Origin of the sequence: Paenibacillus sp. FJAT-26967, assembly GCF_001541095.1 — a bacterium.
GTDB lineage: Bacteria > Bacillota > Bacilli > Paenibacillales > NBRC-103111 > Paenibacillus_F.
This window is the reverse complement of record NZ_LMXH01000001.1, coordinates 2,174,235-2,231,905: the sequence shown is the minus strand read 5'-3', so window position 1 is coordinate 2,231,905 and position 57,671 is coordinate 2,174,235. Positions and strand designations below refer to the sequence as shown.

Here is a 57,671-nt window from a genome sequence, read left to right as displayed (position 1 = left end):
TAGAATCGAACTGGGATGCGTTAAAGAGGGTATTGACCCCGCTTCGTGTAATGAATGTGCTGTTATCCGCCGAGATGACTACATCTTCCGCCAGCGTTTGCGGGGGGACCCAGGTGCCGCTGAAATTGTAGAATGTATAACGAATCGTAGCTTTAACCGATTTTTGTTGTGTAGAACCGCTGCCGTTATCTCTCACGACTTTCTGCTCCACCCAGAACAGGAAAAGGCGGTTGAATACATAGACAGGTGAAACCGTGTCGGAGTTAATCGTGACCTTAATTTCGTTCCATTCCGACCACACATTGCCTTCATCCCGCGTTAAATAGTAGTACTTGTATGGCTGTGTTTCCGTCCTGGCAAAAAGATAGGTGACTTCCGCGTTATCATGCGTCGGATCCGTAACATGCGTATGATAGGTATCTACCACCTTCAGCTTGGCAAGCTCCGCAAAACGGTCCAGATACTTGCGATACGCGGCTTCCACTGTATCTTTCGTGATATCGCCTTGCTTCAGCGTATTTTCGAACTCTGTGAAAAGCGCGGTTTTATTTTGCCTGTAGGAAGGGTCGATGTAGTTCTCGGGATATAAGAACACTTGGCGGTTCGCTTCCCAAATTCGATAGTTAATCATCCATCTCCACCATACCGCCGGAATCTCGAAATCAATAACGCCCGGCTCCAGTCGTTCCCTGCTTCTGAGAAGATACAGCTGCACGGCGTTCAGCGCTTCTTTAATATAAGAGATCGTTGCGCAGCCGCTCATCTCCACGTCGATCAACAGATACTCATATAAATTACGGCTGTTCTGAATCCATCCGAGATCCTCCATTTGGGACAACGCGTTCAGTGCGGTAGAAATTAAAGCCGTTCGCTGCTTCTCCCGTACGGCTCCATTGACCTGAAGGTATAGAGTCTCCCAATCGTCTCCGCCCAAGCGGGCCCTTAATGCCATTAACAAGTTATCGGCCGCTGCCACATAATCCGCCCAATGTGTCTCAGCACTCAGCCCGGCAACATCACTTACATTAACCAGTAGACTGAAGCTGGCACCTGTGGCCTTCATGACGCCCATTACCTTTTGCAGAAGGTATAGCCGTTCAATGCGCGACAATGACGGAAACGATGTAAACAGAGAGAGAATCTCGGTATCCGCGAGTCCCGTCATTGCTGTTATGGCAGCAGCCGCTGCGTAATCCGTAGTGGCGGTCATATAGAGGGAAATGGACCCGTTCACATCATTAAAGAGCACTTTCAATTCCTGATAAGCGTACACATCAAGCACCTGGACCGCGGTTAACTTCGCGGTGTCCGCAATACCGAAAGCGGTGAAACTGTTTTTTAAGGTTGCCAAGTCATCGCTCGTCAGTGAAAATTTCCGTGCAATCACAAGCCACTGGGATAACTGTTTCATCCTGGCTTCCGCTGTTAATTTCTGCTTGGGATCAGTGAATACAGAGACCATGTCGGTGTAGTTTAACAAATCGATCAACCCTGTTATTTGCACCGTTTGAACATGGAAGAAAGCCGCAATCTGGCCGATCAGTTTTAATGCCTGCTCTTGCAGCAAAGTCTCCGGATCTTGCCGGGAAGCCGTGCCAGCGATGAGCTGCGGCAGGTTGTTCAGCCATCCGTTCAAATCCGCGGGCCGGTAAAGCGGATCGACATAATCGGAAACGTTGCCATTCACCACGTAATCCAGTTCATACACATTGAGCCTCGAGCGTTTCAATTTATCTATGTTCTTCTTCATTAAGGTCCAGGTATCCAGTTCAGGTACCCAGGTCAATTGATCGAACAACATCAGCGATAATACAAGCTGCGCCACCGGCATTCCCAGCAGGTTCCCGAACAAAGAATAGCGATATAGGATGGATAGTTTGCCGACGGTTAAGGGGATTTTCACTTGTTCTCCGAACAACGCGGCTGCAAGCAGATCAAGATCGCTCTGACTTAGCTTCAGCGCCGCAGCAATACGGGATGCAAGCTTCATATTATCCGCATCCGACGCTCCTACCGTCCAATACAGGAGGGTATCGGTATACATCGGATTGAACGGATAGCTGCTCTTCCCCTCGTCCGCAGGATGGTAAGGAGCGGATTCCGGTCCGTTAAAGAGCTTGTCGAATGCGGTATTCGATACCGCGCCATCTCCCTGACCGTATGTCTTCACATCGAATATCAGCGCACCGGCCTGCACGAGGGACAGATTCCACTGCTCTATGATGGTCCTCAGCTTGGCCAGGTCGGTCAGCGCCCCGGCATCCAGCTTCGGCGCTCCGGCTGTCACGCATTGCAGCGCCCAGTCCAAATCCGTATAACTCCAGCCCAGCTTATTGCTCAGCCTCAGGAAACGGTGAATCCGGTCCAAGGCATCGGCGGTCAGGTTCACGATCGTCCAATTGTCACCTTGACTGTTCACTTGCAGAGGCTGCGCAAGCCCATAATTAATGAAGAATGATTTCGTTAGACCCGCTTGGATTTCTGCGGCTGCAAGATCTTGAGTAAACAGCGTCTGCAATTGCAACAGCGTTAATCCGGTTTGTTTGCAGAATGTATCTACATCAGACAGCACCTTCAGATCCGATACTCCGTAGAACGTTTGCAGCTGAGTTTGATCTGTGGTGGAGGTTGAAATTAATAAGAACTCCTCTTGGGAAAGACCCAGCGTTTCGGCGGTCACGCTTGGAGCGGGTGAACCCAATAGCGTGTACACATCCCCAAGCTTCACATTCATACGGTTCAGATAGATCCGCATCTGTTCCAAAGGATATTGGAAAGGCAAGTTAAACGGATAAACCTGAACGGACAATGCCTGATACAAATCCCCTTTGATGCTTAAAGCCGAACGGACTGCCGCCTCCAGCCTTTCGTTGACGACTTGCAGATAAGGCATAGTCGTATTCGTATTCTCGCAAGTAAGCTCGATGTTCGCCAGATCCGGACGGCGGACGGCCAAGGTCATATTGGCGGGAATGGTGCTGCGATTCGGTACCGTAATGTACTGGTTCGCGATACGCATCAAATCGACTAAATACGCAGCCGGACCGAAGATAGATTTACATTCATCGCACTCACAGTAATTCAGCGAGCCGAAGATCTCCTGATAATCAGGCAGGGCTTCATAATGCTGGAGGATGGAGTCCGATATGGAATTGGCGGCAAAATTTCTCGTATGAGGCGATGATAACTGGGAAATGGACGCCCATTGATGCATCGCCTGGGCTTCAACATGCTTCGCCTTGGCATGAATGGCGGCGGCCTGTTCTCCCCCGTTCTCGCCCAGCAGCGGCCCATAGGATTTCACAAAGTGAACCGGATTGATAGCTGCTATTTGAAGAGCCGAATGCAGGGGAGGGTTGCCATCACCGCTTCCGTTCTCACTCTTATGGCTGCCAGCCAACAATACACCGGCAGCCTGCGGATCGTTCGTGAGCCGAAGCAGCCTTTGATAGCTGCTAAGCAGATTTAGAGCTTCCGAATGCTGATCACCGGATTCGTTTAACGCCGCCACGGAAGCCGTGTTCGTGAACTTGAAATTGCTAACATCGAAATTCGGGTTATTGGCATAAAATTGTGCCAAAGTCGGATGTGCCTCGCTTAAATACGATTGAATATCCATGAATATAAGGTCCTCCTTGTTCCCCGAATGGTTTAATAGCCGAAATGATTATTCAGGCTTGTGGTAGCTTCCGTTTTCTTCTGCTTCTGGAGTATATCCGCCCGTAAAATATTCGCTTTGAACTTAGTAGCGTAAACCTGCTTGTTATTCAAGTCATATATCTGATAAAAAAATTCATCCGCAATATGGGTCATGGTGCCATCAGCCTTCAACCGCACATTGGCTCCCACCTTAATAAGCACCTTCTCACCCGTGGTATAGACAAAATCCTTTACCGCAAGTTCTACGCCCAATTGGACAAGGTTGGACCCTTGGCTGCCCGCTACCAGATTGTTAGAGGATTCAGCGCCGCCCAGACAATGAGCGATAAGATGACACCAGGCTTCACCCAAACCGCCGATCCCGGAGTCGTCCCTCTTGGAATACAGACTTGCCGCCAAGTTGTTCGTGCTGTGGAAGGCGCTGGCTTTTCCCATCGTGTCATTCGTGGAATCGCGGCCGTCCACATTAAGGCTGGAACGGGAAACAATTTGCTGCTTCTCAATATAGTCATGTTTACCGAAGAAGAGTCCTCCCTGTACGCCAGCCGGGTCAGCTACCTTGAGCGGCAGGGCTTTGCCTGAGCTTGGCGGCACGTCGAATTGATCCAGTTCCACTTGCGCTTTATCCGCTTCCTTGTGGAGCATCTTACGGACAAAAATTTGCCGGTCCTTGGTAACCCTGAGTGTCCGTCCCCTTAGCTTTGTAATCATCTGGCCCTTCGTCTTGTCATCACCAGAGGTGAAGCTTGCCAAATCATTTTTCCTCTGTTTAGCTTTTAGTTTGGCGGCCAGCTTCTTCTGGAGCTTGCTTTGCTCTTTCTTCTTCTTTGCCATCCCTTCCGGGTCAATGAAACGGACAGGATTGCCGCCGACGAAAGCATACATGTTCAAACCGTCCGCCGTTCCGGCGGGATCGGCGTTAATCCAGCGTCCCAGCCAAGGCGGATAATAACGCGCTCCGTAGTAATACAGACCCGTGCAATCATCCCGTTCTTTACCGCTGTACCGATATTCCTTCAGCTGCACCTCCCGCTGGTCCGCACCCGTAATGTAGGACGTTCCTCCGTAAGGCAGGTACTCTTCGTAGCTGATCAGGCTTCCTTCCTCATCCACCTCCATCGTGGATGAGCCCAGGATGTCGCTTAATTGGTAACGTATCTGCCGTTTGCCTAGTGTATCGGTTTCACGTCCCGCATCATCCTTCGTCCAGGTATTCACGATGGCCTCAGTTCGCTCATCCCCCATGACCCGATAAGAATACCGCTCCAGAATCAAGGTCCGCACACCATTTTGGACTCGTGTAATTCGCTTGATTTCCAATCGGCCCAGATAAATTTTTTCTTGAATTTCGGTTAGTCCGTCGCTGATTTTGCGCTCCAGCACCTTACGGACTCTATGCCCTCCGCTGTCGTACACGAAGTAAGAACAGTCGGACTGGTCGCCCTCTCTTGCAACGATCGTCGCGTTAGCCAAGTTATTACGGTAATTCCACTGCAAGGATCTTAAGTGTTCCAGCGCCAGGAGGTTGCCGTTTAGGTCGTATTGCAGTTGTACCGGGACTCCCGTCTGGCTGCCTCCGGACAATTCCTTTAAACGGTTGGAATCCTCACAAACCTCAAGCGTTCGTGTCCAAGTGGCGGAAGCAGCCGCATGACGTGTTTGGATCTTATTGCCGGCTTCGTCGTACGTATAGGTCTCCGTATAATTTTCAAGCTTTTCCGCATCATTCAGGTGTGGCGGACTCACCGGCATCCATTGGCTTTGCTTAAATCCCGTCACATGTGTGTCCGGCAGAATCCCCGGATGCTGCCTGCCCCAAGCTTGAATCAACCGATAAAGGGCGTCATAGGTGTAATCGCTTAAGGGCTCCACGATTTGCTGATTCTGAAATACGGTTTGGAAGCTGTAGTCTCGTGACCTCGTTATATTTCCGACCGGATCCATTGTGTATGTCAGCTTCTGCAGAATCGCACTTCTCGCGATCCCCTTCGCGTCCGTGGCAGACCGGAAAGTTGTGAGTCCCAACAGCCTTTGAGTAGTCTCTTCATAGGTGAACGTTGTGGATGTCCCGTTGCCCCGGGAAATCAGCGTGTGCTGACCGCTTGCGTCGTACTGGATGTCCCCGATAAACGGCACATCGGGCTGTTCCGGGAAATCAGCCGCAACCTTCTGTAATTGTCCGCTCAAATTGTAAGCGGTCCGATATACCGTTCCATCCGCAGAAGTCTCCGCGATCAACCTCCCCAGACCGTCGTAAGCATACGAGGTGACGAAAGATTCGCTGCTCAATTGGGGTTGGCTCTCCCCGCCCCAATCCGGTTCTGACGAGTAATCGGCAAGCAGCGTCTGTTCCGTTTGCAGAATATGCCCCTGCAAGCTGTACGCTTGATTATGCGTCACGCCCGCCTGATCGTATAAGATGTACAGCTTGCCGCAAAGGTTGCGATTCTGAGCGTCTGCGACACTAAGACCGGCGCTGTCTCCGTAAATGTACTTTTCAACCGTCTGCCCCAATTGAAGATTGGAAGCATGATCTGTTCCGTCCACGCTGATCTGTGCGGGGCGCCGGAGCCCGTCATACAAGGTGGCCGTATGAAAGTCCCGGCTGTCCCATGTATGTGCGGGATCATCAAACATATTGTCCATTCCCAGACGTACACCGGCATCCCTGCTGTCTGTGCACAATAAGCGACCGTGCATATCGTAGGTAAACTGCACATCCTTCAGCATGCTGTCTTGGCGGATGCCGGCATAATAATTTCTGGCGTTCACCTCGTAAAGGACTTTTCCCTTACTGTCGTATCCCGTATATACAGGCAGGCAGCTCTGTCTCAGCAGCACCAGAATCTCATCTGTATAAGGCTGGATATCATCTTTTACAGTTAGCTGGAAGCCCGGAGCATACGGTCGGAACAGGGCTGAAGGTCTCCCGCGTCCGGCAACAGCATCCGTAATGTCCACATACCCTTGATGAACCAGCTCATTCCATACATCCGATGCGGTTACTGTACTTCCCTTCAGCATATCGTTGAACAAATCGCTTGAAGTTTCGCCCAAATTATTGTGCACTTGCATAAAAACACGTCCCAGATGATCTTTGATCTGGATCAGCGGTGTGTCCCGAAAGCGGTAAGTCTTCAGCAGTGCATCCTTCTCATCCATCTGACTCTCATCCGGTTGAGCCGGGTAATCCCGCATAAACTGCTTGTAATAATCGGAATCCGCGATCGTATCATTCGCATCGAAATGCGCTTCTTCCCAAGGCGTATATAGGGTCTTGGTATAGAAACCTTTGGGTGAATCCACACGGAAAACGCGGGAGAGCGGGTCATAATGGGTTATCGTTGGCGGAGGCAGCAAACTAGCCGTCTCTGCCTGTTCTTCATATGCAGGACCGGTTGAGTAGTAGGGCAAATACTGTTCAACGGGTCTTCCTTTATGGTCATATACGGTTCTCCCCGAGACGAGCCACCGTACGGCTGTAGTTACCGTCCGCGCATCGGCAGAAGCGCCGGTCTGCAGAGAATCCGATCTCTCCGCAACAAATGCTTCGCCGCCATCCGCCCTTTTCTTGGTTTCTATGACCCGGCCAAGTCCGTCCATATAAGTCACATTCATTAGAATCCGTGAGGACGTGTTACCCGATTCCTCCGATACACTAGTTTCCCGGTATAGTTCCACGGTGCGGTTCGGGCCCTTCCCCTGTCCCCAGGCGAAAACATCGTAATAAGTGAAAGAAGAAGCCTGCTGAAGATAACGTTCAGGGCGGGCCAGCACATCCTCAAATGAACCGTCGTTAATCGGTCGGTATTCGGTTAGATCACCATCACCTACACGCCGGTCCTGAAGAGTCCCGAATAAAGACGAAGCTATCACCATGCCTAAGGGATCATAGAGAACTTGAGCGATATTTCCGTTAACATCCGTCATGTATCCAGGCTTGATTACGTTGTAATCGAGTACAACAGACATCGAAGTGGAAACTGTCTCACTCACAAATTCGATGGTGCTTATGGGAACCAAACAATAGGGATCGTAGCTGAACTGCGTCCTGTGGAAGAGATTCGTGTTTCCCGGATTCCTCGTATTTTCCAATTTCCAAGGCAGGTAGAAACGATCATCCGTGCCCATGGCATAATGCTGTGTTAACCCCTGATTCCACCAGTACCCATCGAGCAAAATGTAACCGCAATCGTCACTCATCATCTTGTCGGTCAACTGTGATTCATAAATCTTGCCGATTCGATCAGGTGTCGTTACCGCATACTCGCTGTGATGATGCAGCGCAACGCCCGTAATTTGACCAAGAGGTAAAGCATCCGTCTGGGCTGCATCCCAATAATAATGTCGTTCCCAGGAGAGCAGTTCTGACTGAACCAAGCCTGCGGTTAATGACGTGCCATAGGGAATCACCTGCGTCAACGCGCCGGGTAATAGAGACTGCAAATCTATCAAATTAAAATAAGAGGAAGCCGGCAGTTCGATACCTGACAAAGCATACGACCGGTTTTCGGATTCCATCCCGAGGATACGAAACGAATCTGTGGCGTTCACATAGGATTTCACTTGGAGCAGCACTTGGAGCTGATGCTGTTCAGGCAATGATGGCGCGGGCGTTAAGCGGCGCGGATAGTGAATTTGAATCTTCTTGGTAATATGGCCATATGGATCCGTCTCTATGACCATTTCATGCTGCATGCGCGGATCGTTGGGATTACGTTCGTATTGATAGTCTATCGATTCTCTGGCATGCACGTACAACGAGGCAAAAAGAGCATCTCCCCGGCCTTGAATGAGCTTTACGGTATAATTGGTTTCGTGTACCGTGTACGGATGATCTGAGATACCGCCCGGCTGATCCAGTCCATACACTTCTTCACGCAGCGGATGACCTTTCAAGGCCGCATAGCATTGGCGCAGCGTTTCCCCGTCCGTACCGAGCAGAACTTCATCCAGCAGACTGTCGGGCATGACATAAGCCAATGTATCCTGGCTGTAGTATTGTTCATGAAAGTGCCGGGATAAGGTAGCCGAATTCAGGGAAGAACCGGTATGATACCATCTCTTCCAATAAACAGGGGCGGTCTTGGGAGATCCGAATTCGGTCGGACACTCTTCTGCGTCCCATTGCTCCACGAAACCGAAGCCTCTAAACTCCTTCTCCACCTGATCGTAATACCCCTCATGATACTTATATCGGGTCACAAACTGGTTGCCTGAGCAAGCCTCTGTCAGACGAACCTGTTCCACGACGTGCACTGGAAATGGAAGTACGGTTTCCCACCTGCGCCCCGCCTGTTTATCCTCCAGATAGAACTGAACCGAGCTTGTGTATTGAATATCCGTGATGACGCCTATGCCGTTATCCGTCCGGGTCAGGAGATTGGGTTTCTGTCCGCCGGAAAAGTCATAGTAATAATGCTTTACCGTATTCGTGCTAACCTTGGTAAAGAGGAGACAGTCACACCCGCTGCCGAGTACGTCAGCTAACTGAATACGGTCCCCTTCACCGAAAAACTCCGGCAGATAGATCGACACCGGCGCACTGAATGCATTCCCGCCCTGATTGAAGTATAAGTCCGCCCGGTCCGGATATAGATATACGATATCCGTTAATCCCGAACCGTTCAGATCACCGAGAACCAGGCGGGAAGCATTGAAATTATCGTTGAAGTAAGGCGCTTGTTCCATACGGATGACAGGCGCGAACTGCCCGTATCCCAGGTTGGGCCAGTATTCTATACTGCCGTTGCGAATCCGGACCCGGTGTGAAAGCCCGTCTCCGACAAAATCTGCAAAAGTCACGACTTCATTCACACTGTCCGTCGAGCTGAGCGGGAAGCTCTCTGAATCACGTTCAGGGTAAAATGCACGGATGGGATCCCCATATCCTTGTTCATACATAGACGGATAAATCTTGATTTGACGATCCTCGAAGATGACCAAATCCGGTACGCCGTCTCCCTGCATGTCCGACATCTCTTTTGGATAAGGACTTTGGAGATATTCAAGCGGGAAGCTTGTGAATGGCTGCAGACCGCTCCATGAGCGTCCGTATTCCGTTTCGTAGAAGCCCGCCCATTGTGAACCGGCAACGACCAAATCCATGACACCGTCGCCATCCAGACTTGTTAGCGTGAATGACCTGGAATCAGGAGCGGACTCCTCCGTTAACGGGAACGATTCAGGGACTCGCGGGCTGTGATAGATTCCGTCCCCTTTCGGTTCCCAGTAAGTGGCCGCATTAGAGCGGACTTGCAGGATACCCGACAATCCTTCGCCGTATAAGTCGGTAAATTCATAGGCTGAACCATCCAGATATCCGGGGATTGTATGCTGGTCTTCCGTTTGAAGGAGACTAAAGGTTTGCTGTTCCGGCTGATAGGGTGTGTATGTAAATTCTAAGGGAGGTGTGGAAAGAGTGATGTAGCTTCCATCTTCTTGTCTGCGGCATCCGATCATCTCGACCGAGACTAGACGGTTCAATTTTACAAGCGGATCGATAGAATAAGAGAATCGTGTCATACGGACCAGACAAGGGTCCGGCCCAAGCTCCGTAAATCGATGAAACATCAGAACCTGCCGGCAAAGACGGTGCATGCGCACTTCGAATCCGCCGCGGTATGTGGAGAAAGAATCAAGTCGTACCGGCCAGGAGGTTTGGGGGATGTGAGGTTTGCTGCCGGCCTTAATTAATGAATCTACGGAAGTATCGTATTCGCCGTAATCTAACACAAGCTGATAGGCGAATTTTTCTTCCTTCTGGAGATCCATATAATTGCCGTAATCGATACTGCGCAAATATATGGCTGCCGACGGGGGCCGATTCTGTTCGGACAGCGTATCCGGAATATTATCCTGGTTCTCGGTAGAATAGGTGTAGATTCGCTTATTGCCTTTCGCATCGACATCCTGCTCCAGATACCACTGATAAATTCGTGCAGGACGTGCTGGATCTGCTACCCGAGCCGTAGTGCTCTGGCCGTATACTGAGGACACGTTACTGCCGGATAGTAGCTTCCAATAGGAAGTCCCGTCGGCTTGCCATAATTCGATCTTCGTAAAAGATCCTTCCATGCGGTGAATATACTCTGTAATCAACCAAGTCTGTTCCCCGGCGTATTCTGTCCGGGTTAAGGGCTTCAGAGTGTCAGAGTCAAGCTTCGGGATGATTTCTTCGCCGTCCAGCAGGAACCGGTCCGTATCATCGTATTTAGGAATACCGGTATCGGTCCGCCTGGAGATCGAAGAAGAGGTTAAGGAGAAACCCAGTCCAAATGCACCGTTCCCGCTGCCGGAGCTGTACCCGAGCTGAAGCTCCGGCTCAAACTCGCGGCAGGGTGACGCATAGACAGGGATACTCATATGCATCGTGCCCGTAAATAAATCCGGCTCGAACGTCTCACCAATTCCTCTGACCGCCCCTCCCCCTTTAGGAAGAGTAAGCTCAGTTTTGGAGAATGACTCCGAACGTTCATGTTCGTCATTCAATGACTCGCGCTGCATTAGTTCCCTCCCATACCGTCAGATAAAACCGTGAAATCAAGTAGCAAGTTTTTTCAAAATTCGACAAAAAATGAAAATATGTCACGATTAATATAACAGAAATGAATATTCAGTGTATAGTGCTTTTCTATTATTTTGCCGGATAATAGATGTGAGTTTCTTCCCTCGTCGAACAAAATGAGATCCTTTTCTCATTGCCGGCGACCCTTTGATAAAAAGAGGTCAATAGCAGCATGACATCATCCTCTTTAACTCCATAATGACTTATATATCCTATTTCAGGAAAACCCGTTGTATGACTTAAATCCTTATTAGCAATCCGAAATCAGATACTGCCGGCATACGTAAAAAAGACCACTTGATGGACAGTAGATACCATTAAGTGATCTTTTGTATGAAGATGCTGGCTATTATACCAGCAAGTAATTTCTCGTGATCGAGTGCTCCGCATGGCTGATCTGATTCGGTGTGCCCTCGAACACCACTTGGCCGCCCTTGCTTCCTCCGTCCGGACCCAAATCTATGATCCAATCCGCCTGGCTTATCACATCGAGATTATGCTCAATGACGATCACCGTATTGCCTGCATCCACCAGACGGTTCATGATCTCCAGAAGGTGACCGATATCTGACATGTGCAGGCCGGTCGTCGGCTCGTCCATCACGTAGATGCTGCCTTTCTTATGCAGCTCACTTGCCAGTTTGATGCGCTGGCATTCTCCGCCTGAGAGCGTGCTGAGGGGCTGGCCGAGTGTAATATAGTTCAGCCCCACATCACTTAGCGCCTGAAGCTTACGCACAACTTCTTTTAACTGGAAAAAATCCAATGCCTGCTCCACCGTCATCTCCAGCACTTCAGCAATCGACTTGCCGCTGAGCTTGTACGCAAGCACCTCTTCCTTGAATCGTCTGCCTCCGCATACTTCGCATGGCAGCTTCACGCTGTCGAGGAATGCAAGATCCGTATACACAACCCCCAGCCCTTGACAGTTCTCGCAAGCCCCCTTGGAGTTGAAGCTGAACAAGCCTTGGCTCACCTTGTTCCCGGAAGCAAACGCCTTGCGCACATCATCCATAATACCCGTATAGGTTGCTGGATTGGAGCGAGTTGACACTCCCACCGCCGATTGGTCAATGACAATCGCATCGGGATGCTGGCTGAGGAATACGTCGTTAATCAGCGTACTCTTGCCTGAACCGGCGACACCCGTAACGACTGTCAGCACTCCGGCTGGTATATCTACACTCACGTTCCGCAAGTTGTGCAGCTTAGCATCCTTGATGGACAGCTTGCCGGACGCCTGCCTGCAATCACGCTTCAGCTCCAGTGGCCGCTTCATGTGTGTGCCGGTCAGTGTACCTGACTCCAACAGCCCTTGATAACTTCCTTCATACACGATGGCACCGCCGCGGCTCCCGGCATGAGGCCCTACGTCGACAATATGATCCGCCACTTTGATCACATCGGGATCATGCTCGACGACAATCACGGTATTCCCCTTGTCGCGCAGCTTCTGAAGCAGTCCATTTAACCGGTGCACATCACGGGGATGCAGGCCCACACTAGGCTCATCGAAGATGTAAGTGACATCCACGAGACTGCCGCTCAAGTGCTTCACCATCTTGACGCGCTGCGACTCGCCGCCTGACAATGTATCCGTCTCCCGGTCCAGCGTCAAGTAGTCAAGTCCGATATCCACCAGATGCTGCAGCCGCTCCGTCAGCGACTTGACGACCGGCGCGGCTACCGGATCATCAATCTCCCGGACGACTCGGATAAGCTGTCCGACTTCCATGGAGGACAGTTCCGCAATGTTCAGTCCATTGATCTTGCAGTGGAGCGCAGCCTGACTGAGCCTCGCACCGCGGCAGCTGGAGCAGGGACCTTCGGATATGTACGGCAGAACGGCTTTTTGTGTGCGCTCGGACTTCGATTTTACATCCTGCTTGATATATTTGTTGGTAAACTTCTCAATAATGCCTTCCACTGTAATGTTCGTTGCCTTACCGGCAAAGTCCATCTTCACTTTCCTTGCCTTGGCGTACAGCAGATGCTCCAGTTCCTCCTCCGAGTAATCACTGAGCTTCTTGTCCGGATCGAAGTCCCCCGACTGTATGATCATGTTCCAATCCCAGCCGTTCACCGAATAGTCCGGCAGCATAATGGCCCCTTCATTGAGCGACTTGGATAGGTCCAGCGCCTTGCTCATGTCGACGCCCAGTTTGCGGCCGATCCCGTTACACTCGGGGCACATGCCTTGCGGATCGTTGAACGAGAACATGTGCGCTTGTCCGACATAAGGCTGACCAATTCTCGAGAAAAGAAGACGGAGAATCGGAGAGATATCGGTAATCGTGCCCATTGTGGAATGGGAACCGCCTCCCAGCCGCTTCTGATCCACAATAACGGCCATGCTCAGATTCTCGATCGCGTCTGCATCCGGTTGCGGATACCGCGGCAAAAAGTTGCGTACGAACATGCTGAAATTTTCATTCAGCAGACGCTGGGATTCGGCGGCAATTGTATCGAAAACGATCGATGATTTGCCGGACCCGGATACCCCGGTGAAGATCGTGATCTTCCGCTTGGGAATGCGCAAGGATACGTTCTTGAGATTATTTTCCCTCGCCCCCGAGATTTCGATATACTCCTGATTAGATTCGGTCATACTTCACACCCTTCCGGTAATGTTTATTTCTACTCATATACACATTGTACCATTCATTGTGCAAAGAATGTCAGGCAGGTCACTCTATCCACCGTCAACAAAAACAGAATGCAGTTCGATATAAGATATTTGTTGGTCATACGCCCTATTTGTTTCTAGTGCATACCTTTCAACAATTATTCACATAAAATAGTTCCATGATAACAAGGTAATGGCGGGATATGAAATGGATGAAAATAAGAAAAGCTCTTTCCTGGGAAGTCACAGTGCGAATGCAGTAAATTACCACTGGAATATTTGGGATTGGGAAGCTTCGACAAAAAGAGCACTCTGTCCTCCTATTGAAAATAAATACGTTATTCCGTTTGATTATGGCGGTATTGCTGTATATGAGGCTCCTAAGGGCATCGAATTAGACATTCACCACCATCTACTGCCCTATAGATTTCAGCCCACAGGCGGCTATGTTGCTGTTATACCCTCCGGGCGAGTATGGGGACGATCAGGCTCTGTCCTATCACCGGACGGAAAGCTGATTTTCGACCTTTCGCCGGAATATGACGGGCAGCGCCACAGAATGCTGACCCCGGAAGAGCATCCCGCTTTATACTGGCGGAATGATCAGAAACTTCAGTATTTTCAAGGAACCGCTGCCGCTTTGACTTTTTGCGGGAGTTATAATTATTTTCATTGGTTATATGATGTACTGCCCAGACTAAGTATGCTTCAGACTCTTCAGAATCCCTATGACAGCCTGATTATGAACCCGAATCCGTACAGGTCCTTTGTTAAAGAAACGTTGACAATGCTCGGTATAAGTGAATCTTCCATTATTCGAACAGACGCTAATTCTAATATTCAGGCAGACCGGTTAATTGTGCCCTCCATCATGATGAATTCCCATTATCCGCCATGGGCTACCTCTACCTTGCGCAGCTTATTGCTGCCACAACGGGATTGCGCCCTTGCCACTCCAGAACGTGTTTATATTTCACGTAGAAAGGCATCCGTTCGCCGGATTACAAACGAGAATGAAGTGATTCACTGCCTTGAGGCATGTGGCTTCGTTTCCATTTGTTTGGAAGACTGGACGGTTGCTCAGCAAATTCAGTTATTCGCCTCCGCCCGAGCGATCGCAGGACCGCATGGAGCCGGATTGGCCAATCTTGCTTTTTGCCAGGCAGGAGCTCAGGTGATCGAGATTTTTCATATTCGGCATATTGTGCCGACGTATTGGATGATCAGCAACCATAACAAACTTGATTACTATATGTTGTATGGTCAGGAACCAGTGACCTCTCCCGATTGTTACCCTGGTCTGGAGGATTATTCCGTGGATACGGACCGTTTAAAGCAAACCCTGCGTTTGGCCGGATTAAGTTAACTTTTTATGCGAGTAAAAATGAAAAGAGTTTAACACCTTCCATTACGACTTGTGTGCTGTCCTTCGAATGAGGCTCGATAACGCATCAGAAGCTTTCTAACACGTATCCAACCACAGAGGACACTCTTTCCTATTAGGATTCGCCCCCCCTTTTTTTAAACGAACAATCCTTAAACAGTATGTTGTTTAGGGATTGTTTTTTTCGTTTCAGGATAATTTCTAAGAGAACAAGCAAATTCCATATATGATCAATTCAGAAAGCAGAAATTCACATGCATAGAATAGGAGGAATTATTCATGAAGAAGATGGTCTGTGTAATGATGACCGCCGTGCTCTTGGCAATACCGTTCACCTCCGCTTCAGCTCAAACGAACCCGGATACGGTTAAAGAAAAGGCACAGGTGTTGGCCTCGAAGATGGTATCCGATTATGGGGTGGGCGGGATACAGTACGCGATCCGGGATCACGGGTCCGTTGTTTTATCCGACAGCGCCGGTGTATACGATCATGCTACCAAGCAGCCGGTAACCAGAGACACGATGTTCGGAATAGGATCGGTAAGTAAAATGTATGTATCTGCCGCAACGATGAAGCTGGCTGAATCCAATCAAATTGATATTGATAAACCACTAACCACATACATCAAGAACTTTAAAATGGCAGATCCGCGATACACTAAGATTACGCCTCGCATGTTATTGAATCATTCTTCGGGACTTTACGGCAGCCACTATGGGAACAGCATGTTGTTTGATGACAACGATACCCAAAATCATGATGAATTGTTGGCAAAATTACGATCTGAACACTTAAAATCAGACCCCGGACAATTTTCGGTCTATTGCAACGATGGCTTTCAACTGCTGGAGCTCCTGGTTGAACGAGTAAGCGGAATAAGCTACAGCCAATTCCTTGAAACCTACTTCAGCAAGCCTCTTCATTTAACCTCTACCAAAACACCACTGGATTCGTTTGACAGAAATAAACTCGCAAAAACGTATCTTCCCGGGTTAGATAAGGCTTTACCCGTAGAGAATTCCAATGTCATCGGGACGGGAGGCCTCTACTCCACGGCCGAAGAAGTAAGTAAGTTCGCTGAGGTATTAATCGGAAATTCAACGGCGATTTTATCGGAGAAGTCAGCCATAGCTATGCAAAGTGATGAATATAGAAAGGGAATCTGGGTTCCCGAAGAGACCAACACCACTAATTACGGTCTTGGCTGGGATGCTGTCCGTTTGGCTCCGTTTGACGACTACGGAATCACGGCATTATCCAAAGGCGGAGATACGTTTATGTATCACGCCGTTCTGACTACCCTGCCCGAATATGATATTTCTATCGCAGTGCTTTCATCGGGAGGGACTTCTATTCACAATACGATTTTTTCATCGAATATTTTATTGGATTATTTGAAAACCAAAGGCATCATTAAAAAGATTTTGCCTGAAAAAACATTCCAGCCTCCCGTGAAAACGGATATGCCTGCTGACTTGTCGGCTTATTCCGGATTATACGGTACCGTAGGGACAACAATAAATGTGAAGATCAAAGACGGAGAGATTGATTTACCTGCTCTGAACGGAGGTTTTATACCGCCTCAAACCTATCTGTATACAGGAAGCGGACAATTCAAAAATAGAGAGGGCAATCTGATTGTAAGCTTTGACAAGGCGAAGAATGGAAAAACTTACTTAAAACTTAATGCTCATTTGAATTTCCCTGGATTAGGTCAGATCGTCATGGTCACCTATGAATTTCACAAATTAAATCCTAACCTGCTGAATCCGACCACTAAAAAGGTATGGGAACAGAGAAACGGGAAACGTTACTTCGCTTTGGATGAGAAGATCACTTCACTCCAGTATCTCAACCAAGCGCTCGTGTCCAAAGAAATCGCCGTTGATTCCGAGCAGGGATACGCTTCCGGAACTAAAATTGTTAGTGGGAATACAGCAGTCAATGCAGCTGCTATTCCGATTTTGAGTGGGAGAGACGCTTTTGATTTAAATTTTTATAAAAAGAACCATGAAGAGTATCTGACAATCAATGGTCAATCCTTTATCCGCGAAGATGCGATTGAGTCTTTTTCCCAGGGAAACTCCTCTATTCGCCGCATACCTTCCAACGGTCAGGCTGTCTGGTATAAGATTGATAAGAAATCGGCTAATCGGGAATTAACCGTCAAGACTCCGGACAGCGGCGGGTTTGCGGTATATGACGCGAAAGGAACGCTGGTGAATTTTTCAAAGATAAGTAACAATCATTCGGTCGTACTTCCTGAAGGCGGGAAAATCGTTTTTGGCGGCAAGAAGGGCGAGGTATTTAAAATTCATTTGAAAAGTAACTAGTCTTGATATGCTGCGATTTTTATCACGTTTATACTAGATGCGTTGCAGTATAGCAGCGAACAGCCCTTTCATCAAATGATCGGGCTGTTCTCCTCTTCCGGATACTAGGGTCTGTACCGTGCTTCATGATAACGATCAATCAATTTATTTATTTCCTCGGTGTTAAGGTGAGTATGAATACCCGGCTCGAACTGTTCAGCCGTTTCCGCCGGTGTTTGGCTCGTTTTTTAAAAAAAGTATTTTAATGGATGGCTCGGGTCACTTGTTATCGGGAATCATTATGAGCTTTTATTTTCCAATCAAAAAAACCTGCCGTTTAGACAGGTTTATCCGCACCTATTGCATGAACGTTCCCCGTTAGCTATAACGGCCGTTTGTTCATCTTATTCTTGAGTAACATCGTCACTGTTATATTCCAAGAGATCCCCGGGCTGGCATTCCAAAGCCTTGCAAATCGCCTCTAAAGTCGATAATCGAATTGCCTTTGCCTTCCCATTCTTCAGCACGGAAATATTGGCCATCGTAATTCCGACCCTCTCCGAAAGTTCGGTAACGCTCATTTTCCTTTTGGCCAGCATCACGTCAATATTGATTATAATCGCCATTGTTTTCACCTCAGACCGTTAAATCATTTTCTGATTTTATATCGATGGCTTCTTTCAAAAGCTTTTGGAGAACAGCAGCAAAAACGGCAATTACCAAGGAGACAAAAATCATACCCATTCCGATTAAGATGATCCCCGGGGCGTCGTCTCTCTCTGCGAGAAGATAGAACAAGGGCAGGCCAATCACATACAAGCCGCTGATCGCGAGTGCACAGGTTTTGATATTCTTTAACACGCGTACAGATAATTCCGAGAAAGCTTTGTTCTTGTCGATGTAGCCGAGCAGTTTAAAGGCTTGGTACAGAGCAAAATAAAAAGGGATCGCCGTTGCATAAAGATCCATGTAAAACAGGTATTTCAAATAATGATGATCTGGGTATAATTCTGCTGCAAAATTCGCGATTTCGGGCACTAAAAATATGCACAAAGCAAGAACAGGGATTCCCATCAGAATTACAGCTATCTTTAAAAAAAGCGTAGTTCCTCGTTCCATAAAATACACCTCACTCCGTTATGATCATCTTGAATTTATCACAAAATTTATCGTTTTTCAATATATTTTAATTGCAAAACAATGTGTATTACTTTTTCAAACCTACTTAATTTTCTGCAACGAATAAAAGCATTTCTCCCTACAAAGAAATGCTCGATAACTAATTCTATTCAATTCATGAAATTTCCATCTTAGGCAGGATAATTTAGGGGCACAGTTCATGGATTTTATTGATCAGGTCCTCTGCATTGTTATGAAAGACTTCGTTCGCATCTGTCCAGGCCGATCTCAAGAAATACGAGGCATGAAACCGCCAGCCCTGATGATCCGGATTAAACTCCATTTGAATTTCACGCCCCGGCTTTCCGCGGTACACTCTGGAACCCGGCTTGTGCCAGCTGCCGATTCTTGTGATCTTATCCGGATTCTGGCCTGTGATATACGTGAATCTGTCATTGTATGGAATGTCCTTCAAAAAAAATTTCGGACATCCCACCGCGAATACCCGTATTTGCTGAAAGCCGTACTTCTCTTCCAAATAAAGCCCGGCCCGATAAGCGATCACACCCCCGGCGCTGTGCCCGATCAGAATCAGTTGTTCTGCACCTTCTGCGTGCTCTCGGATGATTCGCGATACGTCTGCTACCCGCCGGGTCTGATCACGGGCCAAGTCATAGCTGACCTGAGGAAGCTGCTTGGCCAGCAGCGACATTAAGGAGGCACGTGTAGTACCGCTTGCCGTTCCATAGGGAAAGATGACTACGATTTTGGCATTTCGATATTTCCGGGCAACTTCACTGACCGCGGCTTCAAAATTATCCCGATACGTCAGGATACCGGCAAAAAAGAAAACGACCGTGCTGCAAGTGGTGGAACAGGTGCTTTGGGAGGATACGAACGTCTCAATCATGATTGTCTGGCCACCTCCTTCACGCTTCTCTCTCATCTAATGTGAATAAAGTTCGGCGTCCTCATAGTTACAAGGTCATGCCCGCATTATTTTCTCAACGCTTCAATGTAGATACGTTTAATCCCGGCTACGATATCCTCTTTGCTGAACCCGAGTGTTTTCTGCTGATACAAAAAGAGATCCGGGCTTAAAGCAGCTACTAAAGTATGCGTAGTCAGCGTAACATTGAGATGGTCCATTTCTCCTTCTTCAATCGCTTTGGAATACAGCTGAGAAATAATATCCTGCAAGTAAAGAAAAACAGGATGATTAAATTGTAATAATTGAAGCTCGCTGCTGCGGTTGTACTCGTTTTTAATAATAACCAGCATAGTCGCTTGATCGTCTAAATAATCCGCGATTCTATCAATTACTTCGCTCAATAAAGTAAGTGAAGTTACCTGTAAACCTCTGCTCAGGCGAAAGGAATCCAGGTCCCTCAAAAAATCCTGTGTATTGCTGCTCAGAATCGCCATACAAATTTCGCCTTTGTTGGAATAGCGGCGATAAAGAGTCGCCTGGCCGACCTGGGCCGCTTTGGCAATTTGGTGCATACTCACATTCTCTACGCCCTGCTCTTTGAATAAACGATTTGCAGCGGTCACAATCCTATTTTGATAGTCCGAATCCCGCTTACTTGTTTTGCGGACCTTTATCCCGTCTATTTCATTTACCCCGTTTTGCTCCCCGGCCATTGCGTAAGCCTCCTTGACTCAGATGCTTTTTACATAAAAACATTAAAATTGACAAAGCGGACAACTGTCCGTATTATTGTTTTTGCGGACAGTTGTCCGCTTTGATTATATCAAACAGTCGAAATTGCGGTCAATGAGCTTGAAGAATAGCAGGAGGAAACTAGAATGGGAAAGAACGATGCAACAGAAGATTTTAAGCTTAGAAGTATACTGGTTCCATTATTGGCAATTATCGCTGGGGTATTCATGGTTGTACTCAACAGTACCTCGATGAACGTGGCCTTATCCACATTATTGGTTGATTTGAATACGGATTTTCCGACCATCCAATGGACGGTTACAGGCTATATGCTCGCCCAGGCATCCGTAATCCCGTTAGCCGGCTGGTTATCGGACCGGTTCGGTGCGAAGACGGTGTTTCTGTGCTCGATTGCGCTATTCACACTGGCTTCGGTACTATGCGCCCTTCCTGACAGCGCGGGCTGGCTGATCGCATTCCGCATTATCCAGGGGCTTGGCGGAGGCTGTGTAATCCCTGTTGCCATGGCGTATGTGTACAAGCTCAGTCCACAGAGCAAGGTCGGAACAGTTATGGCCATGATGGGAATTCCGATTCTATTCGCTCCGGCAATCGGGCCTGTCCTCTCGGGCTGGCTCGTGGAATTCTATACCTGGAGATGGCTGTTCATTATCAACATTCCAGTGGGGATTCTGTCGATCATGCTTGGCTTAAAAACACTTCCCAAAGTAGAGCGACAGGCGGTAACAGGAATTGACACGCCGGGCATGATCCTGGCTCCTATTGCTTTTGCCGGCTTGTCCTACGGTGTCATCGAAGGGGCGAGCAGCTGGACCTCGAGTAATACGATCGCCGGTCTCATAATAGGCGGTATCGCTTTACTCGCTTTTATCGCCAGAGAATTAAGCACTCCAGCGCCACTGCTGGATCTTCGGGTCTTCCGCTCCATTGACTTTTCCATAGGAATTTTGGTGCAATGGATTGGGCAATTTGCGTTATTCGGAGCCATTTTCCTGCTTCCGCAATTTCTTCAGCAAGCCAGAGGCTTCGGAGCCTTTGATACGGGAATGATTCTACTCCCGCAGGCGATTGCTTCGATGCTGGTCATGCCGATTGCAGGTTACTTATTCGACCGGATCGGTGTACGCTGGCTGGTTGTCATCGGGCTGGGACTTGTCTCCGCAGCTACTTACCAATACTCCCAAGTGGATGCGACAACAGTCGGCAAAGATCTGATCGTTCCGTTGATTATGGCCGGTGCGGGAATGGGCATGATGACCATGCCGATGAATACTCATCTGTTCAATAAAGCTCCCCGCCACTTGGTCAGCCGGGTAACGTCGTTGACTAATTCCATGCAGCAAGTCGTCAACTCTCTGTCTGTCGCGGCGCTGGTAACGATCCTCTCGGCACGTGTAACATTCAGAACCAGTGAGCTCAAAGCTGCCGCGGCAGCCGGGACGACAGCTCCGACACCTGAGATGATTCAGCAGGCAACAGCCGAGTTAGCGGCTAATTCGTTCGCTGATACATTCGGTGTCATGGTGGTCGTGGCGATTATAGGAGCAATACTTGGCCTTTTACTGCGCTGCGGCAAAACTTCTCAAGAATCTCAGGCAGACTTGACGGTGGACAAAGAAATAAAAATATAGGTGTTTTCTGCACTCCAGGAAAACTTTATGGTAGAACATATGAAGTAATTGGAACAACGAAGTACCGGGTCCCTATATCATCAGGCCCGGTACTTAAATTTTATCATGGTTCAGCTCGAGAGCATCATCTATAATACAGGGTTGCTTGCTTCACGAATTATTTGCGCTTACATAAACTGAGATTGTTTTGGCCAAGCATCCTTGAGGCAGGCTCTTTTTCATAATTTAAGATAATCGGAAGAATGCAAGCGGTTTGCCGTAACAAAATGGACTGCTGATTTCATCTAATTCTTTGGTTATTTCTAAATCCAAATTAATAGATACACTCTTAAGATTATCTTCAAGTTGTTCTATGCGTGTAGCCCCTACGATAACTGTGGAGACAGCAGGTCTATCCATTAGCCATGCAAGCGAAAGCGCACTGGACGTATGGCCATATTCCTCTGCCAGCTTACTTACATTTCGTCCGAGTAAAATTGTTCTGTCATCAAGATATTTACCAAAGCTGGGATCTGTACTTGCTCTGGAGCTTGATGGCACCTCGTCTGTTGCACTGTACTTTCCGCTTAGAATGCCTCCGGCTAACGGAAAATATGGAATGATACCTACTCCCTGATCTACACACATGGGGACAAATTCATGTTCTGGTGTGCGATCCGCAAGAGAATAACTGATTTGATTTGAGATATACTGGATTAACCCTTTGTTCGTACTAATACCGAGCGCTTTCATCAGCTCCCACGCAGCATAGTTAGATGCTCCAATATAACGAACCTTCCCTGAACTAACCATGTCATCTAAAGCGCGAAGTGTTTCTTCAAGCGGTGTATGTGGATCAAAGGTATGAATTTGATACAAGTCGATATAATCTGTGTTTAAACGTCTAAGACTGCCTTCCAACTCCTGTTGAAGATGAAGGCGAGATGATCCACTTGCATTCGGTCCCTTTCCTCTTACTAATCCAGCTTTGGTTGCCAGCACCACATTGTGTCGCTTCCCGTCCAGAGCTTGTCCAATAATTCTCTCAGATTCAGAGTCTGTGTAAATATTAGCCGTATCAATGAAATTAATACCACTATCAATAGCATGTTGTATGATCTTAATTGAATTGTCTTGATCTGCACGTTTCCCAAATGCATTTGTACCCAACCCTAATACCGATACTTCGAGTCCGCTTTTTCCGAGACGTCGATATTTCATACTTTCCCGCTCCTTTGCAAACGATTTTCAAACGCATTGACTGCTTATCTGCCGTTAGCCGCTAATTGAAGTCCTTTTAATAAACGGGGATACTATGGCCTTTAACTCAATCAAATCATCTATGACTATATCTGCCTGAGCAAGTTCTTCTTCTTGTGCAAAATCAAATTTGCATCCTATTGCAACAAGACCGTTATCTTTAGCCGCATTTATATCCGACAGACGGTCACCTACTACTGCTCCATGGGTAATATCATATTTTTTTATAATACTTAGAACTAAGTCAGACTTATTTAACGATTGGATTTGCTGGATACTAAATGTTTCTGTAACCAAATTGTCCAGATCATAATAATTCACTATGGCTTTCAAATATTCCGTCAAACCATTGCTTGCTATATAAATGGAGCAATGATTCTCTTTTAAATAACTGAAAATTTCTTTAACATGAGGATATAACGCACCTTTTCCGCTTTTTATATTTCTAATCAATCTATTCAGAAAATACGCATCCGTTTGTTCTCTTATTTCAATGGTATGATCGGGCAGCAAAGCTTCCCACACTTTAGGTAATGGTACACCCATTATTTCACGGTATTTGTCAATGGGTGTTTCTTGATCCCATTTATTTAATGATCTTAAATAATTAAAAGTATCTTCAAGGGATACTTCTAGAATCTTATCTGTCTGAAACAGTGTACCATCCATATCGAAGATGATTGATTGAACCATTGTTTTCGCCCCTTTTCTCACTGCCAATCTGCTTTTGTCCCTTTTAGCCGGAAAGAGAGTTGTCCCTGTACCACTTTCTAAGCTGATTAATTTGCGCCTGATGATACCGGCTGTGATCAGCCATATGCCATAAGCCCCAGCGTAAGGTTGCTTGCTTTTCATTTTCATGCCCAAAATTCACAACGATATCCAGGTCTTTATCTGTCAGCTGTATGCATGCATCTTTCAAAAGGTCCAGCACACCTTCACAGTCAGTCAGCAGCGTGTGTAGCGGCATACCATCGATCATCGGAAGCCTGTTATTGGCATCAATCATGGGGCCATATTGCTCTTTTAAAGAAAGAGGAAGTGGTTGTCTCTTCATTCTATAGACCCAATTCAGATCCACATACATAATGTGTTTTATTAACTGAGCTGTACTATTCAAGTTGTTATGGGGACCCTTGTAATCCACTTCTTCTTGCGTCATTCCATCCGTGATTAATTGCAGCCGCTGGCTGTTTTCTTTAACAGCGGAATATAGTATTCCGACAATTGTTGACATGTTTGATTCACCTTGTAAATCGTATAACATCCTGGCTTCTCCTCCAATGCCCGCTAGCTTTAATCTTTAGAAGTAATTCTTATGTAATAAATCTATTATAAGAATCATCCACGATACGAATCAACATGTATTGTTCCATAATATCCCTAATAATGTTCTTGCTTAGGTAAATCTAATGGCATCCGGTATAGGATGGAGGCCTGTTGTAAGTTCAATAAGCCGATCTCAACAGATGTTTCTATATAACCGACTATCTGATCAAAAGTAAAAACATGAAGCTTTTCATTTAAAACTTCCTTATCATATTCCATATCTCCTAATACATATGGAATGAATTCATCGACCTCCTTGGACTTTACCTCTTGCAAATCAATACTTGTCTGGCTGCAGTCCAGCGATTTTATTAATTCATCTTTAATACCGTAGTGTTCCAATAAGTGTCCATTTAGTAACCGGAAATCATTGTGGTATAGAGTATACAATTCTTTATTTGCTTCAATTCTGTTTCTCAGCCAAGGAAGATAAAAACCTTTCAGCCATATATCATCCGCAATTAAATGTGTATAATACCCCCAGATAAATGGACTTTCTGCTTGCGAGTTATATTTATGTAAAAATCCTTTATAATCTACGCTTCGCGAATAATCTTGTGCTGTACCCTTAAAAAAATGGGATTCGTTTTTAGTTGAAACAGCATCGGGAGCAACGCTTCCAAGTAACAAGGAGGTTTTATTTTCTATGGACAAGCTCTCCGCAATTCTATTAGCAATAATTAAGTGCATGATTCTTGAACCCATGTCCCTTCATCCCTTCAATAATTTCCTTACACAATTTTGTACTTCAACTTATAACTAACATTCATGACTTAGCGCCAAAACTCCTCTTTTGAGCGGTAGCATCGTTGACAAGCTGCCTGATCCGTATTTCTTCCACTGCTTTTGCGCATTGGATTAATAACTGCACGCATCAGAGTCGGCGCGAATAAGGATTTCAACTGCCCACCTCCGAGTTTAGCAAAATAAGCTGTAAGCAAATAAAACAAGCACAACCTTCCGCGGTTAGAACCGTGAAGGCTGTGCTTGCAGAGAATGCTGGCCAATTTTTCTCACTTGCCAGAGCTGTCAGGGTCGGCCAGTTGTCAGGTTATGAGCAACTTTCTCATTTGACCGCTGCATTTGGGACACGGGCTGCTGCCTATTCTACAATAAGTTTCGAAGCAAAAGTCTGCGGCGGGTCCGATTTGAGAATAATCCCATCTATCCATACCATGGCTTTCCGTCCTAAAATTTCCTTATTAAAAGTATGATCCGTAAGGGTACTACCGTCGACAATCAACTCCCCGTTTTTGTCCATACTAACCCACATAGCTTCTCTTTTTTCCGTTATGTCTTTTTTCTTTTTATTATCAATGACCAGAATTTGATTCTTTTCTTTATTGATTGCAGTTATGATTCCCGTAATATCAGTTTGAATTGATTCCTCTGGTTGAGTTGAACATGCGGCAATAAATATAAGGATTAAAAACAACCAGGATTTCTTAAACATAGATATCACCTCTTTCATAAATTAATGTTCTCGTTAATTATATTGTAAAACGATTAAAAAGAAACCTTCCATTGCGGACAACGGATTGCGGCTTTGATTACGGGAGCGCACAGAAACATAAACAAGCTGCCGCGGGTAGAATACCGACAGCAGCTTGCCTCTTATAAATTTTACCTAATGACCATAAAGCAGGTAATGAGCCTTTATAAGTTCAAATTAATCCGCTGATTCTGCGGTCAATTGGCTTTCTTTCCAGATCACAGTAATACCGAGCCCGACAACCATAATGACAGCGGCAAATAGATAAGGATAATTGATATTTATGTCAAACAGAATTCCGCCCATTGCCGGCCCGACAATATTGCCTAAGCTCGTATAGGTGGAGTTCATTCCAGCAACAAATCCCTGCTCATTCCCGCCGGCCTTGGACAGAAATGTTGTTAGAGCCGGACGAAGCAAGTCAAATGCGAGGAAGATCAAGCAAGTAACCGCCAGCATTGTCCAATAGCTGGTAACGATGGTTGACGCTACTGCCAGTATGGCCCCTGCAATTAAACATAACTGGATCAGTTTTTTTTCACCGAGAATATCGACCATTTTTCCAAACATAAACACTTGTACAACAACGCCGAAAATTGAACTTATTGTAATAATGCCGGCAATATCCTTGGGTGTGAAGCCGAACTTGTGATCCGAGAATAAGCTGAACACCGTTTCATAGGCGGATAAACCGAAAGCAAGTACAAATACGATAATGAAGGCAATAAAGTAAAGCGGATGAAGTGACTTTTTTAAATCGCCTATAAAGTTTGTATGCTTGGAATCCGCAGAAATTCCCGCAGATGTTTCCTTTGTTTCCGGCTCTTTTAGAATAAAAATGGACGAAATACACGCTGCAAAAGCAATAGCTGCCGCACAATAGAAAGGTAACCGCACACCGTACTCTGCTATAAAACCGCCTATACCGGGTCCTATAATAAAGCCCGTGCTGATGGCTGCGGAAATGTACCCCATTGCTTTGGGCCGTTCCTGAACGGTTGTAATGTCCGCCACATAAGCCGTAACACCCGGCATAATAAAGGCCGCGCTGAATCCCCCCAGGATCCGTGATAGATACAGCACCGAAACGCTAGTGCCCAGACCAAAAATAAGTTCCGAAACACCAAAAAGGAATAAGCCGAGTATGATAATTCTCTTCCTGCCGTAACGGTCTACCCAGCGCCCGGCGAATGGGGACATAATCAGCTGCGCCACCGCAAACACAGCAATAAGGTAGCCCATCGTACTTCCTGATAAGTGCATAATCGTCATAAATGACGGCATAACGGGGATGACAAGGCCAATTCCCAGGAAGGCAATGAAAAGGTTGCTCAGAAGGATAAGCAATACGGTTTTTTGTTCTTTAATCGGTTTTTTCATGTCTGATTCCTCTTTCTGTCTGTATGAATCCTTGATGTATGTTGGAATTAAGATTTCTCCGGAAAGCAAAATTTATTAAAAGAGGACAGCATGTTACAAAAGAGCGATATCTCCTCGGTGGTATACGTGTCCTTCATTTTCTCTCCTGCCTGTTTGATTATTTGATTATAAATTTCATAATGTCCTTGAATTTCTGGCTTAACCGATAAGTAATACACTCTTTTATCAAGTTCACTCTGATTTTTTTCCACAAAACCTTGTTTGATCAATTCACTTACTTTAATGGTCACGGCAGATTTGGATACATGCAGTAATTCGGCAAGAGAACTGACTGTACAATTAGGATTGCAGGCGATTAGATCCAGATATAAAAGACTGTTGTAGGTAAGATTGGGATACAAATCAATGGAGTTCATCATTTTCAGTTCATGGAGCGTCAAATCATAGTAGAGCTTCCCGAAAATACTCGATAGCAAGAAAACCTTCCCCTTAGTTAACTCAATTTAATTAAATTCACTTAACTATATATCCGCAAGTTTTCCGTGTCAATATGAAGAGCTAAATAATCGAACATGCCTCTCTCTTTGTACAAAGTAAAGAGCCCTAACCGAAAGGTTAGGGCTCTTAATTCCTTGCAGACTGTTTCCTACAAGTGTGCTTATTGATTTCGGATCATATAATCAAACGCTCCTAATGCTGCAGTAGCACCTGATCCCATCGAAATAATAATTTGCTTATAAGGAGTATTGGTGCAGTCGCCCGCGGCGAATACCCCGGGGATATTCGTTGCGCTATGGTTATCTACAACAATTTCACCCGTACGAGTACGCTCAACTGTATCACCTAACCAGTCTGTGTTAGGAACGAGACCGATTTGAATGAATACGCCCTCCAGCTCGATGTGCTTCGTTTCACCGGACTCACGCTCGATGTAACTAATGCCGTCCACTTTGCTGGTTCCAGTGACTTCTTTCATTTGAGCGTTCTTGAGCACGGTCGTATTAGGCAGGCTGTTCAGTCGATCTTGAAGAACCTGGTCAGCCTTTAATTCCGGCATAAACTCAAGTACGGTTACGTGATCCGCTACACCGGCAAGATCAATGGCCGCTTCAATACCGGAATTCCCTCCGCCTACAACGGCAACCCGTTTTCCGGCGAATAAAGGACCGTCGCAATGCGGGCAATAAGCCACGCCTTTGTTCTTGAATTCCGCTTCACCCGGCACGCCCAGATTACGCCAGCGGGCACCTGTAGAGATGATGACCGTCTTACTTTTCAGAACAGCACCGTTCTCCAGTTCAACTTCAATCAGATCTTTCTTCTCCAGACGCTTCGCACGCTGTGCCTTCATGATGTCAATGCCGTATTCCTTGGCATGCTCTTCAAGGCTTGCAGCGAGCTTAGGACCTTCCGTATACTTCACACTGATGAAGTTCTCAATCCCCATGGTATCGTTAACCTGCCCGCCGAAACGATCGGCAACAATACCCGTGCGAATCCCCTTGCGTGCTGCATAAATCGCAGCGCTCGCTCCGGCTGGTCCGCCACCGACAACTAATACATCGTATGGCTCTTTATTCTCAAATTCGGAAGCGTCCGAGGTAACCAGTTTGGCAAGAATATCGTCGATGGTCATACGACCGCTTCCGAAAGTTTCGCCATTCAGGTATACCGTCGGCACTGCCAGAATATCTTTGCTCTCCACTTCCGATTTGAACGCAGCGCCGTCAATCATCGTATGAGTAATACCAGGGTTAAGTACACTCATCAAATTCAGCGCTTGAACAACATCAGGACAGTTATGGCAAGACAGGCTTACATAACTTTCAAAGTGAAAGTCGCCTTGAATGCTTTTAATCCGATCGATCACGCTTTGTTCGGCCTTCGGCGCTCGTCCGCTGACTTGAAGCAAAGCCAAGACCAATGAAGTAAATTCATGCCCTAGCGGTATTCCTGCAAAGGTTACGCCCATGTCTTCACCCGGGCGGTTTACGCTAAAGCTTGGAGTTCTGGACAACTCTGTCTGCTCTACCGTGATACGGCTCGACATGCTGGACAGTTCATTAACCAAATCCATCAAATCGTTTGATACAGAATCGGTACCTGCACTGACTTTCAGCAGAACATCGCCTTCCATAAGCTGAAGATACTGCGCTAGCTGGTTCTTTATGTCTGCATCCAGTTTCATGTTAATCTCTCCTTAAATCTTACCTACGAGATCCAGGCTCGGCTTCAAAGTTTCAGCGCCTTCTTTCCATTTAGCGGGGCAAACTTCACCTGGGTTATTGCGTACATATTGAGCAGCCTTGATCTTGTCGATCAGCGTGCTTGCATCGCGTCCGATGCCGTCGGCTGTAATTTCAACCGTTTGAATAACGCCGTCCGGATCGATGATGAAAGTAGCGCGGTTAGCCATTCCATCTGCTTCGATCAGCACGTCAAAGTTGCGGGAAATCGTATGTGATGGGTCACCAATCATAATGTAAGTAACTTTGCTGATAGCGTCGGAGCTGTCATGCCAAGCTTTGTGCACAAAATGAGTATCCGTAGAAACGGAGTAAACTTCAACACCAAGTTCTTTCAATGTTGCGTATTGATCTTGTAAATCCCCAAGTTCGGTAGGACAAACAAATGTAAAGTCAGCTGGATAGAAGCAAATTACACTCCATTTACCTTTAAAGTTCGCCTCAGTTACTTCAATAAAATCACCGTTGTGAAAAGCGTTCGCTTTAAATGGTAGTACTTCTGTTCCAATCAATGCCATGATATTGTTACCTCCTAGGTTATTGGGTTCTAACAATCAGTATAGTGGTTTAGCACCCTTCCCGCAATAATTTAGCGGCTATTCTGATTGCTATTTATAATAATTATTATATGCGAATGATTTTCAATGTCAAGTATGTTCAAAAAGTGTTCAATTTTTTTCCTGTAGTATGCTCAAAATCGTGTAGCGTAACCCTCAGGTATGGCGGGGCAAGACCGGAGCTTTTCATTTTATAATATAAAAGTCTAACACTGGATACCGAAGTTCATTCTGTTAAACTTTTCAATGCGCGCACCAATTTGATCACGCACTCTTTGGAAAACAGCAAATTTCTCTTCATCAGTACCTTGCGCCTTGGCGGGGTCATCAAATCCCCAATCTTCTCGACGGACATGTGGAGGAGTCACCGGGCAGCGCTCAGCAGCATCCCCACATAATGTAACAACCAGATCAGCGGTGCTTAGCAGCGTCAAGTCAATCACATCTGATGTCTGTTTTGAAATATCTATGCCTGCTTCATTCATGGCTTTGACAGCGTTAGGATTAAGACCATGAGCTTCGATGCCTGCACTATAAACATGCCAGCTGTCACCCAGATATTTTTTTGCCCATCCTTCTGCCATTTGGCTGCGGCAAGAATTTCCCGTACAAAGGAAGTAAATTGTTTTTTTGTCCATGATTGGATACTCCTTTTATTACAAAATGATGGTCAACCAAAGGTACAAGCCTAACAAAGTTATAAATAACGTAGGGATAGTCAAAATAATCCCCGTCTTAAAATAAGTGCCCCAGGATATTTTCATCCCCTTGGAAGTTAGTACGTGCAGCCACAAAAGGGTTGCCAGCGATCCGATAGGTGTAATCTTAGGACCTAAATCGGAACCAATAATGTTCGCATAGATCAAAGCTTCTTTTATGGCTCCCGTTGCATCGGTAGCATCAATTGCCAGGGCATCGATCATGACGGTAGGCAAATTGTTCATTAAGGATGAAATAATAGCCGCGATGAAGCCCATTGCCATAGTTGCCGCAAACATCCCCCGGTCTGCGGCGCCCTGGATAACACCTGCAAGCAGATCGGTCAGCCCTGCATTACGAAGCCCATACACGACTACGTACATACCTATTGAGAAAAATACGATGGCCCAGGGTGCACCTTTTACAACTTCTTTTACCGGGACAAACGGGCTCTTGCGAGCCATCAGCAGAAAGAAAATCGCGATGATTCCAGCCACTATAGACACGGGGATCTTTAGAAATTCACTTACAAAGTACCCGATCATCAGTACACCTAAGACGATCCATGACAAGCGGAACATATAGGGATCTTTAATCGCTTCGGAAGGTCTCCTTAATTGCTCGGCATTGAATTGTCTTGGGATACTTTTGCGAAAAAAGAAATAAAGCACCAGAATACTGGCCGCGAGTGAGAATAAATTCGGTACAAACATGCGTCCGGCGTACTCCAGAAAACTTATTCCGAAGAAATCAGCCGAAACAATATTCACCAAGTTGCTTACGACTAACGGCAAAGATGTCGTATCGGCAATAAATCCGCTCGCAATAATAAAAGGGAAAACTTTGCTCTCCTCAAAATTCAGCGCCCTTACCATAGCAAGTACAATGGGTGTCAGAATTAAGGCCGCGCCGTCATTAGCGAATAATGCAGCTACGACAGCTCCAAGAACCGAGACATAAATAAACATTCGAATTCCATTCCCGCGTGCAGCTCTTGCCATATGTAATGCGGCCCATTCAAAAATGCCAATCCTGTCGAGAATTAACGATATTATGATGATCGCAACAAAGGCTAAAGTGGCATTCCATACAATTTGCGTGACATCTAGAACATCCTGAAAGGTTACGACCCCTGCCAGAAGCGCTAGAATGGCTCCGCCGCAAGCAGACCAGCCAATAGATAAGTTTCCAGGCTGCCAGATAATAAGTACAAGTGTGATCAGAAAAATAATACAGGCTAATATAACAAAACTCACTTCATTAAACCCCCAATTATTTGCAAGTAACTCTCAATCCTTTTTTTGCTAACGTTTCGAATTCGTGATTTTGAGAAGGAACATAACCGATTAGCTTCTCAATCAGCTCGTAGTGTTTATTTTCTCTGTTTATAGAGTAGAAAATCCACTGTCCTCTGCGTTCTTCTTTTACAAGACCCACATCTTTAAGCTTTCTCAAGTGTTGGCTTATTGCAGGCTGACTAGTGTTGATGATTTCGACGAGTTCACATACACAGCATTCTTGATGCTCCAGCAGCTTCATCGTAATAAGCCTCGTTTTATCTCCCAGAAGTTTAAGAATTTGAGAAATATCACGAATGTTATCCGTATTTATTTGTTGGGTCAAAGAAGCCGACCTCCTTTATACCATTTTTATCTTGAGATAAGCCGACATATAATTAGATGCTTATATGTACATATAAAACTATACGGATAATTTGATTATAAATCAATAACTTTTTAACTTTTCGATTTACAGTTCGAAGCAAAACTGAAAAACGCTGCAAGCAGCTTGGCTGCTACAGCGTTTAAAGCCTTACATTTCCGGTCACAGGTTTAGAAACCTGTCGTCCAACCCCCGTCCGTGGCGATAATTGCGCCGTTTACGAAACTCGATTCATCGGTTGCGAGGAACAAGGCTACTTGTGCGATTTCTTCTGCTTGTCCGACGCATGGTATAACCCCTTGAGTAACCTTCGTTCTTGAAGCGCCGAACTCGCTTACATTGGTGATCGTCGAAGCGATGTTAGTCATTGTTGCTCCAGGTGCGATCGCATTGCAGCGAATGCCTTTTTGCGCATACATAAATGCCGTGTTTTTAGTTAAGCCGATAACGGCGTGCTTGGATGCCGTGTAAGCGGTGCCCGCATGCGCGCCGCTGAAACCGCCCATAGAAGCCGTACTGATAATTACGCCCTTTCCTTTCTCAAGGAAGATCTCAGACCTAAAGCCGCCGAGAATAAAAGTTGATGCTCGCTTGCGCAATCCCATCCGTCCTGCTCTATGGTGACCGTACCAGCCTCAAGGGAAGAGACGTCAAAGATTGACCCGGAGGTGAATCTGTAAGATTACGCTTCAAGTCAAAAGATTCAATGGACTGGGCTGCGACTAATAGCAATTGTCTCTTTTTACACATGAAATTCCCCCTCAAATCCCGCAAATACGACGATACAAAAAAAAGAACTCTCCAGAGATGGAGAGTTCTTTGTACATATAAAAAGTGCCGCTTACCCTAATTTTAACTGTAGGCCAGCTCTTTTTCTTTTAGAGCAAGCGTCTCTGCAGTTGAAGTATGAATTTCATGCAGAAGATCCAGATTTTCCAATAAGGATAAACCATAAGAAGGAATCATTTCTTTAATTTTCGGCTCCCACTCTTTCATATGCTGCGGGAAACATTTGTTAATTACCTCAAGCATTACGTGAACAGCAGTGGAAGCTCCCGGGGAAGCACCTAATAATGCGGCAATCGAGCCATCCGCGGCATTAATAACTTCCGTTCCGAATTGAAGTGTGCCCTTACCTCCAGCGACCGTATCTTTGATAACTTGCACACGTTGGCCCGCTACGACTAAATCCCAATCCTCGATTTTGGCATTCGGGATAAATTCACGCAGCTCTTCCATGCGCTTTTCTTTCGATAACATAACTTGCTCGATCAGGTATTTGGTCAATGACATGTTCTTAGCCCCAGCCGACAACATCGTTACGAGATTATCCGGTTTTACGGAAGTCACGAGATCAAACATAGAACCGGTTTTTAAAAACTTCGGCGAGAAACCTGCAAAAGGTCCGAACAGCAATGATTTTTTATTATCGATAAATCTGGTATCAAGATGCGGAACAGACATTGGAGGAGCTCCAAGCTTAGCTTTGCCATATACTTTGGCATGGTGCTGCGCTACAACATCCGGATTCTTACATACCATAAATATTCCGCTTACCGGAAATCCTCCGATATGTTTACCTTCTGGAATGCCGGATTTTTGCAGTAAGTGCAGACTTCCTCCACCGCCGCCGATAAAGACGAATTTTGCATGATGGCGTTCGACGTTGCCGCGGTCGTTTCGTACTTTCAATTCCCATGATCCATCGCTGGCACGTTTAATGTTATCAACACTATGCTTATATTTCATATTAACGTTTTTACTCTTCAAGTGGTCGAACAAGATGCGCGTTAAAGCGCCAAAGTTCACATCCGTACCCGAGTCAATCTTGGTCGCCGCTATAGGTTCATTCGAGGGACGGTCTTGTATGATAAGCGGAATCCATTCCATCAGCTTTGCAGGATCGTCGGAAAATTCCATGCCCTGGAACAGCGGGTTATTAGACATGGCTTCAAAGCGTTTCTTTAAAAACGCTACATTTTCTTCTCCTTGAACCATACTCATATGAGGCAGCGGCATGATAAAGTCCTGCGGATTACGTATCAACTTGCTGTTTACAAGATAAGACCAAAATTGCATAGAAACCTGAAACTGTTCATTAATTTCGATAGCTTTACTAATATCTATAGAACCGTCTGGTTTTTGAGCTGTGTAATTAAGCTCGCACAATGCCGCATGCCCTGTTCCCGCATTATTCCATTCGTTCGAGCTTTCATCACCGGCATTCTCAAGCTTCTCGAACACTGTAATTTCCCATTCCGGTACTAATTCTTTCAGAAGTGTCCCTAAGGTCGCACTCATGATTCCGGCACCAATTAAGATGACGTCAGTTTTAGTTTCTCTGTTACTCATTTTTACCATCCCTATACCGTAATATTTGCAGAAAGGATGCAGGCGCTCCTGCATAGGCGTAACACTTAGCCGAGACGCGACCTTTCACACACCTTATCTGTTTTAATTGCCAATTCAGTCGTTTATTAAATTATAGCTAATCTCTTAGTTTTTTGCTATTGATTTTGATAATACCTCTTTTTTCTTCTATTTTAGTCATCAGATCTATAAGCAACTAGATTGAGGGAACTATGATTATAAATGAGATAGTTGAGACTCTCTTTCTCATTTATTGTTTTTTCCATATTCTAATTTACCACTATTTGTAATGAAATTACATGTTCGCTTACCCTATTGTAAAAATTTTTTTCGAGCAGCACCTCAATGGACATCTTCGAACTAAATTTAAAACGATATAAACATTAAAGCGGCCAATCTTAAAAGTTTGGTCGCTTATTGGATTAAGGCAGTATTAGTGCTCCGGTAAAAGTGATGGCTCCGACAGCATTCGCTGTTCCTGAAAGGGTCAAAGCAGCTAACGAATACGTAACATTGCCGGTTCCGGGAGTTAAATCAACATGGTTGATGCTCGTTGATCCAAACTGGTTATTGCCGTCACCGTCTTCATTAATACTGAAGATAATCGTTGCGCCTCGAAGAATCTGTAATTGAACCAAAGTATTGCCAGACGTGTCTTGCCAACCAACAATTCCGGTTAACCAGATTCGGCTTCCAGCTGTGACCCCGGTTAAAGTGATCGTTTTTAGAGTGGTGACGACAGCACCTATGGGAATTGCGGAACTTCCCGATGTGTTTGGTGTATTCTCGGACACCTGAAATTGTTGGAAAATACCGGTTGCACCTGTGGGACCTGTTGAACCGGTCACACCCGTTGGCCCTGTTGCGCCTGTCAGGCCTGTTGCACCTGTTGGTCCAGTCGCTCCCGTGGGACTGGTTGCTCCTGTAGCACCGGTTGCTCCCGTCGGGCCTGTTACTCCCGTTGCACCAGTTGCTCCTGTCGGGCCTGTTACGCCCGTCGTTCCTGTCGCACCCGTCCCACCGCTTGCACCTGTGGGTCCAGTTGCACCTGTGGGTCCAGTTGCACCTGTGGGACCCGTCGCTCCCGTTGCTCCCGTCGTCCCGGTCAGACCTGTTACTCCCGTTGGCCCCGTCGCACCTATCGCACCGGTAGCCCCTGTCGAGCCGGTTGCTCCTGTTGGTCCAGTCGTTCCCGTTGCACCGGTTGCTCCTGTCAGACCTGTCGCACCTATCGCACCGGTAGCACCTGTCGAGCCGGTTGCTCCTGTTGGCCCAGTCGCACCTGTAGGACCTGTCGCTCCCGTTGGACCGGTTGCACCTGTCGCAGCTGTAGGACCTGTCGCTCCCGTTGGACCCGTCGCACCTGTCGAGCCGGTTGCTCCTGTTGGCCCAGTTACTCCTGTTGGACCGGTTGCTCCTGTCGGTCCTGTTGGACCGGTTGCTCCTGTCGGTCCTGTCGCTCCCGATGCACCGGTTGCGCCTGTCAGACCTGTCGCACCTGTAGGACCTGTCGCTCCCGTTGCACCGCTTGCACCTGTCAGGCCAGTTGCACCTGTGGGACCAGTAGCCCCCGTCGATCCTGTCACTCCTCTCAAACCGGTTGCACCTGTTGCTCCTGTCAGACCGGTTTCTCCTGACAGACCTGTCGCTCCCGTTGGACCGGTTGCACCTGTCGGTCCTGTCACTCCCGTTGCACCGGTTGCACCTGTGGGACCCGTCGCTCCCGTCGGGCCTGTCAGGCCTGTTGCACCTGTAGCACCGGTCGCTCCCGTTGGACCTGTTACGCCCGTTGGCCCCGTTGCACCGGTTGCACCTGTCAGGCCAGTTGCACCTGTGGGACCAGTAGCCCCCGTCGATCCTGTTGCTCCTGTCAGACCGGTTTCTCCTGACAGACCTGTCGCACCTGTCGTTCCTGTCGCTCCCGTTGGACCGGTTGCACCTGTCAGTCCTATCGCTGTTGCACCTGTTGAACCCGTCGCACCTGTGGGTCCGATTGCTCCTGTCTCACCGGTAGCCCCCGTCGTCCCTCTTGCTCCCATCAGGCCCATTGCGCCCGTCGGTCCTGTTACTCCCCTCGCCCTCGTCGCTCCCGTGGGACCTGTTGCTCCTCTTGGGCCCATTGCTCCTGTCGCCCCAGTCGGGCCCTTGTACTCCCTACCTGCCTTTGAGTGTTCGATCTGATTCATACATTTTAGAATCCGGATAAGATTTAGTAAGGATTGGGACACTTTTTTCTCTGCACATTTTATTTCATTCCGTTTTGCGTAAGTTTTAGCTATTAATAATTTACTTATTACCGCATTTATTTTCCTTACATACTTTTCCGTAATCTCAGATCTACTCAGTCCCTTCCCCCTGCAATGAGGCGGATTCCACTCCCTGCTTCTATTGCTGCAAGCGTCCTTACGGCTAAGAGAAATAAGACTACCAATTATTTTATACTCTGCACGCTCAAACTCTCCGCGGATTAAGAAAGATCTTGCGTTCCGTAATTTCCGAATAGCGGAGTTAACCGCACGAATACGATACCACCGGCTCATCCTCCATCTCTCCCTATTTGTTCTGACGATGAACCCAAACAGTACTATGCTCCTACCACATTCTACGCAAATGATCCGTAAAACTACACGGCATTCACCTATCAGAACGAAACAATCACCACAGAAAAATAGCCATGCCCCTGAATAAAAGACAACTCTACTGTAGTTGAACTCTTATCCGGGATCAGCGTAATTTTTTTACAAAAAATAAATTCAAGTCGTCATCTACAATTACTTTCTGCCCATATGAAAGATACTCGCCATTTTTATAAATTCCTTTTCCGTCGGGGATATAGCCGCGATTTGCATATAAGATTTGGGCCTCACCGTAATCATGGAATAAACCTACACCAAGTCCGGCAGCATCAAATCTTTCACTAATCATTTCCTCGCATTTATTCATTAGCATTGTACCTATTCCATGGCGGCGATACTTTATCAACACGTTAAAATCTTGAATTTCGGGTATACGATATTCTTTGAAATAAGGATAATCTGACTGCCAAACTATATTGACATTACCCGCCAGATTACCCTCAACCTCAGCAATTAAAGACACTATATTTCCGTTAACTTGCTCTTCTAAGTATCTAACATATTGATCGGTCGGCTTATCCCAGCCTTGTTTACGAAATGCTTCAGAAAGTCGATCCGGGTCACTATCGTTCATAATGCGAATCGTAGATTTATTCATAAGAACACCTCGTTTCAATTAATGATTTCAAGTTATTTGCGGATATCGACATAAGTTCTATACCAATATCGGAAAAGGATGTAGCCTCTTATCTGGTGTATAAGACAAATATATATCCTTAAATTATAAAACGTAGTCTACGGGTTTCATATTCTTTCATCAAATGAGTTAAAAGATTTGAAAAGGTAAAATACCGCTGATATTGACACCGTTTGCCGCTAACGTTTTTAACAAGCCCTGAGCTTCGCTCCGAAGCGACGTGCGGACGGCTAACGACAAAAGAAGATCACTTCTCTTCGGGAAGTGATCTTCTCTCATCCATGTTCTTATAACAAGACCGGTCAATATCTGACCGTCTGCCTTATTGAATCGATTCCAAGTGTTCGCCCAAACGATCCCATGTCTGGGTGATGCCCTGCAGCATGCCCATATCCAGCACCTGCTTCAAGCTTTCAGCCTCTGCATATTCAGAGATGCTGATAACTTTGGTACCGCCTTCGACCTCTATGAACATCAATGTACAGACTGTAGCAGGCATCGTTTCCGAGATATTACCGTCTGCATCGGAGAAATAGTCCGTGTATACAATCTTCTCCGGCGCCTGGATCTCGCTGTATACCGCTTTGCCCCACGATTCCATGCCGTAGAAGTCTCCCTGATTCTTGTCTTCGCATTTCATGCAATAATGCCAAATGCCGCCGACACGGAAATCAACGCTGCATACCGGTATGCTCCAGCCTCTTGGCCCCCACCAATGCTTCAAATGCCCGGCCTGCGTGAAAGCCTGGAACACGAGCTCGCGGGGCGCTTTGAATACGCGCTCCAGTGTCAGGGTCTTGTCTTCCACCTTAGAAATGATTGGATCGGTCATATACATTCCTCCTAATGGGTTTACTGCTGCTAGTCTTGCGATTCTTCCCCGGTCTCCGGATCCTGCAGCTTCTGTAAATAGTCGTCCAGACGGTCAAATCGTTCCTCCCAGATAACGCGATAGGTCTTCAGCCATTCGTCCAACTCTTGAAAAGGAGCCGGCTGCAGACTGTAGATCCGCCGATTCGCATCCACCTGTGCCTTAACAAGGCCCGACTCGCTCAAGACACGCAAATGTTTGGATGCCTGAGGCTGACGAAGTTCCAACCGTTCTGCAATTTCTCCCACCGTAAGCGGACGCTCGCGCAGCAGCTCCACGATCATCAACCGGTTCGGCTCTGCAAGAGCACTCATGACGCGTGTATCCATCGTCACCATCCATTCTCCTGCCGTACTTGTAGGTGTCCGGCATCGTTGTCCGGGATACTTATTTCTGCTAAAATCAATATACCATATAAGGAATATTCCTATAAAGGAATATTGATTCACGCCAATTTCACGTGTTCAGAATGAATCCCCAGGAGAAATGTTTAATCCATCGTAAAAGAAAGAAAACAGAAACCTGCCCATTTTGTACTCTAGTATAGCTAGAATGGATGGCGATAAATTTAGCCTACTATCGCCGGGACAATACATTCCTTAATCAGTGTCCACCTGTCACGAGGATTCATGATAAATTCGGATGCAATTGCGACGACGAGATCATGATCAGGAATACAACAAATAACATGACCGCCATCCCCCATTGCCGAGTATGCCAAAACTCCGTCCTCTTCATGCAACCACCAAAGATAACCGTAATTGTTGATGTTCATTTCTGTTGATTCATCTATCCATGTCTCCGGGATAATCTGATTATGATCCCAAATGCCGCGGTTCAGATATAGAAAACCGAAACGTGCCATGTCACGGGGAGTTAGCGTAAGGCCCCATCCTCCTGTAGAGTGATTGTCCGGGTCCTTAACCCATCCCTTCACATTGTTCCCGAATAAATCTTCAAATCCGAATGATTTCATTTCATAGTCCGGAATTTCTTTCATCCCGATAGGTTTAAATAAGCGTTCGCACGCAAACTCACGCGCACTAATGCCAGTGCTGCGAGTAATGATCGCTGAAAGCAGATGCGCCCCTGCGGTAGAGTATTTAAAAGTTCCGATCTTTCCTCCTTGGCCGAGCATATCCAGCGTATACTTGATCCAGTCAGATTGCATGCACATCTTGTCCAGCGGTTCTTGCCAGTCCTCAAATGGGTAGGGTGCCGTCATAGTGAGAAGATGGCGTATAGTGATTTCACGTTTCTGCTTATCAGCGGCACCCGTAACATACTCGGGAAAAAAATCCAGTACCTTCTGGTCTACATCCTTGATATATCCCGCTTCTATCGCAATACCAATGAGAGCAGATAGTATACTTTTCGTTACAGATGCTACATGATGTGCATCGTCTGGGTCATAGCCATTGTAGTATTTTTCATAAGCGATCGTTCCATTTCTCACCACAATAATAGCATTGATATTGCTATACTCGGATTTTATCCTAGGTTCGAGCTCTGCAAGCTTGTCAGAGTCCATTCCCAGAGTTGCCGGGTCTGCGGTTTGCCACTGCTTAGTTGGCCAGTCGTTTCTGTACATAATAATTACCTCCCGAAAAGAGTTTTTGAACTGATTCAGCGAACGTAAATAAACCCAGTCAAGTATGCTGCTTTATCCTTACAGGAAAGTACACTTCGGTAACCATATCCTCGGCATCGGCAGGACTCGGGGCTGTCAGATAGATTTCATAGGGGGATTTCATCAATTCATAACCTTCATTCTCTACCCATTCCCTGAGCTTGGCATATACAGATGTCAGTTCGGAATAAGGACCTGTTATAGAAGATTTCGCACATAGCCCTCCAGGCCATTCTCTCGTTCCCTCTACCGTCTCTTTTATCGGGATGGCGAACTCTGTATCATTGCCTGCCGGATTGTATTCAGGACTGTGATAAATGGTCATTGGCGTACCAAGCAAAGTAAGCTTTTCAGTAGCAATCCTTTCATATAACCTGCTAAAATACTCTCCATATCCGAGAGCATAATCATCGCTGCTCATCATCTGACGTATAAAGAGGATTTTCATCGGCTCGGTTGTAACAAGTTGTACTTCTATATGGTCCAAATACGACATGACCGGAATGTCCTTCTCTAATTTCAAAATATCCATACTCATTTGTTTCAGCGTATATTCAAAGGCCTTTAAATGGGTCTGTAATTCCTTTCTCTTACGGTTAAGAGCAGAGTATAGCTTCTCTTCCGATTGATCATCCTCCAGTTCCAGCATGGCTTTAATTTCTTCCAGAGAAAAATAATACGATTTCAGACGGTTAATAAACAACATCCTTGTGAGCTGCCCGATGGAATAATACCGATAACCGTTTTCAGGATTAATTTCATCCGGATGAAGTAATCCGATTTCAGCATAATATCGAAGCGTTTTTGTAGAAACTCCGCATATCTTTGAGAATTCTCCAATCGACAGCAAGCGGTTACCTCCCTTCTTTTATACGGATTGAATATATTAACTACCGATGACTGGTTCCATTTCACTGTACGGCTTACCCTAAGGGCAAAGTCAACAGCGTTGAATTAACCATTTCATACATAATCAATCAAACTTGGATTTGAACATACAGCACACCCTCACTCCATTCTCCTGATTCAGCCGTACATTCCCCTCGCGGATTAAAAAGATAACCCCCGCCGGGAAAGTCTTCATCGATCGTACGCCCTGCTTGAGTGGAGACTCCAATAAACAAGGACCCATCAGCTGCATATTTCCCTAACTTCTCCATGCAATTGCTTCTCCACCAGTTGAAATCAGATAACCAATTTCGAGTTTCCTGTTCCCCGTATAGTCCTGGAGCAGCGCTTTCAAATACGATGGAGACACCTTTGGCAGCATACTTACTAAAGATGTCGGGATCGTCTATGTCTGCACATACAGATAAACCGACTGTGACTCCGAGTACTGAGAATACCGGCTGCTGATCACCTGGATCGAACCATTCCGCCTCTTTATCTTGAATCGTTTTCTTTCGATAGAAACCGAGCAGCTCCCCGTTATGAGCAATGAATTGATTGATAAAGGGCTTGCCCATAGGGTTATGTTCCACAAATCCCGCAATGACACACATAGAGTACAATTCACTGTATTTAACGACTTGATGGATCGCCCTGTGATCAATAGTAAGCACGGCATGTGGAATTTGAAGGGGATTAATGTAACCCGTGATGTTCATTTCCGGAAAACAGACAATATCCATGCCTTTCTCTTGTCCTGCGGCGATATACTCCTCCATTAAATGGAGATTCCGGTCAATCTCGCCTTTTTCACAGTTCATTTGTACCAAAGCTATTTTGATGTCATTCTTCTTTTCCAATAAAAATCACCGCTTCTTTCATTGATAAGGTATGATCTGAAACGACAAGTTTTCCCAACGCTTACATACCGCCAGCCATCTTGGCTTATTACCGGAACCGACGCAAGCAGATGGTCTGCCGAGGTGGACTAATTACCATTCGCCAAAATTTTCCTCGATCAGCACCTCGAATGAATCTGCTATGAACTGGATCTCCCCGGTATCGTGATAACAGATGAAAACCTTTCCTGACTGATTGATGATAATCGGATCGCCGGACCCATCCATAGAAATGACATAACTGGTTTGTAAAACCTCTGCGAAAGGATGTTCCTTGAATTGCTCTCGGAAACTCAGCGTCAAATCGACAACCGTTTCATTTCCCAGACTAGAGCCATTAGAAAATGCATATACCGCAAGACCAGCATATGCTCCGCCGAACGTCCTGATAAAATGCACATAATCCTCATGAAAGTTTACATTCAGCCGCTGCTGTGCCTTAGCAATTTGTTCTTGGCTCGCCGGAACGCCTACTAGTGTGCTATTATCCTCCCGATGAAGAAAAATCTTTAATCTGTCCATTAACGCATCTTTCATAAGTTAATCTCCTTCCATGTCGCCCTCAAGAAACTTGATAAGGTACACGTGGGGCTGCGCAAGAAACTCTGTAAAGCTGCATAAATCCGCATAAGACTGATGCTCCACGTCATAACAGCCTATCATGCCTTTTTTCTTCGGATTCCACACTAGCTGCAAATCGGAGTAATTGTCGATATCGGCTGATAGACGGAGCAGCTTTTGCCTGCCGACTTTCATCTCAATCGTATCGGTCAATGTGAAAAAGTCGATATACCCGATTTCATATTCATTTTGCACCAGTTCAAGGCGCAGCTCGTCCCCGGTAAGAAAGCGGACCAGTTCATCGGTCAATTTATATTTTTTCAGCTCATACTTTTTGTTTTCCGTATCATGGAACTTAGCCGGCTCAAGCAATTTTAAATAATCAGCCAAGACTGTATCCTTATTGCTGACCGCAATCGTGTACGGCCGCTCGCCGTCTTTTTCCGCTAAAGTTATGTCCGCGCCGCGTTCAATCAAAAATTTGACCATAGCCAAATTACCCATGCGCGCAGCAACGGTTAACGGAGTCGCTTGATAAGGATAGACCATATCCGGTTTGTTATAGTTGATGTCCACCCCATGATCGAGCAAATACGTGAGGGTCTTAAAGTCATGATCCGATACGGCTTGACGTAATACAGCTCCGCCATGCAGCTTGATATCTAACCCAAGCTCATGAATGAGCGGGATATTGTGTTTGTTGCCATAGTAAGCCTGTGAATATGCGCCTGACCCTGTTTGATTAAGCATGTCCAGCTTGGCGCCTTGCGCTGCAATGTAGCGAACGATGTCTTCCTTGCAATAGCGAACAGCCCCAAGAAAAGCCGGGTTATGATTGACATTCAGGTTGACGCCGTGCTCTACCAGCAGCTTTACAACATCCATTTGCTGCGATATAAGCGCAAGATCGAGCGGACTCAACGTGGTATACTTGCTAAGCTCAATGCCCTCTTCAATATCCCAGCCTGTTGTAATTGCAGCCTGCAAGGCCGGAATATTTCCTTTGTAAATGTGTATCGCGATTTCCGGTAGTTCCTCGAACTTCCCTATACCTTTTAGATTTATCATCCATTGACCGCTCCTACTCCAAGTTATAAAAAAAGTATCATCCTTAAAAGGAGCTGCTCCATTTTTGATACCTAACTTGCATACTGAATTTTGCGGTTTACTTTACTATTGGCAGTCGCCAATTCGCCCTGTTTATCTCTAGTAGACGTATCAAAAAAATAAAGCTCGTCGCTATCCGGCACGAACAAGTCCAGCCGGTGGGGAAACCGGTCTACCCACCATTCCTCTGCATTTTTCAGTCTGTGTATGTAAATAAGGCCGCCGTCGTAATACTCTCTGTGTTCCGGAGCAACGACCTTAGAGTATTCGCGCTACTCAAACGGGCATTACCGTAGTGAACCAGCCACCAGCGATAAGATGGCGGCTGGCGGAATCCTAGTTCCTCATAGGTATATTGCAAGTTTTGGATGTCTCTCCTGCCTTCTATAAATGATAGGGCGGCACTTTTCCTGCTGCAATGTTGTCAGGATGAACGTCAGTTGGCTTATAGTCATTCATGCGGAGAAAGATATACTCAATTTCTTCTAATGGCATTTGCAGTTTTTGACTGACTTCATTAAGGTCCATGTCTTGCGAAAGAAGTCTCCGGGCTTGTATTATCTTTCCATTTAGCCAATTGTTTTCAAGCATCCATTGTTTCACCAGGTCCAGCAGTTGATTTTGGGCCTGCGTATCTGCATGCTTATTATATTTGGCAACTGACTCTGACAGATAGCTATAAAGCTGAATACCTAGTACCTCACGCTGCTCATGCTTGGACATCCGTTGATACTGCTCATAACTTATGCTGATATCTAAATCGAGGGTATGATCCCTGCTATCAAAACGCCTGGATGTTTTTCGACCATAACTTTCAGGTAAAACACGCAATAGAAAGAAGATATTATAGGGAAACTTCCATGTATTTGCTAATTCCTCTAACGGCAGCAGCTCATCTCTCAATTGACCCACACACGTTGCATGTGTATCCAGTGTAAAATCTAGTTTCATGCATGCCTCCCTTTTCCATACTTAATGAATACTCAGTTCAACTGTTATTATCTGAAATCGTTTCGCACCCTTTCGACAATAACCACTGCATTATAACGGCAAGCGTCTGTTGTGCATCCTCATCCTGTTCATAGAAGACGACCACCTCTTGCTGGTAGGCATAATTCAATCGGACATAGCCGCCTAGTCGCCGATAGAACAGGAAACAAGCATATCGGGTTTCAATGAACAAATCCGGTGGAAAATCCGCTTGGCACATTCGGGCAAGTTCGGGCAGCGATAGCTGGCACTGCCCTTGTGGCAAACGCAAAAAGAGATGGCTCCGAGTGCCCGTCCACGGTTCATAATAGACAGCCTCCTCTTGACTGATTCCATACACCTGACGATAGAGTCCGTCCAGTACCAAGGCGTACATCCCTTCGTCTTCCTGCTCCCGTGCCTGCAGCGAAATCGCCTTTATGTGCTCCGCATGCCGAGGCAGCCAGAGCAGCCCAGCCGTCTGGGGATGTACTGCCAGAAAATCACCGTCCACCGTGGTACCTATAACGATACACTCACCGATCTCCTGCTCAGTAATGGGACTGTCTTCGTCATGCTCCCATAAACCGTACTCGGCAAAAGGCTTAAGCACATCCCGATCCGGAAACTGGACATTCAACCACCCTCTGTAGGTCCCTTCGCCAATTCGCCGCAAAAACCGGAGGTAGCCCGGCGGATAAACAGCAGCTTCTTCCTTCACAAGTGCTTGATACTGGTCATCAGACAGCGGTTTTGGCCGTGATACGATGTACATGAATACTCCCCCTGTTCTCCTGAACGATCTTCCCTAAACAAACCTCTATAGACACGGCTTAGGTTGAAATGATACAGATCTGTTCCGCTGTGGATTGAAGTAGCAAGATGCTATTCTGGAAATATTTTACCACAAGATCTTCCACCATTTCAGGTTCTCATTTAATAGGTTTTCTTCTTGAACAAAGCCACTCCGAACAAATGGAGTGGCTTTGTTAATAGTACTTCTCTTTATAATCAAGTGACTGTAATATCGGCTCTGTAAAACTATCCCATTCTTTATTATCCGTATTGCTTTCTATCGAAGCATCGGTAATCTTTCCTCTTCAATTCATCATTTCTTTGCACTACCTGGGCCTAGCTGATTTCGAATAGCAAGACAGAAGAACTCTTGGACATGCTCTTGGAGTTCTTCTTTTTTTGTTACCCGTTTGTTCAATGACAGCAGAACGAAAAAAAGCGATGGTTCTGTTCCATCGCTGTGCTCTTTCATTCCGTTAGCAGAATCATAACATGCGGGTTGCTGCCGTTTACTACTTCTGGTCACGAAGGTGCGTCGACAGATTGTCGAGTGTACCAGACCAGCCATCGTACACAAACTTGTCACCAGGGTGACCAGCAAATCCGCGTAGGTGGAAGATCATATCGGTACAATCGCCTTGTGCGGTAAGGGCCAGGGTTATGACAGGAGAGCCCTCAATGGGAGCATCGGGGTGACCCAGGTGAAACCGAGCCGTTCATAAGGAATGACATCAAGGAATACACCTCCGGTGTGATATTCCTGGCCGGTCTCATTATTGACCATTGTGTAGCGGTAGCATCCGCCTTCGCGAACGTCGAAAGAGATCGACTCCAGAGGTGTCGAAGGCAGCCAGGCGGCTAGTTCCTTCTCCTCGGTCCAAGCGCGCCATACGAGCTCACGGCGGGCATTCAGGGTGAGGCTGATGGTGAACTCCGGTACAGTTGTGGTCATGTTCATTGTTCCTCCCTTTGTTCATGGACTTTAGGTGCAATTACATTGCGTCAAAGTGCAGAATGTTTCGGCGCGTCGGATCGGCAAGCGCAGCGAATGGGGTTGAGAGCATTACTGATAACCAATTAAGAATCTCCTTAATTAATTATTTTCTTAACAGTACTGCCCATTGTGTGGTCGTGTCAATCTGGACCAAGAACCAGAACCTTTTTGAGAGGTCATTTTATTTTTCAGGTGAGAGGAAATCCGATTTCGCTTAGCCAATAACGGCTACATCATCATACTTAAAGCCGGCGACAATGCCTGAGACCTCGCAACGCCCACGCTTGTTGCCCAACACAAAACACCTTCAGAGTGTCCCCCCTCCTAACGACAGGGAACATTCTCTTGAAGGTGTTTTTCCGTACTTTCGTAATATTCTGCTCTTAGCTTTCGCTTAAGTCAGCACTTTTTCAAAAACCTGAAAGCTTGCAACTCTGCCCGGATAAATCACTTCCCCCCGTCTATCATAATTCAATCCTTGATAAAGCTTGAGGGCAGCAGTGTTCTTGGAATAAGTATCCAGACGAATACTCCTAAATCCGCCGCGTCGCGCATGATCTTCGGCAAATTCGACAAGTCTGCGGGCAATTCCTTGTCCCTGTGCTTTAGGATCAACGGCAAGCCGATGCATGATCAAGTGCGGTCCCTCCGCCTGCTTCCAGAAGATGTTCTGATACTGTTCATCCGGATGCTCATCAAGTACAACCATGCCCAATATTTGGCCTTCTCTTTCAGCTATATATAACGTTTCCTTCAATAAATCCTCGCCAATCACATCCCGGTTAGGATAGTTATTGTCCCACTGATCGCTCCCACCGTCCTGCATCACCTTAATACATCTGGCAAGCAGCTCCATAATGTCGTTGAAGTCCTCCCTGTGTCCTACACGAATTTCAACAGTCATCTTGTGCACCTAACCTTCCAACCTGCTCATAAGCGGCGATTATGTCCTTCATTTGTTTGATCAAACTCTTTCAAAATGTTGTTGAGCGTGCGCTAAGCATCTGATGCCATTTTTGAGTGTTTTTCGTTCCTGTCATAGGTTATGAGCGTTCCACAGAGCCCAGCCACGTGCACGGTTTCATGGTTCTTCACCAGGGTCATCCTGCGGATGGTTTTACCCGATACCACTTGTATGATTCAGATAGAATGTCGAGTACTGTAAAAAGTGCAATAATAGTGATAATCCACTCACTTACTCCGTTCCATATGGATATGACTCTGTCATAGTCCTTCCACACGGGGGATAAGAGCCCGGCTGCCTCTACCTGCTGTATAAAATCAGGATTCCAGATGGCGGAATCTGCCAATATGACGCACACCAATATCGTAGATGTGATGGACACCAAGATGTGAAGCGCAAGCATCCTGCCCGTCCTTTTGCGCACGATGATTTTAACGCTTTCTTTCAAGATGCCGAGTGCGGCAAGCACCCATATAAGAGGCAAATAACCGTGGAAGACGTCGGCGTTCAAGAACGGAATGACTGTGCGTCCTCCGTCATTAATTCTCCAGATGCCAAGCAGATCGATCGAGTACAAGCAGAGCACAGTAAACAGCACTGTGAAAATGATGCCTCCAATCGGTTCGCTCATTTTGATCTGTGTATTCATGTCCGGGATTTGCGGTAAGTCCGCCGGCTTCCAATCCTTGTTCATGCCTTCCCTGCCAGCGGCATCTCGCTGCTGGCGGTGACCGATCCAAGCGAACACAATGGTGACCCAGCAGAAGCCTTGGGCACCGGCCGAGAATAGGGACACAAGATATTCTGTGAAATGTTCCAGAATTTCTTGAGGCTTAACGATCGTCTCAATGGCAAACAAGGCGGTTAAAGCCATACCGATGGAAACCAGTACGATTTTGAGAGTTGTCAGGTATGGATCGAACATCATCGGACCGATCAGATACCGGTCAAAACCGCGGTATTGTGCGGCTAGCGCACTCGGATGACCAAGCTCCAGCAGCACGCTCTCGGCATCCTCCTGAGATACCCGGCCTGCCGGAGCCCTCTCCTCCAGCATATCCTCAATCAAACCTTGAAGTTCTTGCTTAATGTCCGTCCTTTGCTGTTCGGGCAGACGCTGCGTTACCGCATAAATATACCGGTCAATCAACTCCATACCGTTCTCCCCCTTCAGTATCCCCCATGATTCCCTCCATGCTGATGATCAACTTCCGCCATTCCCGGCACAATCCCTCATAAACTTCTTTTCCGAACGGACTAAGCAAGTAATATTTACGGGGCCTTGTTTCATTCGTATCCCATGTGCTCTCAAGCAGTTCCTGCTTCTCCAGCCTCCGCAGCAGCGGGTACAAGGTGCCGGCATCGACGGCCACCCCTTTCTCCTCCAATACCGAGACAAGAGAGTATCCATACTGCGGTTCAGACAATTGACTGAGCACGCCGATGACGATCGTTCCCCGCCTCAGCTCGCTCAGCAGCCCGTTAATCGTTTCATTCACATCAGCCATGTAATCAACTCCTGAAATCATCATACTGTATGACACACACTATTGTAAATATAAAACTAATATAATTTTATAAATATGATTTGGTGACCTCTAGTTCACGTACCTTTTTGATCCAAAGAAGAACCGTTACCTATGAAAAAGCTTGATTCCACATAGTTTTATTATCCAGATTCATTTATCCATTTCATTCATAGTAATTGAAAAGGCCATTCCGTTCCGGACGCTCCGCCGTTCGATAAACCGTTATTCATACTGTTACGACAGGTTGTAGGGGCACACTTTGCGAAAGGGTCCTTTCTCTTCTAAACGGAAGATTAGCTGTCATCCGGGCCGCTGTATACGAAAACAAACCTCTCCGCTGTTCCAGGGCTACGTGCCACCCTGCCTGCTGAGAGGATATTTGTTCGATTAATGATTTCGTGTTCCTGCTGGACACCCGAACCTCACTCCACTGCTTGGCGAACGCCGGTCATGGAGGCCGCGCGTATGGCATCCATCAGGCGGTGCGTCCGAACCGCTTCGGCGAAGCCTGGGAACTCCGCTTCACCTCCGGCGATCCGCTCTGCGAATAACGCATAGAGATGCGCGACATTGTACCCCGGTCCTGGCAGCGTATTCAGCGTGAAGCTCGAAGTGTAGCCCTCCGGCGTTATGAGCGTCTCGGTATCCCCGGACGGACGGGCGAAGCTAAGTTTCAACCGGTCCATCTGAAACATCAGCCCGTCCCGCGGCGTAACGATCAGTTCACCTTCCGTTCCGATAATGCGCAGCGTAAAGCCGGGCGCTCCGCTGTTGACGAACTGAGCCGCCACGATTGATCCCTGGGCCAGTTTGCCGGTAACAAGCACATGATCGGGCGCATTCGCCTGCACTGTCTTGCCGGTCTCAAGTACGTGCACATCGGGGTATTGCGTGGCCAATGTCGCAGACACTTCAACAAACGGCGCCACCATATACTCGACGGAATCGAGCACATGCGCCGCTCCAATAGTGAGCTGATCGGCCCCGTTCGATTCATCCAGCAGGTAAACGTGCGCCTGGTCGACCTTCCCGTTCGTGGTCGGAAATACAGGCAGCGTCACGATGACATTCACCGCCAGAACGCGGCCGACGGTTCCCTCCGCAACCAAGTCCCGGATATAGCGGACGGTCGGGTTGCCCCGCGCCTGGAGACCGACGACGTGATTTACTCCCCGCTGCCCCGCGCACGCAAGAAGAACTTCCGCCTCCGCAGTATTCCGGGCAAGCGGCCACTCGCTGTATACGTGCTTGCCGGCCTCCAGCGCCAATCGTATCAGCCGATCGTGCTCCGGCACCTTGACCGCGACAGTCACCACGTCCACGTCGGGCTGTTTCGCCATCTCCAGCGCATCCGTATAGTAATGTCCGATGCCGTGGCGTTCCGCCGCCGCCCGTGCACTGTGCGGACGCGTGCCCGCCACCGCCCTCACCTCGTATGACTCTAGCGCAGCGAGTGCCGGAATGTGAGCCATACCACCCCATCCACCCGCTCCGATGATGCCCACGCCCCACTTGATTTTCTCGTTCATGTTCGGTTCCTCCTCAGACTTGTTCGCCTATGATACTGACAAAGCTGAGTATGAACGATATAATCGAATCAGAAAAGTACGTACTTTTCGGTGATATAGTTACCGGTTGGTAACGTCGGAGGAGGAGGAAGCATACAATTGGAGACTAATAAGACCAACTACGACAATAAAATCATCGACAAAACGTATCATAATCCGACTGAAGCGACGCTGGAGCGGATCGGCGGCAAGTGGAAGACTGCCATCCTCTGCCTTCTGGCGGAACAAGGTGCACAGCGCAACGGAGAGATGATGCGGTTGCTCTCACCCATTACGCAAAAAATGCTCACCCAGCAGTTGAAGGAACTTGAGGCGGATGGGCTCATTCTCCGCACTGTTTTTCCGGAGGTGCCACCCAAAGTCGTCTACGAGTTGACTGAGAGCGGTTGGTCGCTGCGGACAGTACTGGACCCGCTCTGTGAATGGGGCAAGAGGTTCGTCAAGACCGATAAGCCGGTATAAGAAACCAGTCACCGGATAAAGCCACTCATATCAAAACATGACTTCCTCCTCATTCATTCCAGCTTTGTTCTAACAGGCATCTTGCGCCGAAATCATAACAAAAGCCCTCAGAATTCGGAGGGCTTTTGTTGAATTTTATAGTTGAAAGTACTAAAGTTCCACGATTTTTGTCGCGATATTGTTGCAAAATTCGCTGTCATGCTCTACAAAAAGGATGGTCGGCGAATGTTCAAGCAACAGCTCCTCGATCTGCATGCGGGAGATGACGTCGATAAAGTTCAAAGGTTCGTCCCATATATGCAAGTGAACGTTCTCGCATAGGCTTTTCGCGATCAGCACCTTCTTTTTCTGGCCTCCGCTGAAAGAAGACATGTCTTTCTCAAATTGCAGGCGGGAAAAATCAAGCTTCCTTAGTATCGCTTTGAATAAGCTTTCGTCGATTTCATTATGACTGGCGTAATCCGACAAATTACCTTGTAATTGCGATGTATCCTGTGACACATAAGAAATTTTAAGCTGGCTCCCTTTTCGGAACGTACCGGTATAATTGACATCTTCACCGCAGATCAGCTTGAGAATACTTGATTTTCCGGAGCCGTTCGGACCCGCAATCAGGATACGCTCCCCACGCCGGACAGCTAAGCTTACATCGCTGCAAACCGTTTTTTCGCCGTAATGGATCGAAACATGCTCAAGTTCAACCATCTCGTTTTTATGGTAAGCGAGTTGTGAAATTTTCAGACTATCTGAGTTTTCGATATTTTTGAGGAGTTGGGATTTTTCCTCGAGAGCGGATTGCTGCCTCTGTTCGATCGATTTGGACCGTTTCATCATTTTGGCTGCCTTGTGACCGACATATCCTTTATCGACTTTCGAACCGGAATTGCGGGTACCGTTTTTAGTTTTCTCCACCTCGTGCGACCAGTTCCCTGTTCTCTTGGCGGCTTCGGACAACCGCTTAATGTCTTTTCGCAGCTTCTCGTTCTCCGCCAGCTCGAAGTGATCCTGCCGTTGTTTATTCTCCCACCAATCCGAGAAATTTCCTTTCTGGACTTCAATATTGGTTTTGTTGATCGAAAGAATATGGTCCACACAATTGTCCAGGAACGCACGGTCATGCGATACCAGAATAAATCCGCTCTTCGTGTTGAGATAATCGCCGACCAGCTTGCGCGCGTGGATGTCCAGATGGTTGGTGGGTTCGTCGATTAACAGAAAGCTGTTTTCCTTCAAAAACAAAGCTGCCAGCAGCAATTTCGTCTGCTCGCCGCTCGATAAAGAGCTGAAGGGCCGATACAACACATCCTCGGACACCTTCAGCAGCGATAGCTCGCGCATAAGCTCCCAGTGCTGAAAGTCCGGAACAATGTCTTGAACGACGTCCATTGTATTGGAATCCTTGCTGGCGACATGGAAAGGGAAATATTCAAAGCTGACACTGGCCGCAATGGTTCCCCTGTAATCGTACTTGCCGAGCAACAGGTTCAGCAGTGTGGTCTTGCCTCGGCCGTTTCTTCCCGTGAAGCCCAATCTCCAATCGGTATTGATTTGAAAGCTTACGTTTTCGAAGATGTTATCGTAGCTGCCGTCATAGGCAAACGTCAAGTTGCTCACTTTAATTAATGACATGACAGGAACCTCCTGTATAAAAATAGAAAAGCTGCAAGAAAGTTACCTTTCTTGCAGCTCAAATAAATAAGACAAATCCGACCCCTATACAGGGGCGGATAAGGATATATTCGTTGAGTGAAGAGAATAAGTAACTTTCTTGCCTATAAAGAATAAAACAAAGACTGTTTTATTTTTATGTCTTAGCAAGAAATATACATTATTCTCCTCATCTCCCATCATTAATTTAAAAATATTTTATCATATCCGCTTTCTCTTTTCAACCGGCACGAAGAGACAATGGAGTTTATCAAGAGTGACATCTGTCTTTGACTTAACGGTCGCGGTTAATCATGTAGTTCAATAAATGTTTAAGAAAAGCCGTATTTCGGGGCACTTCTTGCAAGGATTCCATAGCTTGACAATAATGTTCCCACATTTCTTTTCTGGCCCCCTCCAGACCAAGAATGGACACAAAAGTCGAGTTGTCGTTTTCGACGTCTTTGCCGGTAGGTTTGCCGAGCAGGAGAAGATCTCCTTCCGTATCAAGCAGATCATCTTTGATCTGAAAAGCAATTCCCGCATGATAGGCAAATTTCTTCAAAGCTTCCATCTCCGGCTCCTTAACCTGAGCGAGAATCGCAGGCATAACCAGAGAAGCTTCAAAAGCAATGCCGGTTTTGTAAAAGCAGATTGTATTCAATTGTTCCAACGTTAAGGTTTTTCCTCTGGATTGCAGATCCATTGCCTGCCCCATGCACATATCCCCTGTCTTCTGGGCCGAATAGCGGATCAGGTCAAGCACGGTTACGGGATTGAAGCGGACAAGGGATGATTGTTCTTCAATTGCCTTCTGAATCAAGAAGAGACCGGTTAATTCTGCAGTCGCAACATTATGAACCTTGTGCAGAGTAGGACGTCCCCTGCGGGTAGAGGCATTATCTTGGGAAGGCAGATCATCGAAGATCAGGGAGGCCGTGTGCATATACTCCAAAGATCTCAGAAGCGGAACAATTTCAGTCGCCTGCAGGCCATATTCGTTCACGCCCATGACCCAGGTCAAGACAGGCCGGATGCGTTTGCCCGATCCTTCAAGACTGTAGTTGGCAGCCTCTATAAGCGGTTCTTTCATCTGTGGTATCCCCTCATGCAAGGGAATCGGCAAGAAATGATTGATTTGACGGCGGACCGTCTCTATAGTATCGGAGAATTTCTCCTTATCTTTCCGGTTGTTCTGTAGAAGGGTAACCACCTGATCCCGAAGCAGTTTATCGAAGAAATCAACATCATCCGCTTTATCGACCATGTATTGAACGAGACGGTTGAATTCCGGATTTCCGGACGCCAATACCTGTATAATTTCCTTATACTTCTCTGCGCCGATACGCTTCTTACAACGTTTTAGACCATTGATCGCACGATCCAATATCACCTCACGGGTTCTGGGATCGGAATGATACACATGATGGATCAGATGGCAAATAACCGTCCAATACAATTCGTAGGGATTTATCAGATCCGGTCGCCGATCGTGGTATTTTAAATAATAAGTATAAGGTGTTACTGCCTCGTCTTGCATATCGTCGAACATATCTGCGAAATCATCCGCCAATTGATTGTAAATCCCGTAGAAGAATGTCCGGTTATCAAAGTCTTCATCTGCCCCTGCGCTAATAACGGAACGGACGATCAAACGGGAAGAAGCGGATTTTAAAATGATGGGAATATAGAGTTCTTCGTTCGTGTATGCGGCATGGGATAGTTCCTTTACGCGATCCAATTCCTGGGAATGGAAAAACACATAGGATTGTTCGTAAAAGGCCGGCAGCGTCTCCGGGCGCTGATACGCTTTGATAAACTCATAAGCATTGCGGAGCTCCGAATGGACGAATTGTATGATGTCTTTATTATTCCCGGCCCACTCCCCAAGTTCGGGTACAGCACCGGTAAGAAGTGAAGTTCGCAGCATATGGGTGAATTGTACTTTCTCCTGATCGGTCAACACACCGGAATCAAGAAGATCATCTATGAAAGGATAGGTCAGACCATAGGAGTACCCCAGCCGGAATGCTTCGTCCAATCTCCGGGCACGCTCTTCAGGCGGCGTTGTGTCGTCCATATCCTCCATTACGTGCATAATTACCCCGATCATGATCTTAATCAGTTTACGCTGGGCCTGCTCGGCGTTCATTTGCTCCGGTATATGGGAGGATACGCTCTTCAGCTTGTCTATTGCCCAGATCATGGAGGTTTCTATGCCTTCCTTCTGGGCCCACCGGTATAAACCGGCCAGACTCATCGAATCCTGCTGATCCCCCCCGTCCGCGCTGCCGCTACGAACCAGCTTATTCTTAATATCGGCAGCCATGCGCTGAATCCGATTCCGGGTATCAAGAGAATCCAGGGATTTGCCCAAATCCCTCATGTACATATAGGAAACGCTCCTGTCCAGGTAATCATCCAGTTGATCTGAATAATTCAACCATTGGATATAGCGGTGATAGTCCCGGGAATCGGGCTTTTTTCTGCGGCGTGTGAGCAGGGAAAGCCAGGATAAGGGACGAATGTGGCTCTTTTTCCATATACGGATATCTTCTGTCAGGGTAGGTACATAACTCTTGTCCGACACCTGCGTTAAGAGCGCCGTGAAATACTGAGCGGCTCTCTGCTCAGCCTGCCGGTATGCTTCGGCTTGATCTCTACGTTTCTCATTCATAAGATGGAAAACCTCAACTTTATTACTGATTTTGAATTCATGCCTGTACAAACTCCCCGGCTTATATTCCTATCTTATACGGGCTAGAATCGTTTGGGTTACGTAATTCTTCGGTGAAGGTTATCCTGACGCAAAAAAAACAGGCGTTCTTTCTTTCCATACAGGGTCGGGTTCATAAGATATTTTATGCAGCGGTATTGCAATATTTCACCTGAACTCAAGGGTTGTCAATACCGAGAAGTGGATTCTATTAGCGGCACCGTCCCTGGAAGAACCGGTTTGAAAATTAGGCCGCCGGGTAAAAATGGTAAGATCAGGAGTGAAAATGGAAAAAAGGAGCTTATAGATGGAGACTGCACTCACCCAAAGATATTCAAGACGTAATTTAGGGTCAGGTTTTCTCTTTGGACTTGGACTTGTTGGTTTTATAGACGAAACGGTATTTCATCAACTTCTCCACTGGCACCATTTTTACGACAAATCCACTTCAGACATAGGGCTCGTTTCGGATGGTCTTTTTCACGCTTTTAGCTGGTTCGCTACGATCGGTGGCTTGTTTATGTTCGCAGATCTCCGCCGGCGAAATGCACTTCTGCTGACAAGGTGGTGGGGAGGCTTACTGCTTGGCGGCGGTGCTTTCCAGTTATACGACGGCATCATCCAGCACAAGCTTATGCGTTTACATCAAATCCGCTATGTAGATAATGTTATGGCTTACGATATAGTATGGAATGCTGCGGCGATTGCCATGATCCTTGCTGGTATTGTTCTTATTCTGCAATCAAAAAAGTATCCGTCTAAAGGGTCACGGCAGCATGAATCATGATCATATCGATACAATCGGGTTTTCCTACGATATTATTTGGATACTGGTGTGTACGCTTCTCATCGTTCTTTATTTTCTTGCAGCGCGTATATCGAACCGTCCGTATAAACCTTGGCCGATATCTCGATACTTTTTCTGGATGTTCGGTATTGCAAGCGCTGCTGCGGCAGTAACGGGTCCTATTGCCAATCTTGCTCTCATCGATTTCAAAGCGCATATGACGGGTCATTTACTGCTCGGAATGCTTGCTCCGCTGCTTCTGGCACTCGCTGCCCCCATGACTCTTCTCATGAGAACGCTCAGCTTGCGGTCATCCCGCCGTCTATCGCGCCTTCTTAAAAGTAGGCCGATGCGCATTCTGAGTGATCCGGTTGCAGCTTCTCTCCTGAACGTGGGGGGGCTGTATCTCCTCTATACGACTGACTTATTCCTGAGAATGCATGAATCATTATTCCTGCATATACTTGTACATATTCATGTGTTCCTTGCAGGGTATCTTTTTACGATCTCCATAATTTATATCGACCCCACTTCACATCGGACAAGCTATGTCTATCGTGCCGTTGTATGTATACTCGCTTTAGCTGGACACGGCATCTTAGCCAAGTACATTTATTCCAACCCGCCTGCCGGCGTTCCACTTATACAAGCCGAGATGGGAGCAAAGTTAATGTATTACGGCGGAGATATGATTGAATTAGTATTCATCACTATTTTCTGCTTTCAATGGTTTAAGGCAACCCGTCCCCGGAAATCTGTACAGATGAATAAAGTAACAGTAGATGCCGAGTCTCCTTAATCAGGAACCCGGCATTTTTTGTCGTTCACTTTGCCGGAATGCCTCTATCGAACGTCCGCGCTGGGCTACGTGTACACGGATATGCTTGGAGCTGGATTCTAATAATTGTTGGAAAAATGTATCTCCGCAAAAAGCATAAAAAACCGAGGGAACTTGGGACTGACCCCGTAATGTGAGACAAAACAAAACACCTTCAAGAAAATGCTTCATGTCGTAAGATATGGAGGACAACTTTGGAGGTGTTTTTGCATTGG

General features: G+C 46.7%; 44 protein-coding genes and 2 pseudogenes (1 of these 46 only partly in view). 6 read left to right on the top strand and 40 right to left on the bottom strand.

The window, feature by feature from the left end; all coding sequences use genetic code 11:
• From AR333_RS09600 to AR333_RS09590, 3 genes are all read right to left on the bottom strand, one after another.
• A protein-coding gene (locus AR333_RS09600) for a neuraminidase-like domain-containing protein (RefSeq protein ID WP_068775022.1) crosses the window boundary here: on the bottom strand, positions 1–3,619 show its 5' end (the start). The gene continues 4,604 nt to the left of window position 1, outside the view; 3,619 of the gene's 8,223 nt are visible here — the first part of the coding sequence; its start codon is at positions 3,617–3,619; its stop codon lies off the left edge, out of view.
• A 32-nt stretch (positions 3,620–3,651) separates the two neighbouring features.
• On the bottom strand, positions 3,652–11,166 hold the full coding sequence (locus tag AR333_RS09595; protein ID WP_068775021.1) for a SpvB/TcaC N-terminal domain-containing protein: 7,515 nt from the start codon (positions 11,164–11,166) through the stop codon (positions 3,652–3,654).
• Between the two features lie 410 nt (positions 11,167–11,576).
• Positions 11,577–13,835 (bottom strand): excinuclease ABC subunit UvrA, encoded by a 2,259-nt coding sequence (locus AR333_RS09590; protein WP_068775020.1) that lies wholly within the window; start codon positions 13,833–13,835, stop codon positions 11,577–11,579.
• Between the two features lie 226 nt (positions 13,836–14,061).
• Between AR333_RS09590 and AR333_RS09585 the strand changes: the two genes are divergently transcribed.
• Together AR333_RS09585 and AR333_RS09580 are read left to right on the top strand one after the other, a co-directional pair.
• A complete protein-coding gene (locus AR333_RS09585; RefSeq protein WP_068775019.1) occupies positions 14,062–15,219 on the top strand; it encodes a DUF563 domain-containing protein in 1,158 nt (385 codons plus the stop codon).
• 297 nt (positions 15,220–15,516) lie between these two features.
• Entirely contained in the window at positions 15,517–17,571 is a 2,055-nt protein-coding gene (locus AR333_RS09580) for a serine hydrolase (RefSeq protein ID WP_068775018.1), read from the top strand.
• A gap of 383 nt (positions 17,572–17,954) precedes the next feature.
• Here AR333_RS09580 and AR333_RS09575 read toward each other — a convergent pair whose 3' ends face one another.
• From AR333_RS09575 to AR333_RS09560, 4 genes are all read right to left on the bottom strand, one after another.
• Positions 17,955–18,176: a helix-turn-helix transcriptional regulator gene (locus AR333_RS09575; protein ID WP_068775017.1), complete on the bottom strand. Its 222-nt coding sequence runs from the start codon at positions 18,174–18,176 to the stop codon at positions 17,955–17,957.
• A 10-nt stretch (positions 18,177–18,186) separates the two neighbouring features.
• Positions 18,187–18,669, bottom strand: coding sequence for a DUF2975 domain-containing protein (locus AR333_RS09570; protein WP_068775016.1), 483 nt, complete (start codon positions 18,667–18,669; stop codon positions 18,187–18,189).
• Between the two features lie 205 nt (positions 18,670–18,874).
• Entirely contained in the window at positions 18,875–19,579 is a 705-nt protein-coding gene (locus AR333_RS09565; RefSeq protein WP_068775015.1) for an alpha/beta fold hydrolase, read from the bottom strand.
• 86 nt (positions 19,580–19,665) lie between these two features.
• Positions 19,666–20,313 carry a TetR/AcrR family transcriptional regulator gene (locus AR333_RS09560; protein WP_068775014.1) on the bottom strand — a complete coding sequence of 216 codons (648 nt, stop codon included), beginning with the start codon at positions 20,311–20,313 and terminating at the stop codon, positions 19,666–19,668.
• A gap of 165 nt (positions 20,314–20,478) precedes the next feature.
• Between AR333_RS09560 and AR333_RS09555 the strand changes: the two genes are divergently transcribed.
• Entirely contained in the window at positions 20,479–21,984 is a 1,506-nt protein-coding gene (locus AR333_RS09555; protein WP_068775013.1) for a DHA2 family efflux MFS transporter permease subunit, read from the top strand.
• Positions 21,985–22,209: 225 nt separating this feature from the next.
• Here the strand turns inward: AR333_RS09555 and AR333_RS09550 are convergent, their stop codons facing one another.
• The 30 genes and pseudogenes from AR333_RS09550 to AR333_RS09405 form a co-directional block, all read right to left on the bottom strand.
• Complete coding sequence (locus tag AR333_RS09550) at positions 22,210–23,184, bottom strand: aldo/keto reductase (RefSeq protein WP_068775012.1); 975 nt, start codon at positions 23,182–23,184, stop codon at positions 22,210–22,212.
• Positions 23,185–23,238: 54 nt separating this feature from the next.
• Positions 23,239–23,916, bottom strand: a complete 678-nt coding sequence (locus AR333_RS09545) for an HAD hydrolase-like protein (RefSeq protein WP_068775011.1) — start codon at positions 23,914–23,916, stop codon at positions 23,239–23,241.
• Positions 23,917–23,959: 43 nt separating this feature from the next.
• Positions 23,960–24,490 carry a DinB family protein gene (locus AR333_RS09540; RefSeq protein WP_068775010.1) on the bottom strand — a complete coding sequence of 177 codons (531 nt, stop codon included), beginning with the start codon at positions 24,488–24,490 and terminating at the stop codon, positions 23,960–23,962.
• 116 nt (positions 24,491–24,606) lie between these two features.
• On the bottom strand, positions 24,607–25,257 hold the full coding sequence (locus AR333_RS09535) for a zinc dependent phospholipase C family protein (protein WP_068775009.1): 651 nt from the start codon (positions 25,255–25,257) through the stop codon (positions 24,607–24,609).
• Between the two features lie 397 nt (positions 25,258–25,654).
• A complete protein-coding gene (locus AR333_RS09530; protein ID WP_068775008.1) occupies positions 25,655–26,005 on the bottom strand; it encodes a DUF3221 domain-containing protein in 351 nt (116 codons plus the stop codon).
• A 216-nt stretch (positions 26,006–26,221) separates the two neighbouring features.
• A complete protein-coding gene (locus tag AR333_RS09525) occupies positions 26,222–27,460 on the bottom strand; it encodes an MFS transporter (RefSeq protein ID WP_367584206.1) in 1,239 nt (412 codons plus the stop codon).
• Between the two features lie 11 nt (positions 27,461–27,471).
• A complete protein-coding gene (locus tag AR333_RS09520) occupies positions 27,472–27,900 on the bottom strand; it encodes a MarR family transcriptional regulator (protein ID WP_068775006.1) in 429 nt (142 codons plus the stop codon).
• 182 nt (positions 27,901–28,082) lie between these two features.
• Positions 28,083–29,612: an alkyl hydroperoxide reductase subunit F gene (gene ahpF / locus AR333_RS09515; protein WP_068775005.1), complete on the bottom strand. Its 1,530-nt coding sequence runs from the start codon at positions 29,610–29,612 to the stop codon at positions 28,083–28,085.
• A 12-nt stretch (positions 29,613–29,624) separates the two neighbouring features.
• Positions 29,625–30,188, bottom strand: coding sequence for an alkyl hydroperoxide reductase subunit C (ahpC, locus tag AR333_RS09510; RefSeq protein WP_068775004.1), 564 nt, complete (start codon positions 30,186–30,188; stop codon positions 29,625–29,627).
• A gap of 245 nt (positions 30,189–30,433) precedes the next feature.
• A complete protein-coding gene (gene arsC, locus AR333_RS09505) occupies positions 30,434–30,865 on the bottom strand; it encodes an arsenate reductase (thioredoxin) (protein WP_068775003.1) in 432 nt (143 codons plus the stop codon).
• 18 nt (positions 30,866–30,883) lie between these two features.
• Entirely contained in the window at positions 30,884–32,182 is a 1,299-nt protein-coding gene (locus AR333_RS09500) for an arsenic transporter (protein WP_068775002.1), read from the bottom strand.
• A gap of 16 nt (positions 32,183–32,198) precedes the next feature.
• Positions 32,199–32,549: a metalloregulator ArsR/SmtB family transcription factor gene (locus tag AR333_RS09495; protein ID WP_253735769.1), complete on the bottom strand. Its 351-nt coding sequence runs from the start codon at positions 32,547–32,549 to the stop codon at positions 32,199–32,201.
• A 209-nt stretch (positions 32,550–32,758) separates the two neighbouring features.
• Positions 32,759–33,139 (bottom strand): annotated as a pseudogene (locus AR333_RS09490) (SDR family oxidoreductase); the annotation flags it as partial.
• Between the two features lie 301 nt (positions 33,140–33,440).
• Positions 33,441–34,940 carry a malate:quinone oxidoreductase gene (locus AR333_RS09485; protein WP_068775198.1) on the bottom strand — a complete coding sequence of 500 codons (1,500 nt, stop codon included), beginning with the start codon at positions 34,938–34,940 and terminating at the stop codon, positions 33,441–33,443.
• A 440-nt stretch (positions 34,941–35,380) separates the two neighbouring features.
• Positions 35,381–37,102: pseudogene (locus AR333_RS25365) on the bottom strand (collagen-like protein); the annotation flags it as partial.
• Positions 37,103–37,682: 580 nt separating this feature from the next.
• Positions 37,683–38,192 (bottom strand): GNAT family N-acetyltransferase, encoded by a 510-nt coding sequence (locus AR333_RS09475; protein WP_068775001.1) that lies wholly within the window; start codon positions 38,190–38,192, stop codon positions 37,683–37,685.
• A gap of 361 nt (positions 38,193–38,553) precedes the next feature.
• Positions 38,554–39,063 carry an SRPBCC domain-containing protein gene (locus AR333_RS09470; RefSeq protein WP_068775000.1) on the bottom strand — a complete coding sequence of 170 codons (510 nt, stop codon included), beginning with the start codon at positions 39,061–39,063 and terminating at the stop codon, positions 38,554–38,556.
• Between the two features lie 29 nt (positions 39,064–39,092).
• Entirely contained in the window at positions 39,093–39,431 is a 339-nt protein-coding gene (locus AR333_RS09465) for a helix-turn-helix transcriptional regulator (RefSeq protein ID WP_068775197.1), read from the bottom strand.
• A gap of 239 nt (positions 39,432–39,670) precedes the next feature.
• Positions 39,671–40,693 carry a serine hydrolase gene (locus AR333_RS09460; protein WP_068774999.1) on the bottom strand — a complete coding sequence of 341 codons (1,023 nt, stop codon included), beginning with the start codon at positions 40,691–40,693 and terminating at the stop codon, positions 39,671–39,673.
• Between the two features lie 58 nt (positions 40,694–40,751).
• Positions 40,752–41,582 carry a MerR family transcriptional regulator gene (locus AR333_RS09455; RefSeq protein ID WP_068774998.1) on the bottom strand — a complete coding sequence of 277 codons (831 nt, stop codon included), beginning with the start codon at positions 41,580–41,582 and terminating at the stop codon, positions 40,752–40,754.
• 127 nt (positions 41,583–41,709) lie between these two features.
• On the bottom strand, positions 41,710–42,480 hold the full coding sequence (locus tag AR333_RS09450) for a nitrilase-related carbon-nitrogen hydrolase (protein ID WP_253735766.1): 771 nt from the start codon (positions 42,478–42,480) through the stop codon (positions 41,710–41,712).
• Positions 42,481–42,612: 132 nt separating this feature from the next.
• The gene (locus AR333_RS09445; RefSeq protein ID WP_068774997.1) at positions 42,613–43,056 is read right to left on the bottom strand and encodes an SMI1/KNR4 family protein; all 444 of its coding nucleotides are present in this window, start codon (positions 43,054–43,056) and stop codon (positions 42,613–42,615) included.
• Positions 43,057–43,059: 3 nt separating this feature from the next.
• Positions 43,060–44,148: an ankyrin repeat domain-containing protein gene (locus AR333_RS09440; protein WP_068774996.1), complete on the bottom strand. Its 1,089-nt coding sequence runs from the start codon at positions 44,146–44,148 to the stop codon at positions 43,060–43,062.
• 423 nt (positions 44,149–44,571) lie between these two features.
• Entirely contained in the window at positions 44,572–45,138 is a 567-nt protein-coding gene (locus AR333_RS09435; protein WP_068774995.1) for a hypothetical protein, read from the bottom strand.
• Positions 45,139–45,175: 37 nt separating this feature from the next.
• On the bottom strand, positions 45,176–45,931 hold the full coding sequence (locus AR333_RS09430; RefSeq protein ID WP_068774994.1) for a hypothetical protein: 756 nt from the start codon (positions 45,929–45,931) through the stop codon (positions 45,176–45,178).
• Between the two features lie 678 nt (positions 45,932–46,609).
• A complete protein-coding gene (locus AR333_RS09425; protein ID WP_253735765.1) occupies positions 46,610–46,903 on the bottom strand; it encodes an SRPBCC domain-containing protein in 294 nt (97 codons plus the stop codon).
• Positions 46,904–47,339: 436 nt separating this feature from the next.
• A complete protein-coding gene (locus AR333_RS09420; RefSeq protein ID WP_068774993.1) occupies positions 47,340–47,849 on the bottom strand; it encodes a GNAT family N-acetyltransferase in 510 nt (169 codons plus the stop codon).
• Between the two features lie 196 nt (positions 47,850–48,045).
• Positions 48,046–49,065: a hypothetical protein gene (locus AR333_RS09415; RefSeq protein ID WP_068774992.1), complete on the bottom strand. Its 1,020-nt coding sequence runs from the start codon at positions 49,063–49,065 to the stop codon at positions 48,046–48,048.
• The gene (locus AR333_RS09410) at positions 49,052–49,417 is read right to left on the bottom strand and encodes a PadR family transcriptional regulator (RefSeq protein WP_068774991.1); all 366 of its coding nucleotides are present in this window, start codon (positions 49,415–49,417) and stop codon (positions 49,052–49,054) included. Before AR333_RS09410 ends, AR333_RS09415 begins: the two co-directional genes overlap by 14 nt.
• Positions 49,418–49,860: 443 nt before the next feature.
• Complete coding sequence (locus AR333_RS09405; RefSeq protein WP_068774990.1) at positions 49,861–50,967, bottom strand: Gfo/Idh/MocA family protein; 1,107 nt, start codon at positions 50,965–50,967, stop codon at positions 49,861–49,863.
• A 138-nt stretch (positions 50,968–51,105) separates the two neighbouring features.
• Between AR333_RS09405 and AR333_RS09400 the strand changes: the two genes are divergently transcribed.
• A complete protein-coding gene (locus AR333_RS09400) occupies positions 51,106–51,468 on the top strand; it encodes a helix-turn-helix domain-containing protein (RefSeq protein ID WP_253735764.1) in 363 nt (120 codons plus the stop codon).
• Positions 51,469–51,618: 150 nt separating this feature from the next.
• Here AR333_RS09400 and AR333_RS09395 read toward each other — a convergent pair whose 3' ends face one another.
• Both AR333_RS09395 and AR333_RS09390 read right to left on the bottom strand, forming a co-directional pair.
• Entirely contained in the window at positions 51,619–53,097 is a 1,479-nt protein-coding gene (locus tag AR333_RS09395; protein ID WP_068774989.1) for an Lsa family ABC-F type ribosomal protection protein, read from the bottom strand.
• A 313-nt stretch (positions 53,098–53,410) separates the two neighbouring features.
• On the bottom strand, positions 53,411–55,792 hold the full coding sequence (locus tag AR333_RS09390; RefSeq protein ID WP_068775194.1) for a polyprenyl synthetase family protein: 2,382 nt from the start codon (positions 55,790–55,792) through the stop codon (positions 53,411–53,413).
• Positions 55,793–56,138: 346 nt separating this feature from the next.
• Between AR333_RS09390 and AR333_RS09385 the strand changes: the two genes are divergently transcribed.
• Entirely contained in the window at positions 56,139–56,618 is a 480-nt protein-coding gene (locus tag AR333_RS09385) for a DUF2243 domain-containing protein (RefSeq protein ID WP_068774988.1), read from the top strand.
• Positions 56,608–57,417: a cytochrome c oxidase assembly protein gene (locus AR333_RS09380; RefSeq protein ID WP_068774987.1), complete on the top strand. Its 810-nt coding sequence runs from the start codon at positions 56,608–56,610 to the stop codon at positions 57,415–57,417. Before AR333_RS09385 ends, AR333_RS09380 begins: the two co-directional genes overlap by 11 nt.
• On the opposite strand, the gene AR333_RS25165 is transcribed toward AR333_RS09380, so the two are convergent.
• Positions 57,418–57,671, bottom strand: a 254-nt coding sequence (locus AR333_RS25165; RefSeq protein WP_216638963.1) for a hypothetical protein, incomplete at its 5' end; no start/stop codon positions are given.

Excerpts from the sequence above, each read along its gene's own strand:
- AR333_RS09595 (WP_068775021.1), bottom strand. The coding sequence starts at position 11,166 with ATGCAGCGCGAGTCATTGAATGACGAACATGAACGTTCGGAGTCATTC.
- AR333_RS09475 (WP_068775001.1), bottom strand. The coding sequence starts at position 38,192 with ATGAATAAATCTACGATTCGCATTATGAACGATAGTGACCCGGATCGA.
- AR333_RS09580 (WP_068775018.1), top strand. The coding sequence starts at position 15,517 with ATGAAGAAGATGGTCTGTGTAATGATGACCGCCGTGCTCTTGGCAATA.
- AR333_RS09395 (WP_068774989.1), bottom strand. The coding sequence starts at position 53,097 with ATGTCATTAATTAAAGTGAGCAACTTGACGTTTGCCTATGACGGCAGC.
- arsC (WP_068775003.1), bottom strand. The coding sequence starts at position 30,865 with ATGGACAAAAAAACAATTTACTTCCTTTGTACGGGAAATTCTTGCCGC.
- AR333_RS09485 (WP_068775198.1), bottom strand. The coding sequence starts at position 34,940 with ATGAGTAACAGAGAAACTAAAACTGACGTCATCTTAATTGGTGCCGGA.
- AR333_RS09420 (WP_068774993.1), bottom strand. The coding sequence starts at position 47,849 with ATGACTGTTGAAATTCGTGTAGGACACAGGGAGGACTTCAACGACATT.
- AR333_RS09390 (WP_068775194.1), bottom strand. The coding sequence starts at position 55,792 with ATGAATGAGAAACGTAGAGATCAAGCCGAAGCATACCGGCAGGCTGAG.
- AR333_RS09440 (WP_068774996.1), bottom strand. The coding sequence starts at position 44,148 with ATGATAAATCTAAAAGGTATAGGGAAGTTCGAGGAACTACCGGAAATC.
- AR333_RS09535 (WP_068775009.1), bottom strand. The coding sequence starts at position 25,257 with ATGGGTTCAAGAATCATGCACTTAATTATTGCTAATAGAATTGCGGAG.
- AR333_RS09385 (WP_068774988.1), top strand. The coding sequence starts at position 56,139 with ATGGAGACTGCACTCACCCAAAGATATTCAAGACGTAATTTAGGGTCA.
- AR333_RS09555 (WP_068775013.1), top strand. The coding sequence starts at position 20,479 with ATGGGAAAGAACGATGCAACAGAAGATTTTAAGCTTAGAAGTATACTG.
- AR333_RS09425 (WP_253735765.1), bottom strand. The coding sequence starts at position 46,903 with ATGACCACAACTGTACCGGAGTTCACCATCAGCCTCACCCTGAATGCC.
- AR333_RS09585 (WP_068775019.1), top strand. The coding sequence starts at position 14,062 with ATGGATGAAAATAAGAAAAGCTCTTTCCTGGGAAGTCACAGTGCGAAT.
- AR333_RS09570 (WP_068775016.1), bottom strand. The coding sequence starts at position 18,669 with ATGGAACGAGGAACTACGCTTTTTTTAAAGATAGCTGTAATTCTGATG.
- AR333_RS09380 (WP_068774987.1), top strand. The coding sequence starts at position 56,608 with ATGAATCATGATCATATCGATACAATCGGGTTTTCCTACGATATTATT.
- AR333_RS09430 (WP_068774994.1), bottom strand. The coding sequence starts at position 45,931 with ATGTACATCGTATCACGGCCAAAACCGCTGTCTGATGACCAGTATCAA.
- AR333_RS09575 (WP_068775017.1), bottom strand. The coding sequence starts at position 18,176 with ATGGCGATTATAATCAATATTGACGTGATGCTGGCCAAAAGGAAAATG.
- AR333_RS09540 (WP_068775010.1), bottom strand. The coding sequence starts at position 24,490 with ATGTTATACGATTTACAAGGTGAATCAAACATGTCAACAATTGTCGGA.
- AR333_RS09460 (WP_068774999.1), bottom strand. The coding sequence starts at position 40,693 with ATGTACAGAAACGACTGGCCAACTAAGCAGTGGCAAACCGCAGACCCG.
- AR333_RS09530 (WP_068775008.1), bottom strand. The coding sequence starts at position 26,005 with ATGTTTAAGAAATCCTGGTTGTTTTTAATCCTTATATTTATTGCCGCA.
- AR333_RS09550 (WP_068775012.1), bottom strand. The coding sequence starts at position 23,184 with ATGAAATATCGACGTCTCGGAAAAAGCGGACTCGAAGTATCGGTATTA.
- AR333_RS09560 (WP_068775014.1), bottom strand. The coding sequence starts at position 20,313 with ATGGCCGGGGAGCAAAACGGGGTAAATGAAATAGACGGGATAAAGGTC.
- ahpC (WP_068775004.1), bottom strand. The coding sequence starts at position 30,188 with ATGGCATTGATTGGAACAGAAGTACTACCATTTAAAGCGAACGCTTTT.
- AR333_RS09465 (WP_068775197.1), bottom strand. The coding sequence starts at position 39,431 with ATGGATACACGCGTCATGAGTGCTCTTGCAGAGCCGAACCGGTTGATG.
- AR333_RS09410 (WP_068774991.1), bottom strand. The coding sequence starts at position 49,417 with ATGGCTGATGTGAATGAAACGATTAACGGGCTGCTGAGCGAGCTGAGG.
- ahpF (WP_068775005.1), bottom strand. The coding sequence starts at position 29,612 with ATGAAACTGGATGCAGACATAAAGAACCAGCTAGCGCAGTATCTTCAG.
- AR333_RS09590 (WP_068775020.1), bottom strand. The coding sequence starts at position 13,835 with ATGACCGAATCTAATCAGGAGTATATCGAAATCTCGGGGGCGAGGGAA.
- AR333_RS09405 (WP_068774990.1), bottom strand. The coding sequence starts at position 50,967 with ATGAACGAGAAAATCAAGTGGGGCGTGGGCATCATCGGAGCGGGTGGA.
- AR333_RS09435 (WP_068774995.1), bottom strand. The coding sequence starts at position 45,138 with ATGAAACTAGATTTTACACTGGATACACATGCAACGTGTGTGGGTCAA.
- AR333_RS09545 (WP_068775011.1), bottom strand. The coding sequence starts at position 23,916 with ATGGTTCAATCAATCATCTTCGATATGGATGGTACACTGTTTCAGACA.
- AR333_RS09470 (WP_068775000.1), bottom strand. The coding sequence starts at position 39,063 with ATGACCGATCCAATCATTTCTAAGGTGGAAGACAAGACCCTGACACTG.
- AR333_RS09565 (WP_068775015.1), bottom strand. The coding sequence starts at position 19,579 with ATGATTGAGACGTTCGTATCCTCCCAAAGCACCTGTTCCACCACTTGC.
- AR333_RS09415 (WP_068774992.1), bottom strand. The coding sequence starts at position 49,065 with ATGGAGTTGATTGACCGGTATATTTATGCGGTAACGCAGCGTCTGCCC.
- AR333_RS09445 (WP_068774997.1), bottom strand. The coding sequence starts at position 43,056 with ATGAAAGATGCGTTAATGGACAGATTAAAGATTTTTCTTCATCGGGAG.